Origin of the sequence: Litoribacter populi (assembly GCF_007483685.1) — a bacterium.
Lineage (GTDB): Bacteria > Bacteroidota > Bacteroidia > Cytophagales > Cyclobacteriaceae > Litoribacter > Litoribacter populi.
Genome location: NZ_VMKN01000001.1, coordinates 1,055,167 through 1,112,837, shown reverse-complemented (window position 1 = coordinate 1,112,837; position 57,671 = coordinate 1,055,167). Strand labels below are relative to the sequence as shown.

The following is a 57,671-nucleotide window of genomic DNA, read 5'->3' as shown; positions in this document are numbered from 1 at the left end:
CTTCCTGCAATCCAAGGACCTGCTCCTTTAATTCAACATTCAGTTCAACCCAGCGATCTTGAATTTCCACCGTCTTGAGTACCGAAGTGAAACCTATGAACTGCACTAAAACATCGTACACACCAGGTTTTAGATTATACTCAAACTCACCGTTTTGGTTGGTCGGCACCCCATCACCGAGGTTGCGGATATAAACTGATGCATAAGCCAAAGGCTCGCCAGTTTCAGAAACTACTTTCCCTTTAATTCCTTGACCATATGCGGTTTGGCCAAAAAAAATGAAGACCAATAGCAGTACTACTCTCAAATCCATAAGACAACAATTAGGGCGTAATTTAAAGAAAAAGCGGGATAATGGAAATGCCTTAATGTTTGAGCGAACAAGTCAAATTGCCCAAAAACGGCATACAGAGTAATATTTACCAAAGGATTGGAGAACTAAATAATGCCATAAAATAGAATATTGGCCTATAACACCTCTTTACCAATTCTTGTTTCTGATAACAATTTTAATAAAACAGTAAAATATTAAGAATTAGCAAAATTCAATCGATTTCCATTGCTGATTTTGCAATATTTTCAATAGACATCATAGTTTTTTACACAATTGCATGTAAATATTTAAACATCAGACCCTTATAGAAGTAATTTGGCAAATGTTAATTTTTGCAAAAATCATTTAAATGTTCGATTTTACATTAGAATTAGCATGTTCTACCAATTTTTGATTCTTTAACAGAATAAACCTATGAAAAATTATTTACTCAGCATGAAGGTGTTTTTGTTGCTGTTGGCCATGGTTATTGTTTCGGTCGATGCAGCACATGCACAGGGCAGGCAGATTACCGGTACGGTGATCTCCGGCGAAGACATGCAACCCTTACCAGGGGTTGCGATTCAGGTCAAGGGAACATCCAAAGGTACAGTTACCGATATGGATGGAAAGTTTAGCTTTGACCTGGAAGGTGGGGAGACGACTCTAGTAGTCTCCTATATTGGTTTTACCACACAGGAGATATCAATAGGGAATTTATCACTTTTCACCATTACCCTTGAGGAAAATATTCAAAGCCTAAGCGAAACGGTCGTAATTGGTTATGGGCAACAAAGGGCTCAGGACGCGACGGGAGCGGTAGTGGCTTTGGGAGAAGAGAAATTCAACAAAGGTATCATCAACTCACCAGAACAATTGCTTCAAGGGCGAGCTGCCGGTGTGCAAGTAACCCCAAGTAGTGGTGAGCCAGGCGCTGCACTCAATATCCGTATCCGGGGTACTTCTTCAGTACGATCGGACAACAACCCGCTTTTCGTTATTGATGGAGTACCGTTAGATGGAGCAGCAACGCAAGCAGGTGGTGCCGATTATGGCGCAGGGGGCTCCCAGCCAAGAAACCCTCTCAACTTCCTAAACCCAGATGACATTGAAAGTATCTCCGTATTGAAAGATGCTTCAGCTGCAGCCATCTACGGATCACGGGGTTCCAATGGTGTTGTTTTGATTACCACCAAAAAAGGAAAAGCAGGACAGGAAAGCCTAACATTTTCTACAAGTGCCAGTGTGAGTACTAGAGCTAGGAAAATTGACCTTCTTGATGCCAACGATTATGTACCGGCTGCAGTGGCTGCAGGAGCTGATGAAAGTGTTATCAATTTTGGAGGAGCCACTGACTGGCAAGATGAGATTTTTCGAACCGCCATCACCCAAAACTATAATATAGGCTACGGAGGAGGAACCGAGAAAACTCAATATCGGGTGTCTTTAAGTTACATGAACCAGGATGGTATAATTAAAAACACTGGTCTTGAAAGAATTACCGGTCGGGTTAACGCATCCCATAAAGTATTTGATGACAGGTTGCGATTTGACCTTCAATTAACAGCTTCAGATATCAAAGATACCTATGCACCACTTGGGGAAGATGTAGGATTCGAGGGTAACCTAATTGGAGCAGCTCTTCAAGCCAATCCTACAAGGCCAATAAGAAATCCCGATGGGACATTCCTTCAGACTCAGGATTTCAGAAATCCTTCCGCAATGCTAGCCTATATCGATGACCGTGGTGAGACTACTAGGGTGTTGGCAAACATTGGGGTCAGTTTTGACATTACTGATAACTTGTTCTACAAAATGAACTTCGGTATAGATAATTCCTCAGGTGTCAGAAGAACAAGCCTTGATCAAAGGTTGGTTTTCCCAGCAGTTGAAAACATCGGACGTGGTGTAATCAATAACACCTATCAGAGAAACCAACTTATAGAACATACATTAAATTATAATGGCGCAATTGGAGAAAACAAGCTGGAGGCCCTACTAGGGTTCTCTTATCAGAAGTTTGAAAGCCGTGGCCATTTCCTAGAATCGCGATTCTTCACCCTACCCAACGTACCTCCAGTGGACAATATGGGTGGTGTGGATAACGTGAATGCCAGAGCATTCCTTGGAAACTCCTTTAGAGGGCAAGATGAATTACAGTCATTCTTTGGTAGGGTAAATTATAATATACGTGACAAATATTTAATTACCGCTACTGTTAGGGCTGACGGTTCATCCAAGTTTGGTGAGGATAACAAGTATGGGGTATTCCCTTCCCTTGCAGCGGCCTGGAGAATCAATGAAGAGAATTTCATGAGTGGAAGTGCTTTCAACGATCTTAAGTTGAGAGCAGGTTGGGGTGTTACAGGAAATCAAGAATTCCCTAGAAACGCTGCCATCACAGTTCTGAGAGCAGATAACCAAGGAGGTACATTTATATCTAACCAGTATAATCCCAATTTGAGATGGGAGGAAACGGTTCAATTTAATGTCGGTTTTGATTTTGCCATTATGCAATCCAAGCTTACCGGTATGGTTGACTACTTTAACAAACAGACTGAAAACCTTTTGATACTGGTTGATTTCCCAGCTCCAGCTAACGCTATCACGAGATGGGAAAACTTACCGGGAAGAGTAATCAACGAAGGGGTTGAATTTACCTTGGACTATCTAGCAGTGGACAGAGAAAACTTCTCCTGGAATATCCTAGCTAATGCGACATTCCTCAGAAACGATGTGCAGGGAATCGGAACAACTTTGAACACGGGTAATATTGATGGTCAAGGTTTGACTGGTGCCTTTGCTCAAAGAATTACAGACGGGCAACCTCTATACTCATTCTACATGAGGGACTTTGAAGGCTTTACGGAAGACGGTCTGGGTATCTACCGAAACAATGAGGAATTGTTCTATTTAGGATCTCCTTTTCCAACTTTCACTTGGGGTCTTACCAACAACTTCGCTATTGGCAGATTTGATGCAAGCATATTCTTCAATGGTCAAAACGGCGGTCTAATCTACAACAATACCGCAAACGCCATTTTTTTGAGAGGAAACCTTGCAAATGGCAGAAATGTGACCCGCGAAATTGCCAACTCCGGTGAAAATCCTGCCAACTTTGGTGAGGTCTCTTCCAGATTCTTGGAATCAAGTGATTTTGTGAGACTGTCTAACCTAAACCTAGGTTATACCTTCAACATGGAAAATAGCCGATATATCAAAACTTTAAGGGTAGGTTTTACAGGGCAAAACCTGTTACTGTTCACCAACTATAGTGGCTTTGACCCAGAGGTCAACACCAATAAGGCACGGGACGGAGTTCCTTCGTTGGGTATAGATTATACAGCTTTCCCTTTGCCAAGAATCTATACGTTTAATTTGAACTTTGGATTTTAATAGATAAGACCATGAAAATATTCAATAAATATTATCTCCCTGTTCTCGCCCTCATATTCGGGGTTGCGTGTACAGAATTGGACGATGCGGCCTTGGATGCGGAGTCATTTAATCGCCCCTCAGAAGCCGGAGAGGGAGCTGAAGCGGCTGCAGCTTTGCAGGGCACCTACAACCAGCTGAATGCGTTTGCGGATCAGGCTGGCCTTTACGCCCTTCAGGAACACCCCTCAGATGAAATGATGGGACCTACTCGAGGTACAGACTGGAGTGATTTTGGAGTTTGGCGTCAGCTACATCTTCATTCTTGGGATCCTAGCCACGAATTTGTGTTTACAGCTTGGAACACGCTGAATATAGGTCAGCTAAGAGCCACCCAGGTAATCGAGGCACCCAATGCTTCCGCCCAACAGATTGCTGAAGCCAGATTTTTGCGGGCCTATTACTTTTATAACATTGTGGATCTTTATGGGCAAGTACCTATTCGCCTAGACCTGGATGACCCTGATGAAATTCCTACTGTGCTAAGTAGGGCTGAGGCTACTCAATTTATAATTGATGATCTAGATGCAGCAATTCCAAACCTTCCCTCTTTAAATGGGGCGAACACGGGACAGGCGACTGTAGAAGCAGCGCATTTCTTGAGGGCTAAGGTTTATTTGAACCGTGCTGTATTCACTGCCCCAGAAGCTGCTGGCCCCTATAATTTCACCAATGAGGACATGCAGGCTGTCATTGAGAGCACCGATGCTGTAATCAACAGTTCGCTCGACCTTACTCCATTCTACTGGGATAACTTTGTACCTGATAACCGTAATACTTCTAGAGAAATCATCTTTGCCAGGAGAAACGAACAGGGTAACGCAGTTGCCTCTGTTCAAAACCGCTATAAAATGACCATTCACTATAACCAGGTGCCTGGTTCGGGAGGTGGATGGAATGGTTTTACCACAGTTGCGGATTTCTATAACAAGTGGGGTGAAACAGACGATGTAAGAAAAGGTCAGGCTTTGCCAGGCTTCACTGACCGACATGGATTACGGGTAGGTTTTTTGGAAGGCCAACAGTTTGACGGTGCCGGTGCTCCGCTAAATGACCGAGGTGGTAACCCGTTGGTATTTACTCCAGAGGTGAGTTTGCTTTATTCCAATGAGCGTCAGGGCGTGAGGGTAATCAAATACCCACCTGATCCTAACAACCTGGCTGACGGACTTATCGGCACTGATTATATCCTCTTCCGATATGCCGATGCTTGGCTGATGCAAGCAGAAGCAATGTTGCGTTCCGGGAATACGGGACAAGCTTTAGCCATGGTTAATGGTCTTCGTGAGGCAAGGGGTGCAACTCCTTTGGCCAATTTGACTGAAGAATTGCTTTTGGATGAAAGAGGTTATGAATTGTATTGGGAAGGCTGGAGAAGAAATGACCAAATCAGATTTGGAATGTTTTTGCAGGAATGGCAAAACAAGCCAGTTACTCCTCCACATGTGGTGCTATTTCCTATCCCACAACGGGCCATGGATACCAACCCCAACTTCACCCAAAATCCGGGGTATTAAACAGATGTTAATGGGTTTATTCAAATACAAAAGGCAGGTAGAGATACCTGCTTTTTTGTTTAAGGGTACAATTTCCACTGCGTGGAAGATTAATGGTTTATCTCAGGCAAAAAACCAACTTTACTTTGAGGTGTTTTTGGTAAATTAATTATCTTTAGTACATGAAGTACCCCAATTATCTTTTTGTGTTTATCCTATTGGCAATAGGTTGTAAAAGCCAGCCGGATGGTCAGATTCCACAAGGCAAGCTTTTTACTAGACTCACTCCAGAACAGACTGGAATTCATTTTATAAATGAACTGGAAGACAGCGAGGATTTTGACGTATTCCGGTATAGAAACTATTATAATGGAGGCGGAGTAGCCATTGGGGATGTGAATAACGATGGGCTACCGGACATTTTCCTAACTGCGAACCGCGGTCAAAACAATCTCTACATCAACAAAGGCAACATGCAGTTTGAGGATGTAACTGAAATTGCAGGAGTAGGAGGAAGTAAACCATGGTCCACCGGCGTAACGATGGTGGACATCAATGGAGACGGACTCATGGACATCTATGTGTGCAACTCCGGAGACCTAGATGGGAGCAATATGGAAAATGAGCTTTTCATCAACAATGGTGATGGAACCTTTACTGAAAAAGCTTCTGAATACGGACTAGCAGACCCTGGATTCTCCACACATGCAGTATTCTTTGATTACGATGGGGATGGCGACCTTGATTGCTACCTGCTAAATAATTCCTTCAGGCCCATTTCTACTTTGGGCTTCCGCAACCTTAGAACACAGCGTGACGCAAAAGGAGGTGATAAACTTTACAAAAACGAGAACGGGAAATTTGTAGATGTCAGCGAAGAAGCTGGCATACATGGAAGTGTGATTGGTTTTGGGCTTGGTGTAAGCGTGGGTGATGTTACGGGAAACGGGCACCCAGACATCTTTATCTCCAATGATTTTTACGAAAGGGATTATCTCTATATCAATAAGGGTGATGGCACATTCCAGGAATCCTTGCCCGACTATATGCAGCACATCAGTATGTTCAGTATGGGTGCCGACATTGCTGACATCAATAACGATGGTTACCCCGAAATCTTCACCACGGACATGATGCCCGAATCAGACAGGAGATTGAAGACCATGGCGCAGTTTGAGACTTATGACATCCTTCAGTTAAGACTTCAGCAGGATTATTATTACCAATATATGCGCAACACCTTGCAGCTGAATAACGCTGGAAAGAACTTCAGTGAAATTGGATATCTGGCAAATGTAGCCGCAACTGACTGGAGTTGGGGAGCGCTGATCGCAGATTTCAATAACAATGGTAATAAAGAGATATTTGTCAGCAATGGGGTGTATAAAGATGTTACAAATCAGGATTTTGTGGAGTATTTGGCTTCAAGTGAAAACATGAAAGCAGCTGTAGAAGGTAAAAAGGTCAATTTTCAGGATTTTGTCAACCGTATGCCTTCAGAGAAACTAGTAAATTACATGTTTACTCAAACCTCTCCGCTGCAATTCACAAATGCCGCAGTGGACTGGGGTTTTGGGGAGCCTACTTTTAGCAATGGAGCAGCTTATGGAGACCTTGATGGGGATGGAGATCTTGACTTAGTAATTAATAACCTCAATCAAGGGCTTTTTATTTATAAAAACAACAGCGTTGAAACACTACCTGAAAACAAATTCCTCACCTTCACTTTTGAAGGTGAAGGTCAAAATAGGTTTGGCCTGGGTGCAAAAGTTCAGGCTTTTGTTGGTGACCAGGTTATTAGCTACGAGAATATGCCTATCCGTGGCTTCCAATCCTCCATGGATTACAAAATGGTAATGGGCTTGGGCGGAAACTCTCCTGACAGCATCCGAGTGCAGTGGCGGGATGGCAAAGTTCAATCTTTAAAAGACTTGGCCCTTAACTCCAACCATCATTTAAAGCAAACTGAGGCAAGTTTCATAAATCACAACCCAAAGCTTCCAACCAACTATTTTGCTGAAGGACATCCCATACCTTTTCAGCACGTGGAGAACAATTACAATGATTTTGACAGGGAGAGACTGACTTTCAAAATGCTATCCACAGAGGGGCCTGCTTTTGCCGCTGCAGACTTGAACGGTGATGGCTTGGATGATTTTTTTGTAGGAGGTGCAAAAGACCAGGCCGGCGCCATTTTTATTCAAACAAAGGGTGGTGATTTTGAAAAAATCAATCAAGACTTTTCTAGTGATGCGAGCTCAGAAGATGTTTCAGCCTTGTTTTTCGATGCCAACGACAACGGTCTTTTGGACTTACTAGTGGTCAGTGGAGGCAGTGAGTTCAGTTCCAATTCCCCACAACTCCGCGACAGGCTATATATTAACAAGGGTTTGGACAGCAAAAAGCAACCTGTCTTCGAACCCGCACCGGATGCCCTGCCAAATAACCTGCAAATAGGCAGTAAAGCAATTGCCTTTGACTTCAATGGTGACGGCTACTATGACCTCTTAATTGCCTCTAGAAGGAGTAACCAATATTATGGACTCAACCCTACCCATCAGCTTTTGATCAATGACGGAACTGGTAAGTTTAAAGACCAAACCAAAGAATTGGCTCCCGTTCTCAGAGATATAGGTATGTTAACCGATTTGGCTGTAATTCAATTAGAGGGGAAAGATCAAATTCTAGCCGTTGGGGACTGGAATTCAGTGAAGCTATTGACCATGGAAGGAGGAAAGCTGAAAAGCACAGAAGTCGAAATTGAGGGAATGGAAAAAAGCAACGGCTGGTGGAATAGCATCACTATAGCTGATTTGAATCAAGATGGGCAGCCTGACATAGTGCTAACCAATACCGGTTTAAACACGAGGTTAAAGACTTCACCTGAAAGCCCAATTGGCCTTTTTGTTAATGATTTTGACAATAACGGTTCGTACGAGCAAATTACCACTTACCAGATTGATGGCAGGGATTATCCGATACATACCAGGCATGAAATTGTAAAGCAGATGAGCTCGCTGAAAAAGCGATTCCAAACCTATGAGTCCTATGCAGAAAAGTCGATTGAGGAAATCTTCGAGGAAAAAGAACTGTCTAGAAGTAAGGTTTTGAGAAGTTACATCAGTGAGAGCATCGTCCTAATCAATCAGGGTGGCGGAAAATTCAAACTCAACAAACTTCCTTTAGAGGCACAGTTTACCACCATGCGAAGTGCGGAGGTGATTGATATCAATCATGATGGCCATCTGGATATCGTTATGGCTGGTAATTTTTTTGGCGTTAAGCCGGAATTGGGCAGGTATGATGCCTCCGAGGGAGTGGTCCTTTTGGGAGATGGTGAAGGCAATTTTAGGAATTACCCCTATAGTGGTCTTATCATCAAAGGTGAAACTAGGCATTTGAAGAAACTAAAATCTACCACCCCCACCCTTTTGGCAATCAGGAACAACAATACTCCATTGGTATTTAAATTAAAGTAAGATGAAGTCCAACTTTTCAGTTTATATTATTTTATCCATCCTTCTCAGTTGTGGCTCAAAAAAAGAGGAACCTAAAGACACTCTTTTCAGGTCCATTTCTGCGGATGATTCAGGTATCCATTTCAGCAACGACCTGGAGGAAACCGTGGATATGAATATTTTCACCTACATGTATTTTTACAATGGTGGTGGTGTAGCCGTAGGTGATGTGAACGGGGACGGGCTTTTGGATGTGTACTTCACCTCCAACCAGCATGAAAACAAACTTTATCTTAACGAGGGCAACCTCCGTTTTAGAGACGTTACTGAAGAGGCTGGAGTTGGGGGATTCAATAGCTGGACCACTGGGGTTTCCATGGCTGATGTGAATGGGGACGGTTTGATGGATATATATGTAAGCTATCTAGGAGACCACTTAGAATTTAAAAGCCAAAACCAACTTTTTATTAATCAGGGTAACGATGAAAATGGCCTTCCAATCTTTCGGGACGAGGCCGCTGATTATGGTCTCAACCTTATCGGCTTTTCTACCCAAGCGGTATTCTTTGACTACGACTTGGATGGTGATTTAGACATGTTTATGCTAAACCATTCGGTTCACAACAACGGGACATTTGGACCCAGCACCCTTAGAGACAAAACACATCCTCTGGCAGGAGATAAATTACTGAGAAACGACAATGGTAGATTTGTAGATGTAACCGCTGAAGCGGGTATTTTTAGCAGCGCCATTGGGTACGGTTTGGGCGTGGTTATCAGCGACGTGAACTTAAACGGCTACCCAGATATTTTTGTGGGAAATGACTTTCACGAAAACGATTACCTCTACATCAACAATGGCGATGGTACTTTTACCAACAAGCTCAATGAGTCTATGATGCATACCAGCCATTTTTCCATGGGGGTGGATTTTGCAGACCTTAACAATGATGGCTTTCCTGAGCTATTCACGCTCGATATGCTTCCCGAAAATCCTAAAATTCTCAAAGCTTCAGCCGCAGAAGACCCTTACGATGTCTATAATTTCAAGCTGAATTATGGTTTTACTCATCAATTTGCTAGAAACACTTTGCAATTAAACAATGGTGATGGCACTTTCAGCGAAATAGGGCTGATGGCAGGTGTTCATGCTACCGATTGGAGCTGGTCTACTTTTCTAGCCGACCTGGATTTGGACGGGTACAAGGATATTTTTGTGGCCAATGGAATTTTGCGAAGGAGCAATGATTTGGATTATATCAACTTCATCACCGATGAGGATATTCAATATCAACTACAATATGAGCTTACTGAAAAAGAGCTGGCACTTATCGAGAAAATGCCAACCATCAAGTTGCCAAATTATGTCTATCGAAATAATGGAAACTTGACTTTCACCAACATGTCAGCCGATTGGGGTTTGGATTTAGACTCTTATTCCAACGGAGCATCCTTTGTGGATCTGGACAACGATGGAGATTTGGACATCATAGTCAACAACATCAACGACAAGGCATTTGTACTGGAAAACCGCAGCATCAATACAGATACGGAGACTTCTAAAAACTATTTAAAGATAAGTCTCAAGGGCAAGTCCGGTAATAACTTTGGCGTCGGCAGTAAGGTTTTAACCTATCAGGGTGACCAATTTCAGATCCAGGAATGTAGCCCTGTAAAGGGATTTATGAGTTCATCGGACTACAGGTTAAATTTCGGTTTTCCTCAAGAGGCACCTTTGGATTCCATGATTATTATATGGCCGGATTTCAGTTACCAGATCCTTACTGGTGTGCAATTGAATCAGACTTTAGAAATAGACCAAAATGATGCTTTGGGCAGGTTTGACTATGGGCGATTTCATCAACAGGCACCATTGATGACTGAAGTGACAGACCCTTTTGGGTTGGCCTATCAGCATACAGAAAATACATTTAACGAATTCACAAGAGAGCCCCTTCTGCCCCATATGCTCTCTGCTGAAGGACCGGCGGCAGCAGTTGCCGATGTAAACGGTGACGGTTTGGAAGATTTGTATTTAGGTGGAGCCAAACATCAGAGCGGGCAACTCTTCCTTCAGACTACATCTGGCAAGTTTGTGCTGTCCTCTCAGGAAGCGTTTCAACTCGATAGTTTAAACGAGGATGTATCAGCTGTTTTTGGGGATTTTAATGGTAACGGTCATCAGGATTTGGTAGTGGTAAGCGGGGGAAATGAATTTTATGGAAAAAACGCAGCCAACCAACCTCGACTATACTTTAATGACGGCAAGGGGAACTTTAGCAAGTCAGCTGAATTTCCCACATTATACCTCACAGGCAGCGTGGTGGCCGCTGGGGATTTTGATGGGGATGGTGATTTGGACCTTTTCATTGGGGCCCGCACCGAACCTTGGAAGTATGGGTATATGCCCCATTCTTACCTATTGGAAAATAAGGGTAATGGAAAGTTTGAAGATGTGACTTCGGAAAAAGCTCCTTTCCTTCAAAACTTTGCCAAAGTGAAAGATGCCAAATGGTTGGCTTTGGACGAGGAAAAGTATCCAGCTTTGGTAATAGCTGCCGAGTGGGAACCCATCACAATTATAAAAAACCAGAAAGGCAAATTGGAACCTTTGGACCTTCAGAATAATCCATTGGCTTATACAAACGGTTGGTGGAATGCTATAATTGAAGGTGATTTTGATAATGATGGAAAGGTAGATTTTGTGGTTGGTAATTTGGGGCTTAACTCCAAGTTGAAAGCCAGTCGAGAAGAACCTTTAAAATTGTATGTTAATGATTTTGATGAAAACGGCACGAGGGAGCAGGTTCTATCACATTTTATGGCTGGCCGGGAATATCCATTCCACACCAAAGATGAGCTTTCCAAGCAGGTGCCATCGTTGAAAAAGGAGTTTCTTTCTTACAGCGTTTTTTCCGAGGCTACACTAGAGCAGGTATTTGGAAAACAACAACTGGAGGAATCAGAAAAGTTGGAGGCCTATCAGTTGCGATCGGTAAGGGTTAGAAATTTGGGGAATTATGAGTTTGAGGTGGACACATTACCCTTTCCCGCTCAAATGTCTCCTATTCAGGCGGGGTATTATGATACGGAGGAAGGTTTGGCCTTGTTGGCAGGAAATTTCTATCCAGTCAACGTGCAGCGGGGCAGGTATGATGCCTCATATGGTTTGGCCCTTAAGACATCTCCCAATCCCGGCAATTTCAACCCAATGACAGGCAAGGAATCCGGACTAAGCGTTCCCGGCGAGACCCGTCGTGTCCTTCCCATTACGGTAGCCGGTGAGCGTCATTATCTCTTCATCAGGAACAATGATAAACCGGCGGTGGTGAAGGTTAGAAGGTAGAAATTGCAAAAAAATAAATTTTACCCTATATTGATTAATATTTTAGATTGAGAATGGATTACGGAATTATATCATGGGGAAACAGATATTTACCTTTTATTCATTATTCCTGATAGTTATTGGGTGGGGGTGTCAGCCTAAGGAGGCAGACCCTGGTTTGTACTCTGGCGATTTGTTGATTGAAGCGAATGAGAAACTTACGCAGGTGATTGTGCATGATATTTTCAGCCCCCCCGTGGCCAGCCGCATTTACGCCTATCCATCCATTGCCGCTTTTGAAGTAGCAGCGCTAGAGGACCCAACCTACAAATCACTGATGGGTCAGCTAAATGGTTTTGAACCTGTAAACATCGAAGTGCCTGAAGAGGTCTTCTTTCCTTTAGCCGCCATCACGGCTTACTACCAAGTAGCAACAGCGTTGGTCTTTTCAGAGGAACAATTAGAAACTCATCAAAAAGAAGTTCTCAAAAAATTCAGGTCATCTCTCCCGACCAAAACCTATTACAACTCCCTTGACCTGGGCAAGGAGGTGGCCGCTCAGGTACTGGCCTATTCCAAAAATGATAACTATCACCAAAGTAGGTCATTTGAAAAATATAGCCTGACGGGCATTGAGGGCACTTGGCAGCCAACACCCCCTGCTTATATGGAAGGAATTGAACCCCACTGGAATAAAATAAGACCCTTTTTCTTGGATTCTGCGGCCCAGTTTAAGTCTTTGCCACCTACCACCTTTAGCTCTGACCCTGAAAGCAAGTTTTACAAGGAAGCAAATGAGGTCTTTCAGATTCACCAAACCATGACTGAGGAACAGCGGGACATCGCTTTTTTTTGGGACTGCAATCCCTATAAAATGAATATCAAAGGTCATGTGATGTTTGCGGAAAAGAAAATTACACCTGGAGGGCACTGGATGGGCATTGCAGGCATAGCATGCAAAAAAAATGGATTGGACTGGAAAGGAACTGCCGAGGCGATGGCGGTGACCGGCGTCACTTTGATGGATGGTTTTATCGCCTGTTGGGATGAAAAGTACAGAAGCGTGCTAGTCCGGCCGGAAACATTCATCAACCAATATATTGATGAAGAATGGGCACCACTCTTGCAAACCCCTCCATTTCCAGAGTACACTAGCGGACATAGCGTGATATCCACCGCAGCTTCTATTGCTTTAACACATTTGTTTGGAGAGCCATTTGAGTTTGTAGACTCCACCGAGGTGGCCTATGGTCTACCTACCCGCACATTTGAATCATTCCGGGCTGCAGCTGAAGAGGCAGCTATGAGTAGATTTTACGGTGGTATTCATTACATGCCGGCCATCACTGAAGGAACCAAAAAAGGTCAAAAGGTAGGTGAACATCTGATTTCCAGAATTCACACCCGACAGGAACAGGTGGCGGAAAGCAAATGAAGAAATTTTTTTAAATAAAAAACTTTTTATCCATAATATACTCCTCCACTTTGGGGTGAAGTAGATACTTTACAGAAAAGACTGACTTGATAGATTTTCTGATAAAGGTGGCAGAAACATCAATCATCGGGGCATCAACATAGCGTACATTTGAATGCTCTAACACTTTATTTTTCCCCGGCCGGGGATACACATACAAGCCATACTGCTCTAGTATTTGCTCACTGTTTTTCCACTTGTGGAAATGGTTGAGATTGTCCCCCCCAATGATCAGCTTAAACTCATGGCCGGGATGTTTATCGGAAAGGTAAGTGAGGGTATCAATGGTATAGCTTGGTCTGGGCATGTGGAATTCCACATCGGTGGCCTTGAAGGAAAAATGGTCGGCAATGGCGAGCTCCACCATTCGGAGTCTATCCTGTTCGTGCAGTAAAGAACGGGGGTTTTTGAAGGGGTTTTGGGGAGAAACGACAAACCATACCTCATCCAAATCCGTCTGATCCACCATTACGTTAGCAATGATGAGATGACCTATGTGAATGGGATTAAAAGAGCCGAAAAATAAACCGATTTTCATGGAAAAAGGGACACAGAGTTAAACAGAGTTTAAAATGAGTTTCACAGAACGGTCTCCCGTCTTCGGTCTTCTGTCAAATTATTTCTCTAAAAAGTCACCTACCAGCTTTTCTGCTTCGGCAAATGATTTTTCCATATCATCGTTGACCAAGGTGACGTCGAATTTGTTTTCGAAGCCCATTTCGAACTTGGCTTTGTACAACCTTCTTGATAGGCTTTCTTCAGACTCGGTCCCCCTGTCTTTAAGTCTTTCGGTAAGTTCGTCCAAAGAGGGGACCTTTACAAAAACTGCTAAGGCTTTGTGGCCAAAGTATTTTTTAAGGTTAAGTCCACCTTTTACATCTACATCGAAAATCACGTGGTGGCCTTCATCCCAGATTCGCTGGATTTCCTCCTTGAGGGTGCCGTAGAAGTTGCCTTCGTACACTTCCTCCCACTCAATAAATTCGTCGTTGTCAATTTTCTGCTTGAAATCCTCTGGGGTCAAAAAATAATAGTCTTTTCCGTTTTGTTCAGAGCGACCGCGTTTGTCCCTGGTACAGGCTGAAATAGAAAAACCCAACTTTGGGTTTTTAGAAATGAGGTATTTTACAATTGTGGTTTTCCCGGAACCTGATGGAGCCGAAAAAATAATCGCTTTTCCTGATGACATGAATTAACTCGTTATTTAATCTCTTCGATTTTCTGACGTATGCTGGAAGCTAGTTCACTGGGAACAGGCTGTTTGGAGCATTTGGTCTTGAGTACTTCTCTGATGGCTTGTTCCAAATGGAAATATTCAAAGCAAGGCTGGCACTTGGCAAGTTTGCCGTCCAAAGTTTCCTTTGATTCTGAATTTACTTCTCCATCTAAGATGCTTTCCAAAAGCTGGAAGCATTTACTCACATCATCACATTCTAGTTTTCTTTCTCCGGAAGGGGTTAAATCTTTCTCCATTGCTTTATTTTATTCAATAACTAAGTCAAATTAGTCCTCATTATCAGTATCGTATCCCATGTCTTGTGCGTAGGAACGCAGCTTGTCTTTCAATAAGTTCCTGGCTCGGTGCAATCTTGATCGAACCGTACCAATCGGGATGTCCAAAATCTTGGCCATCTCCTCATAAGTAAAGCCTTCCAAGTCACATAAAATTATGACCGTGCGGAAGTCGACCGCTAGACTGTTCAGGGCGTTGGAAATCTCGTCCCCAATCATGTCCTTTACAGCGTCAACTCTCAAATCTGAGGTGATACTATGGTCAACACTTTCGGAGTTGTAATAAGTTTCAACTTCCTGATAATCTACCTTGGCCGGTTGCTTGCTTTTCTTGCGGTACTCATTGATGAAACTGTTCTTCAGTATTCTAAACAACCAGGCTTTGGCATTGGTGCCCTGCTCAAAGGAATTAATGAAGCGGTAGGCTTTCAGATAGGTGTCCTGTACTAAATCCTTGGCATCATCTTCATCAAAAGTTAGCCTATAGCCAAAGTTATACATCGAATCTATGTGGGGCATAAATTCGTTGTCGAAGATGTTGGTTTTTTCTTTTTCAGAATATTTTTTTCTCTGTACTTCAGACATAAGTTCCAAAAATACTAATTGACTTAATTTATAACTAATTTTCGGCCAGAAAGTCACTCAATTTCCTTTAATTTGAAAATTATTTTCCGCGCCCCTTCCATGTATTGGACAATTAATACGCAAAATCAATCTTAATGTTTATCATAAAGCTTATTTCCCGACTGCCATTGTCGGTTTTATATATCTTTTCCGACTTCCTTTATTTTCTTGCCTGCCATGTACTCCAGTACAGAAAAAAAGTGATTCTAGACAATTTACGCAACGCCTTTCCCGAGAAGTCGGAGAAGGAAATCCAACGTATCAAAAAGGACTTCTACAGGAATTTCACTGATTCTATCGTCGAAACGGTCAAGTTCCTTACCATTTCCAAGGTGGAACTACAAGAAAGGGTGAAGTTGGTAAATTATAAAATCATCCATGAAAGAGTAAAAGCTGGCAAGTTGGTCATCGGGGTTTGTCCACACTTTTTCAATTGGGAAGCCCATTTGCTTTCAGCAACCGCTTCATGGGATATTCCCGTGGAGACCGTTTACCAAAAAGTAAACGAGGAATTTTTTGAAAACCTGATGTACCAGATCCGAAACAGGTTCGGCTGCTATCTGGTGGAGCGCACAAGTTTTCAGCGAAATTTCATCAAGAAAAGAAACGAGCCTAGGCTGATCGTCCTAGCTGCAGACCAGCGCCCCACCCATTCAGACATCCGCTATTGGAGAAGCTTTATGAATCAAGAAACGGCATTTTTCGAAGGCGCCGAAAAGATCGCAAAGAGGTTTGACAGCTCGGTAATATTCGGCTTTACAACCAAGCCAAAGCGTGGACATTATACATTCACTTACCAACTGATTTCCGATGCACCTCATGATGCCGCTGACCACAGTATCACTGACAGATTTGTAGAGCTTACAGAAGAAAACATCCGAAAGGAACCGGCGCTATATCTTTGGAGCCATAATAGGTGGAGGGAGAAGAGGGATTAGGAAGTGAAAATTAATAATTAAAAAAATTGAGGCCGAATTTCCATTTTACACTCGTAATTCAAAATCCCTAATTATTTTCATATCATTAATTCCCAGGGCCTAAGCTCTTGCTTTTGCGTAGCTATATGCATATCTTATTCAATTGCTTACCTTTGTAGGCATTCCCAGTAAGAACTGACTGAACCATTGCACCGGTTAGGTGATTATTAAGCAATATGGACTATTTAAAAAGCCTCAACCCTCCCCAAAGACAAGCTGTAGAACAAACCGAAGGCCCTGTGATGATCATCGCAGGCGCTGGATCGGGCAAGACCAGGGTCTTGACCTATAGGATTGCCCATTTGATTTATGCAAAAGGTATCGATCCGTTCAACATCCTTTCTCTGACTTTTACCAACAAGGCAGCCGCCGAGATGAAGCATAGGATCGAAAGGGTGGTCGGTTTGGAAGCTAGGAATACTTGGATGGGTACTTTTCACTCTACCTTTGCTAAGATTCTACGGGTAGAAGCAGACCGGTTGGGTTATCCTTCCAACTTCACCATTTACGATACTGACGATAGCAAATCACTTATCCGGAGTATAGTCAAAGAAAAAAGGCTGGATGACAAGGTTTATAAAGCCAACACTGTCCTAGCCAGAATCTCCGGCGCCAAAAACAGATTAATTTCCTGGCAAGCCTATCTCAATGACCCTTATATCAAGGCTGATGATGAAACGGCTATGAAGCCTAAGATTGGCGAGATTTATAGAACCTACCAAGAAAGGCTTTTTAAATCCGGAGCCATGGATTTTGACGACTTGCTTTTCAATACCAATGTATTGTTCCGTGACCATGCGGATGTACTGAACAAATACCAGCAAAGGTTTAAATATGTGATGGTGGATGAGTTTCAGGATACGAACCTTTCGCAATATTTGATTACCAAGAAACTGGCTGCTGTCCACCAAAATATATGTGTGGTGGGCGACGATGCACAGAGTATATATGCTTTTCGCGGAGCGGATATCCAAAACATACTCAATTTCGAAAAAGATTATCCCGACCTGTTTGTGGTCAAACTGGAGCAAAACTACCGCTCCACCAAAACCATCGTTGAGGCAGCAAATTCCATTATATCCAAAAACAAAGCTCAGCTGAAAAAGAATGTCTGGACCCAAAATGACAACGGGGACCTGATAGAATTAATCAAAGCAGCTTCTGATAATGAAGAAGGTCGACTGGTAGCTTCCACTATCTTTGAAGAAAAGAACAACAAAAAGCTCAACAACAGCGATTTTGCCATCCTCTATCGCACCAACTCCCAATCTAGGGCCATGGAGGAAGCTTTGAGAAAGATGAACATCCCTTACAAGATTGTAGGAGGTTTGTCGTTTTATCAAAGGAAGGAAATCAAGGACCTGATGGCTTACATGAGGTTTACGGTCAACCCGTCCGATGAGGAGGCCTTCAAAAGAACCATCAACTATCCCAAAAGGGGCATAGGTGACACATCGGTGGAAAAGATGATGGTAGCTGCCTATGAGCATGACATCCCGCTTTGGGAGGTTGTGACCAACGGTTCCAGTTTCCTGGGAGGCAGGGCAGCAAATGCGGTGGATGATTTTGCCACCATGATCAAAAGCTTCCAATTTGAGATGGAAAGAAAGGATGCCTTTGAGGCTGCCACTACCATCGCCAAGCAATCTGGGCTTCTGAGAGAGCTGTATGAGGACAAAACTATCGAGGGACTGAACAGGTATGAAAACGTTCAGGAATTGCTGAACGCCATCAAGGAGTATGTGGACAATCCCGAAAATGAGGATAAAAGTTTGGGCGCATTTCTCCAGGAAATTGCCTTGCTGACCGACAATGATCGTGACAAGGACCAGAGTGATGCGGTAACCATGATGACCATCCACTCTTCCAAAGGCCTGGAATTCAGACAGGTGTTTGTAGTCGGATTAGAGGAAGACTTATTTCCTTCCCAGATGATGATGCAGAGCCGTGAGGACTTGGAAGAGGAAAGAAGGCTCTTTTATGTAGCCACCACTAGGGCCATGGAAAAACTTTATTTGTCCTATGCGCTATCTCGGTACAGATTTGGTAGGTTATTAAATTGCGAGCAAAGCAGGTTTCTAGAAGAAGTGGATCCAACCTACGTGAAGGTCAACAAAAGGATGAGTTCGGCAATTGCCAGCAGCTTCAGAGATTATGGAAGTGAGGGCAAAACAGGGTTCATCGGTTTGAAAAAACCGGCCATGCGTACCGGGACCACGGCTAAGGTTCATACACCTAGTCCCGACTTCAAACCCTCCAACACCCACAACCTGCAAGAAGGCCAAAAGGTGGAGCATCCAAAATTTGGATTTGGGGATGTAGTGAAAATAGAAACCGAAGGAGCGAACAGAAAAGCTTCGATAAAATTTGATAATTTTGGAGAAAAGACTTTATTACTTAGCTTTGCAAAGCTCCGAATATTAGAATAAAATAGATATAATGAAATAGGGAAATATTAGAAATAGTGAAATAGAGATATACTTTAATATTTCACTATGTCCATATTTCGCTATTTCCATATAAATAAATTGACCTCTTGCTCTTAATGCATTAATCAGTTCTCCTGTTAAGTGACATATTTTTTGTAAATTATAGTGTCATTTCAAACTAAGCAGGCAGAGGTATGGAAGTAAATGAAAAGAATAAACACTCAGTTATTTTGAAAGAATACGGCAAAAACATCCAAAAGCTGGTGGACTATGTCCAGACCGTGCCCGATAAGCAGAAACGAACAGAGTATGCTTACACTCTGGTGGACCTGATGAAACAGCTCAATCCCCAGTTGAAGTCTGAAAGTGATCAAAAACTTTGGGATGATCTTTTTATCATGGCCAACTTTGAGCTGGACGTGGATGCCCCCTTTCCGATGCCGGAAAAGGAACTTTTGGGTAAAAGACCCCAGATGATCGGCTATCCTGATGGTGAGGTTAAATACAAGCACTACGGCAGAAACATTGAAAAACTGATCGAAAGAGCTATTGAGATCGAAGATGATGATGAGCAGGAGGTAGCCATAATTTTTATCGGGCAACTGATGAGAAGTTTCCATTCCACTTGGAACAAGGAAAACTTTGACGACGGCATCATCCTCGATGACATCAAAACTCTTTCCAAGGGCAGATTGCATATCGACCTGGAAAAGGTTAGAGAAAACGGGCTTTTTGAAACCAACATGAGACGTGACTTCAAGCCAGGCTCTCAATCTAACAATGACTCCCAAAACCAAAACAGTGGCCGAAGAAATTACTCCCAAAACAGTGGCGGTAATGGTCATAAGAGAAGAAACAACGGAGGAAACTACAAAAAACGCAGAAATTAATGTCTTCATTTAGAGTAAAAGGGGGATCGAAACTGAAAGGTGAAATCACCCCTCAAGGCGCCAAGAACGAGGCGTTGCAAATTCTTTGTGCCGTATTACTAACGGAAGAGAAGGTCACCATCAACAAGATCCCCAATATCGTAGACGTCAACAAGTTGATCGAACTGTTGGGCGATATGGGAGTGAAAGTTGAAAAAATCGGACCGGAGAGTTATACTTTCCAATCAGATGAAGTGGACATCAATTATCTAGAAACACAGGATTTCCTTAAAAAAGCTTCGGCTTTGAGAGGCTCAGTAATGATTCTAGGACCACTTTTGGCCAGATTCGGCACAGGCAGACTTTCCAAACCAGGAGGGGACAAAATTGGCCGCAGGAGACTCGATACCCATTTTGTGGGATTCCAAAAACTTGGGGCCAAGTTTGAATATGATAGCAAAGAGGAGATATACAAAATAGATGGCACCAACCTGAAGGGCTCCTATATGCTTCTCGATGAGGCTTCTGTTACTGGCACAGCCAATATTTTGATGGCTGCGGTGATGGCCGAAGGCAAGACAACCATCTACAATGCCGCTTGCGAGCCTTATCTTCAGCAACTTTGCGATATGCTAAACAGAATGGGCGCCAAAATCACCGGCGTTGGTTCAAACTTGTTGCACATCGAAGGAGTAAAAAAACTGAACGGTACAGAGCATACCTTACTTCCTGATATGATCGAGATCGGTTCATTCATTGGCCTTGCTGCCATGACCCAATCTGAGATCACTATTAAAAATGTCCAAGTAGAAAAGTTGGGAGTCATCCCTGAGACTTTCCGTCGTATGGGCATTAAGCTGGAGATTAAAGGTGATGACATCTACATCCCAAGCCAAAAGCATTACGAAATTGAGACCTTTATAGATGGCTCAATATTAAACATCGCCGATGCCATATGGCCAGGCTTTACTCCCGATTTGTTGAGCATTGTGTTGGTAACTGCCACGCAGGCTAAAGGCACCGTCTTGGTTCACCAGAAGATGTTTGAAAGCCGTTTGTTCTTTGTAGATAAACTTATCGACATGGGTGCCCAAATCATCCTTTGTGATCCACACAGGGCTACAGTGATTGGATTGGACAGAAAATATCCACTCAGAGGAATAAGAATGACCTCCCCGGACATTCGAGCGGGGGTTTCTTTGCTGATTGCTGCCCTTTCTGCAGAAGGCACTTCCGTCATCGACAACATTGAGCAGATTGACAGAGGCTACCAATACATTGACCAACGTCTAAATGCCTTGGGAGCTGACATTGTAAGAATCGACTAAAATATATCAAACACCTTCTTTATCGGAAGGTGTTTTTTTTTTACGCCTTATGAAAGACAGATTTTCACATGATTCCGCAGGTTACGCTAATTTTCGACCGGATTATCCCGAAAGTGTGTTCAAGGAGCTATTTAAGCTTTGTGCGTCCTTCGGCACCGCACTGGATGTAGCCACAGGCAACGGGCAGGTCGTACGGCATTTGACGGGGAAATTCAAGCAGGTCAAAGCAACAGATATTAGCGGGCAGCAAATTAAGTATGCGTATCAGGCATCAAATCTTGAATATTCCATTCAGCCCGCGGAGGAAAGCAGCTTTTCAGACCAGTCATTTGATTTGATCACAGTTGGGCAGGCTGTCCACTGGTTTGATTTCAATAATTTTTATGCTGAGGTAAAAAGGCTTTTGAAGCCAAAAGGGCTTCTGGCGATCCTGGGATATGGATTGATTCAAAGCGAGCAAAATTTTGATCTGATAATTGGCAAGTTCTATACTGACATTTTGGGGAATTATTGGGATCTTGAGCGGAAATGGATCGATGAAAATTACCAAACCATACCGTTCCCTTTCAGGGAGGTTAACTTTTCTAACCACACCATTGCATATTCATGGAACCTGGATCAATTAACCGGATACCTTCAAACTTGGTCAGCCGTTAAAAATTACAAAAACCAAACAGGAAAAGACCCAATGCCACAGGTCACAAGGGAGCTGGAAAAAGCATTTGGGGAAAGAAAAGAGGTTAAGGTTTCTTTTCCTATTCTAGCTAGGGTCGGAAGGGTCTAATCCTCCACAGGGGCTTTCCAAAGCAGTCTACCTGATGCTGTCCGGAGAAGTTGCTCGTTTTCGAAATGGCCCAACCTTTCAGCTTCTCCTGACTCTAAAGTATTTTCAAAATAAGTCGCACCTACCCTATCTTCCCTCAGTAAATCCGACTGGCTAAGGCTAACTGTTTCAATAGGGCTTTCAACAGGCTCGACAAGTGAAGCAAAAACATATGCCTTTTCCTGATTCGGCAAGGTCACTCTATACCAGTCTTTGGTTTGGGCCTCCACCCTCAGCACCTCATGTTGGCTAAGCTCCCTGACTATATCCCCTGATGTGGATGGAAGGCTTCTAAGGTTAATTTTTGCATTGGCCACTCTTTGGAAAATTCCTATGTTGTTAGTATCCGGCAATTCCATTTCAGCTAGTTCATCTGGAGAGTGCAGGAAGTGATAAGGGTCGACTGCCCCTCTTCCCGCTCTGTAAATCCCAAAATGTAAATGTGGCGCCGTGGTGATTGCGTTGCCTGTATTTCCTACCAAACCTAAGGTATCTCCCAATTTTACAGCCTGGCCAACATTCACCAATTGGCTGTCCAAGTGAGCATAGTAATACGAATACCCAGGCCCACTTACATTCACCACTTTTCCACCCAGTCGGTTGTTGCCAACCCGCCTGACTCTGCCATCCCTTACGGCTACCACAGGTGTGCCTCTTGGGGCAAAAATATCCACACCTTCATGTTTTCTTGCGCCTGCATCACGCCCATCTCCGAAAAAGCTGGCAATGCTTCTACTAGTTTTTTCCGGGATTGGGAAGGCCAATGTCGCTTCGTTACTTACTTGAAGCGAAAACACTCCCCCTCTGAAAAGCTCTGGCTGCACCCGCACAGCATGGAGGCCATCCTTTTTGACTTCATAGGATATACTCAGCTCCTCTTCCGCATAGTGCCTCCTAGAAAGCTGCCCATCTGCGCCTACTTCAAATACATCCACAAAATATTGGGAGTCCACTTGGGATACAGGCTCCACCTTTACGTTGATCCGCTGCCCCTCTTTTACTTCATACCGAAGTAAAATGGCTGATGCTTCCTTGGGATCAAAATACCCCACTTCTTGATAGGGCAAATTGATGCTAAGGCTGTCGGAAAGCACCTTTTCTCCTATCCTCACCCAGTCACTTACTAGTGCACTATGCTCCAGGGAAGAGCTTTCCAATCCGTTTTTATATTTCTCATACGGGCTTCTCTCTCCCAAAAACCTGTCTACCCTTGTGCCATTACAGGCCATTAAAAGGGTAATTGATATTAAAGACACATATTTCTTCATCGTTATAAAAAAACAGAGGAAGACCAATTTGGTTCATTTTGCTCATTTCGATAGATGTTGACAGTGTCCAGAATCTCAGTCAATCAACCCCTATACAAAAGAAAATAAAAATAAAGTATTCCCCGACTTTTACAAAACCTTAAGCCTGTCATAAATATATAATCGACATATTATAAACCTTACTTAAACCAATATCAGATTGTTTTTACACTGGTTTAACACTGGTCAAAGACTGGTTTAGCATTGGTTTAAGTTTTAATATCTTATCAAGATCACACCGATTCATATCCTAGATTTCACTAGACTCATACAACTCAAAAGGGCTGCTCCATGAAATGAAACAGCCCTTGTAATTAATGACTAAATTATCTTAGACAGTCTTCTGGTCTTCGTGAACTCCTTCCTTGATTTCCTCAATCAGCTTCTTGTTGAAGGCAGGAAGATCGTCAGGCTTTCTCGAGGTTACCAGTCCTGAATCGCATACACACTCTTCATCGACCCAGTTGACACCGGCGTTTTTCAGGTCGGTCTTGATGGATGGCCAAGAGGTCATCTCTCTGCCTTCCAGCGCACCTGTTTCAATCAAGGCTTGTGGACCATGACAGATGGCTGCCACTGGCTTCCCCTTCTCGAAAAAGGACTTCATGAAGTTAACCGCCTTTTCGTTCATTCTAAGCTTATCAGGATTAATCACTCCGCCTGGAACTACCAAGGCGTGGTAATCTTCTGCATTGGCGCTATCCAAAGCCAAATCTATCTTAACCTCCTTGCTCCAATTACCGTCTTTCCATCCTTTTATTTCTTTCGCAGGAGAAATCACATGTACCGTGGCTCCCTCCTTTTCCAAAGCCTCTTTTGGGCTGAGCAATTCGCTCTCCTCAAATCCGGTCTCAGTTAATATAGCTACTTTCTTACCTTGTAAATTAGACATGGTGTTTTAGGTTTTGTGGTTTAATAATTCGTTTATTCCTAAACAGAAGTGAACCTCCATTGTTTGATCAAAGGGTCAATTTTAGCCACAAAAAAACGCCTCAGTACTTAATACCGAGGCGTTTTCATAAAAACTCTTATTGCTTACTTCTTATACGTAATTATTCAACATTACCGGCATCACCAACATCAAGATATCTTCGTTTTCTCCTTTGTCAGATGGCACAATCAGGCCAGCACGATTTGGAGCCGAGAATTTCAAGGTTACCTCTTTGGCGGAAATATTATTTAGCATTTCGATCAAAAACTTAGCATTGAAGCCAATTTCGATATCCTCGCCTTCATGCTCGCAAGATAGGCGCTCATTGGCTTCATTGGAGAAATCTAGGTCCTCAGCAGAAATCTGAAGTTCGCTACCTACCAATTTCAACCTTACCTGGTGGGTAGTTTTGTTAGCATATATAGCAATTCGCTTCATAGAGCTCATGAATTCAACTCTATCAATGGTCATGTCGTTGTTGTTATCAACTGGAATCACATTTTCATAATCCGGGAAACGCTCGTCAATCAATCGGCAGATCATTCTAATGTTGTTGAAGTTGAAATAAGCATTACTGCTGTTGAATTCAACCGTTACAGGTACATTTTCAGAAGGCAAAGTAGACTTAAGCAAATTCAATGCTTTCCTTGGGATAATGATGCTTGCCGCATCAGGAGAGGCTACATCCACTCTTCTGTATCTAATCAATCTGTGGCCGTCAGTTGCTACGAAGGTAGCGTTTGTGCTACTCAAATTAACGTACACACCCGTCATGGCTGGTCTCAACTCATCATTGCTAGTGGCAAAGATTGTGTTGTTAATAGCACTGCTAAGGACTTCAGTAGACATATCTACGGTGGTAGCGTTAGTTACTGAAGGTATTTTAGGGAAGTCGGTGGCATTTTCACCGGCAAGTTTATAACGACCGTTGTCCGAGCTAATCTCAATGCTGTAAGTTTCGCTATCGATGCTGAAAGTAACTGGCTGCTCAGGCAGATTTTTCAACGTTTCGATCAGGATTTTGGCAGGGACTGCGATATTGCCATCTTCTTTGGCCTCCACCTCTATCTCAGTCATCATTGAAGTCTGAAGATCAGAGGCGGTAATGGTCAGTTTACCCTCTTTAATTTCAAAAAGAAAATTTTCCAGAATAGGAACCACTGGGTTTGTGGTCACTACCCCATTGATAGCAGAAAGCTGCTTTAAAAGTGCAGAAGAGGAAACAATGAATTTCATACGGTCGACTTATTTTTCTATTGTAGTTATAACAGGGTAAATTTAGAAATAAAATTATAAATGCTCCCCTCCCAAGAGGATTTGTGGCAAAATAATTTGAGTATTATCCATTTTTTTAGGGTTAACCATACTGCTTTTTTCGAAGATAGACTTTAACCAACCCAATCAGACACACCAAAAGTACCGGTCCGCCAATATTTAGCACCTGCCAGAAAGTCTTTTGATTCTTGATTTTCACTTTATTTAAAGGTCGAATCTGAAACTGTTTGGTTCTGGTGGCAATAATCCCATCGGGTTCGATCAGGTAACTGACCATGTTTTGAAGAAACTGCCTGTTGGCGTATTCATTTCCCGTAAAAGGATCAATCCCAAGGGGAGCCGGTTCTTTACTGTTTAAGTCAAAGTCACTTTTGAAAACATGGCTGTCGCCTACCACGATCACTTTTCCTTCACTGCCTTCTTCTATAAATTTATCTTTTTCTGCCCCTTCGGGCAAGAATCTGTTTTTGTAAAACGAAGTAAAATTTCCTTCAAGCAAATAAGTTAAAGCCAAATGTTGTTGATTAAATCGCTCCACATCCGGCTCCTGGGCCATTTCCTCAAAGGCAACCCTAACCGGGAAAGGTAATACTCGGCTGTATTCGCTTGAAAAAACAAGAGGCGTCTTGCGAACCCCATCAGCTTTCACAGTATCTATGGAACTCACAAATTGAAACTGAACCTGATCCAATCCTTTGGTGATAGGGTGGTTGCCCATTCTCCCTGCTACCACATAAAATGGCCAAGGCAATGGTGTTATTTGCGGCTGATCACCAAATTGTCCCGTCATGACAGGATGATAGCCAAAACTAAGATCCTGAATTAAATCTCTATTTACCCTCACACCGTAGCGAAAGAGCAAATCATCCAGATTACTTTCCATCGGCATAGCTGTAGTACCCTCGCCCCCAGCCTCGGTAAGGTCGACCTGCATTTGATCCATAAGGAATATTAGATTTCCGCCACGCATCAAATATTGGTCAAGAAGGTATTTACTCCGCTCGGAATAGGCCTGTTTTGGTCCAGAAACAATCATAGCCTCAAACCCTAAAATATCCTCCACAGTAGTGGCATCGGCCAAAGGCACTTTGTAGACTTCAAAATCCTCCACCAAGGCCTCCACGATCCCAAACCCGTCATCATCATCCAATTCCCCATGGTCCATCACCATTCCAACTGCAAATTGCTGCTTGGTAATCAGTTTTTTGATCCCGTTGATGAGCTCGTATTCTAAATTTTCAATGGAAAGATTTAATATTTCCTCGGGCCCCATTCCTCTTTCTCCCCTCAGCAGCAAAACCCCGGTTTCAAATTCACTATCGCGAATCACTACTCCTGGAAATATCAATCTTGAAGACTGACCACCATCCATGGTAGCATGAAGGTTTGTCGGACTGATACCATATTCCGAAAGGGCATAGATAAACTCCCGCTGCTCCTCACCTTCTACTTCCAATGGATCTTGATAATGATAGGTTATCCTTTGAGAGCTGTAAGCATTGAAAGTGCGTATGGTTTCTTCGATGGCTAGTTGTAAACGCCGCATGCCTCCTGGCAGCTTTCCGGTCAGCACGATTTCGACCTCCAAGGGTTCATCCAGCTCTTGAAGAGTTTCCTTGGTAGCCGGATGCAAGGAGTATTTCCGGTCTTCAGTCAAATCAATCCTAAAAGGAAACAAGCTTTCCAAAACGAAAAACAATACTAAAAGGGCCGCCAGAAAACCTATAGACTTAAATATGCTTTTATTGGTCTTTCTCATTTTCTGCGGATGATTAAAGCTGTGGAACCCAACAAAACGGTGATCATTGCGAAAAAGTACAGCAAGTTTGACGAAACAATCACCCCTCGGCTCAGACTTCGGTAATGATAGCTCAAGCTGATATTTTCAAGCCAAAGACTAAACTCACTCAAGGCCATCAAATCGGTAGCGGCAGTAAGTCCAAAATAAAGGAAGAAGCTTAGGAAAACGCCTACAACAAATGCCACTATTTGATTGTCGGTGAGAGCAGAGCTGAAAATCCCGATTGCTGCAAACACAGCCCCAATAAAAACCAGCCCTATAAACGAACCGAAAAATCCTGCGCTATCTATATTCCCCACTGGGCTGCCCAGTTGAGAAATGCTAAAATGGTAAATAAGAGTTGGCAGCACGGCGATTAATACCAACAGCACCGCCGCCAGATATTTGGCCAAAACGATCTGGAATGGATTTATTGGTGAAGTCATGAGCAATTCCCAGGTACCAGTTTTCTTTTCCTCCGCGATCATTTTCATGGTGATAGCAGGAACCAAAAACACAAACACAAATGGTGTGTAAGAGAAAAGTGGGTCCAAATCCGCATACCCATACTCAAGAACCGAGGTGTCGGGAAATACCCAAACGATAAGTCCTATGGAAATGAGGAAAATGATAACAATTAAATACCCGGTAAGCTGGTTGAAAAAGCTGTTGATCTCTTTCTTTAGTAAACTACCCATTCTGATTGGTCAACTGATGGAAAATGGATTCTAGATTCTTTTCTTCCTGCTGGATACGCACCAATGTCAGGTCTAATTCCTGAATTCTTTGCAGGAGTTGCTTTCTTAAAAGCTTGGGGTCTGTGGTGTAAAAAAGTGCAGTATGTTGATCGATCAGCTTTGTGTTGTTCACCAAAGGCAGATCTTGGAAAACCTCCAATTCGATCACTTCCTCCAATTGAAGTAATATAGAACTTTTCCCTGCCTCTGATTTAAGGTTGGAAAGCAGGTCTTGAGCAACAATTTCGCCTTTATTGATGATGATGACCTTTTCACAGATGGCTTCCACCTCCTGCATGATATGGGTACTGAGGATTAATGTCTTGTCCCGGCTGATCTCTTTGATCAGCTTTCTGATATCTACAAGCTGATTGGGGTCAAGTCCAGTTGTGGGCTCGTCCAAAATAATCACAGAAGGGTCATGGATAAGTGCTTTGGCAAGGCCTACTCTTTGACGATAACCTTTGGAAAGTTGGCCGATTTTCTTGTGCTGTTCAGGACCAAGTCCACATTGCTCGATGACTGTTTGGATTCTGTTTGCTAAGTGTTTTTTATCCATGGAGTAGAGGCCAGCAATAAACTGAAGAAACTCCTTGACATACATATCCAAATACAAGGGATTATGCTCAGGAAGATACCCTATCATTCTACTCACTTCTTTGGGATTGGAAAGAACCGAAACGCCATTGACTTTAACCTCCCCATCATCGGGGAGAACATATCCAGTGGCGATCTTCATGGTGGTGGACTTTCCGGCACCGTTAGGTCCTAAAAATCCCAGTACCTGTCCAGCCTTGGCCTCGAAGGAGATATCATTGAGCACTTTCTGCTCCCCGTAAGTTTTAGAAAGGTTTATTACTTCCAAAGACATAGTTCAGCGGTTAGTCCGTAAAAATACAGGGAATGGTTTACATACCCAAACAATACAGAAAAGCAGTCCCTGATGAAGGACTGCTTTAATTTCTATTAACGTTTGGAGATTACTTCTTCTTTCCCTTTGGTTGCAGCGGCCTGCATTCTACATCGGCGACGAAGAAGTTGGGGTGGGTTTCCAACATTTGTACTATGGTGGTAGCGACATCTTCAGGCCTCATCATGTTTTCGCTAGATTCCATCCCATCGATATCCTCGAAGAACTGTGTTTGGGTAGAGCCCGGATAGATGGTGCTGACTTTAATCCCAAATTCCCGCAACTCCATATATAGTGAATGCGACAGACCTCTAACAGCGTGCTTGGTTGCACAATAGGCCGAAAAATTAGCCAACCCGTTCAACCCTGCTATGGAGGAAATATTTACTATATGCCCTTCATCCAGCTTCTTCATGTGAGGCACAATGCGCCTAGTGGTATAGAAGATACCATGCACGTTAGTTTGAAATATTTTCTCCCAATCCTCAGATTTCATTTCATCGATTGGAGCGGCCTGACCATAGCCTGCGTTATTAACCAAGATGTGGATTTCTTCGCCAAACTTCTCTTTTGTGGCTGCGTAGGCTTCTTCCACCGAGCTTTCCTGAGACACATCACAGGGAAAAAACGTGAAATTATCATGATAAAGGTCGGGATGGTTTCTGCCCCAGCCCGCCACTTTAACACCTTTTTCTAAAAGTTGGGTCACCACCTGGTAACCAATGCCCTTGCTGACTCCCGTCACTACGGCCAATTTTCCTTCTATTTCCATATTGTGGGTTAAAATCTATATCCTACTCCAAACACCAACCCATAATCAAATGTAGAACCCAATTCTGAAGGGGGTTGGTTATCAAAGTTGTTGTAAAAATTTAAATTTATTTCAAAGTTATTGATTACTGTCCAAGAAAGTCGGGTATCTCCATCATTTCTGATTCTTCCCTGTTGAGTAAGGCTTACATAAACACTTTGAGTTGTACGGAAATTTAGTTGTGGCCTTCTTAACCGGAAAAACGTAAACTCCATTATTATCGGAACCTCGTAAAGCGGACTATTGACATCCTGTTGCATATTAACCTCTTGGTTTATTACCAGGCCGCTAGCTAGCCGGCCGATGGCCCGTTTGTCTTGAATGGCAAATATCCCCAGACCTGCACCTTGCTGCAATCGTCTGAGAATGCCAAGCTGCAGGTTTCGCTGGTAGTTTCCTAACCCCCAAGCATGCCAGGTAGGACTCAAATAATAATTGGCAACCAAAAGCACATTTTCTCTATCCCTGCTAAATCTACCCTCTTCCTGACTTACGATAATGGACCCGGTGAGGTCAATATCTAGCCGTTCGGTATCATAACCAAGCTCAAGAGAACCATTCCAGAGCCCGATGTTGCTGGAGCGAGAAAAAGTATAGCCAGCACTTGCCCTTCCTTGCACCCTTTCGAAAAAGTTTTCCCTTAAGAGATTTACTTCGTTTAGGTTTCGAATAGCGATGTCAATTTCGTCAAATCCTGTAAGGATTCTAACCCTACCTTCTTCCTCATGAGTTTTGAAAATCCCGATGTAAAATTCCCTATTTGCGGTCTGCACACGGTATCCAAACCCAAAAGTGCGGAAGGTCAGTACATTGGTGATGTCCACTTCTACCCTGCCCACATTATCGGCATTGAACCTGACTACACCATATTGGATTCTCTCCAATTTGCCTACTAGGGGTGATTGGTTTTTTATATAAAGGGTGTCTTTTTCCTGGGCAAAGCTGTCTATACTGCTAATAAAAATGGTAAAGATGAGTAAAAGTATATACCTCATTAAGAATAATGTTTGGCCTAATCATGCAATCTTTATTCCATCCCAATTTTTTGCATGATTAAGAAATGTAATTTTTGTATTTTTAGAAAATGACCATCACACAACATTTAAAGATATGAAAAAAACAATACCTATTTTACTCTTTATGATTTCTAATCTGGGGATTGCGCAAAGCGACTTGAAATCAAGAGTGGATGAAAAAACAAGTTCAATAGAGGTTCAAGTTATAGAGTGGAGAAGGGATTTTCACCAACATCCCGAGCTGGGGAATGAGGAAACTCGAACTGCCAAAATAGTGGCTGACCACCTGCGCTCTCTGGGAATGGAGGTCCAGGAAAATGTAGCAGTGACGGGTGTCGTAGGTATTTTGAAAGGCGGCCAGCCCGGACCGACAGTTGCTTTAAGGGCTGATATGGATGCACTTCCAGTAACTGAGCGTACAGATGTGCCTTTTAAATCAACCGTCAGAACAGAATATAACGGACAAGAAACAGGAGTGATGCACGCTTGTGGTCACGACACCCATGTTGCCATGTTGATGGGGGTCGCAGAAGTTTTTTCCGAAATGAAGGATGACCTCAAAGGTACCGTTAAGTTCATCTTTCAACCAGCAGAAGAAGGGGTGTTTTCTCCTGACGTAGAAACCTGGGGTGCAAAGCAAATGGTGGAAGAAGGTGTAATGGAAGGCGTGGATGCTATTTTTGGACTGCACATTAATTCACAGACAGAAGTGGGAAAATTACGTTACCGTTCTGGCCCAGCAATGGCTGCTGTGGATAATTTGAAAATTGTGGTCAAGGGAAGACAGGCTCATGGAGCAGCACCTTGGGCATCGGTGGATCCTATCGTGACCTCAGCACAGATTGTTACAGGGTTACAAACAATTATGAGTCGTAATGTTAACATCACCGAAAACCCAGCCGTCGTCACCATCGGAGCGATCAAGGGCGGAGTAAGGCAAAACATCATTCCAGAAGAAGTGGAAATGATCGGGACAGTTAGAACTTTTGGAGATGAACAACAGAAATTAGTACATAGGAGAATTACTGAAATTGCCGAAAAGATCGCGGAAAGCGCAGGTGCAAAGGCAGAAGTAGAGATTGAGAAAATTTACCCCTCCACCGTCAATGACCCAGACTTGACTGCTAAAATGGAAAATGTGCTTAAAGAAGTTGCCGGAGAGGAAAATGTGATCTATTCTGATCCGATCACCGGAGCAGAAGACTTCAGCTATTATCAAAGAGAGGCTCCAGGGCTATTTTTCTTTTTGGGAGGAATGCCGGAGGGAGCCGATCCACTGGAAGTAGCATCACACCACACCCCTGATTTATATTTGGATGAAGGAGGATTTGTGTTGGGCATGAGAACGTTGGCTTATTTAGCTTTGGAGTTTATGGAAAAGAAGTGATTTATAAATGGGAGGTCTATTGAGTCTCCCATTTTTTTATACTCTTGGAAAATTCACTTTTCTCCCAATTCATCACTTGAAACCTTCCCATTTCAAAGGCACTAGTTCTTTTGTTAATTAAAGTCGGAATGGTGGTGAAAGCAGCATCAAGCTCTAGCTCTTTCACCACATTAAGAGTGTCTTCATTATATTTGCCTGATGGATAGGCTAGGAATTTGGGTCTTCTTCCGATGCTGGCCTCTATATAATTCAGATTTTGTAAGATTTCCTTATATTGGTATTCATAATGATGTGAAGAAAGGGCTGGGTGTGAATGGGTATGAGCTCCAATGGTAAAAAGGTCATTTTGTCCCATTTCCTTCAATTGCTCCCTAGTCATACATTTTTCTACTGAGGTTTCTGTAACCTTGGCCCAGCTCTTTATTTGGGAAAGGCGACTCTCTTGGTCTTTATACTCTAGAGGACTAAACTCTTCCCACAACTTCAGATAAAGTTCAGACCTTTTATTGACTGGATCCATGGCATAATATTGCTGATTACTCCTCCAATAACCATTTATAATAGTTGCCTCCTCCCCTAACTCCATGAAAGTATCGGACGAACGAAAACTTGCAGGCAGGGTTTTAGAATGAAGAGCTATTTCCTCCAATTCATCCCACCAAAAACCAGTTCTTTCTTCTAAACATTTATCCGAAATGAAGAAAGTAGCTGGCAGATTATATTTCTCCAAAATAGGTTTTGCTAGCAAATAGTTGTCCTGATATCCATCATCGAAAGTTAAGGCAATGGTCCTGCTCTTCACCTTCCCTGTCTTTAGATTTTCAACCATCTCAGCAGTTGATATAACTTTGCAATTACGGGCAAGCCACTTCATCTGAGCATCAAAATTCCTCTCACTTACGGCTAATTTCCAAGGGTCTGTTTTTGGAGAACCTATTTTGTGATACATTAAAACCAATGCACCCGAGGATTTCCAAAGAGGCGAAAATCTATGGAGTAGGTTGCGAAAACTCATTTTCATTTTTTGATAGATCTACAGGAAATAAGCATTTGGATATGTTTGTCAGATTTTTCTAACAAAGACGGATCAATTTCATTTAAACTTATCCCATTGAGAAAGGAAATGGCGGTAAACATATTCCCATGATGATCCACTTTTGTGTCTGCATAGGGGAACACGGTCTTCATCAACTCCTCCACCCCTTGTTTGGTAAAATTCCAGAAATAGTTGTGACCAAACTCAAAATCATCCAGTGGAGAAATCCCAGGTACTGTCATCAACAGAGCCCCGTTTGGTTTCAAGATCCGCCTACAAGTTTTCAAAGCTGATTCCTTTTCGTAGATAAACTGTAAAGTTTGTGTGAGGATGATACAGTCAAACGAACCATCCTCTACTTGAGGCAGATTGGTGAGATCACCTGTGATCGTGGCTTTGCCGTTGCTATTGTTATAATGCAACACATCACTTTGTGATACATTTTCTTTGCCGAATTGTAAGGTATAAGCATTATCCCCTATTTCAAGCACCCTACCTTTGATCAAGTGGGAATTTTCATCTAAAAACCGCTCAATATAAAACCTGTCAACTGGCTTGCCTCTCTCAAATCCAAAATTGCGAGAAATGGGTTCCGCTCGTTTCAAATCTCCAAAATCAACCTTTCCCAATCGGGGATGAAGTTTTCTTTTTTCTCTATACTGAACAAATGCTTGTTTTAAAGGAGTAATAAAAGTCTCCCTGAATTTTACCATCATAATTAAAAAGTTTAATTGTCTATAAATTTAAACTTTTTACTCGAAAGCCCACAACTTCACCAAATAAAAAAAAACAGGTTATCAAACCTGTTTTAATCCTTCAATGGCCTCGTGAATAGATAAATCCCCGGAAAGTATCTCGAAAGTCAACCCTGTTCCATAATCCCTGTCCAAACAATGGATAAGCACTGAAGCCACATCCTCACGGGAAATCTCACCCTGCTCATCAAGTTTATATGCAGCCTTTATTTTAGCAGTCCCACCCTTATGAGTAAGTGCTCCCGGTCGTACAATTGCGTAGGGCACCCCACTTTTTTTCAGATGTTCATCTGCAACATTTTTGGCCGCCAGGTAATGGTGCATTTTGGAATCCGGATCTGGATCCTCTGCACCCATAGAGCTCAGCATCACATACTTTTTTATGCCATGTTTTTTGGCCATGTCGATGCTTTTTTGCGCCCCTTCCTTATCTACTGATTCCGTTTTCTCTTTCCCTGTCGAACCTCCCGATCCAGCAACAAAGATTATTTTGTCTACACCTTTACAGCAATTTTCAAATTCACCTTCTAGATCTCCTAAGCAAGACTGCACACCCATTTCTTCAAAATATTCCTTTTGATCGGAATCCCGAATCATGGCCACCGGTATGTAAGATGCAGCATCCTTTAATTTTGTTGCTACTATTCTACCTGTATGACCATTGGCACCTATTATTAATACCTTTTCCATTTCTTATCAATTTATCGGTTAAAAACAACCTAAAAATGGCAAGAAAGATGCCATGGAATGCTTTATCCCTTTATCAGCTCCTCAACCACCCTGCTTAGAGAAATCTCAGCTTTTTGGGCAGCATCCACCACACCATCATGAGAAAAGTGTTGCTTTTCTTGGGGTATGCAAAGATTGGTGATCGCACTTATAGCAATGACCCGTAAATCCTTGTGACGCGCCACAATCACTTCCGGCACGGTACTCATACCCACTGCATCTGCTCCGATAATCCTGAGATATCGCATTTCGGCCCGAGTTTCTAGTTTGGGACCTTGCACTCCGGCATACACTCCCGAATGGGCGGTGATGCTTATTCTAGCAGCTATCTCCTTGGCCTTTGAGCGCAATTCTGCATCAAAGGGCTCACTCATGTCCGGAAACCTTACCCCAAAATCATCCTCATTCTTCCCTCTAAGCGGATTATATGGAAAAAGATCAATATGGTCCTCAATCAGCATAAGGTCACCTACCTGAAAAGCAGGATTCAAACCTACTGCTGCATTGGAAATGACTAGAAATTCTATTCCTAATAATTTCAAAACCCTAACAGGAAAAGTAACCTTATTCATTTCATAACCTTCATAAAAATGAAACCTGCCGCTCATAGCCACCACAGGCACATCTTTAAGTGTACCAAAAATCAAGGTTCCCGAATGACCATCCACGGTGGATTGGGGGAAATTTGGGATGTCAGAATAGGGAATTATGGTGGCATTTTCTATCCTATTACCAAAATTTCCCAGGCCTGATCCCAGAATGATTCCAGCTTTGGGTACCCTGGGACATTTCTCTTTCAGATAACCCAGAGTCTCCTGAAAATTCTCTTTGGATAAAGCCATTTTATGGGAGTTGTCCTATAAGTTTTTTGATAATTAGTGCCATGCCAGGCTCAGCCTTCGCAGCTGCTGCAAGCACTTCCGCAATGCTTACTTTTTTAATATTGCCTGGAGAACAAAGATCAGTAATAGCAGAAATAGCAAAAGCTGGAAGCTCCATATGTCTTGCAACAATTACTTCAGGTATGGTGCTCATCCCTACAGCATCAGCTCCTATGGTGCGTAAATATTTGTATTCCGCTTTCGTTTCCAAGTTTGGCCCCTGTACTCCAGCATATACACCCTCATGAGCGACTACGCCTTCCTTCTGGGCAATATTTTTGGCCTTCTCTATCAAATCAAAAGAATAGGGCTCGCTCATATCAGGGAATCTCACACCAAACTGATCAAGGTTTTTTCCCCTCAAAGGATTTTCCGGAAAAAGGTCGATGTGGTCATTTAGAATCATCACCTCTCCTATTTTATAGGCTGGATTGAGACCCCCGGCCGCATTGGAGACGATAAGGTGGGAAATACCCAGCAGATGCATTACTCTTACTGGAAAGGTTACTTCCTTCATATCGTAACCTTCATAATAATGGAATCGGCCTTTCATGGCCACGACAGACCTACCATTTATCTCTCCAAAAATCAATCTACCAGAGTGGCTCTCCACAGTGGAAATAGGGAAATGCGGGATATCGGCATAATTCAGTTCGCCTTCTATTTCGATATCATCGATAAGTCTGCCTAGGCCAGTACCTAGAATCACTCCTACTTGCGGTTGAAAATCTATGTGGGATTTTATATAGCTTACCGCCTGCTCAATGCGGCCAGTGTAATCAATGTCGCTCATGTTATCTTACGTTTTGCCCAAATTTAATAGAAAATCTACAGGATTCAGTTGTGCAATGCCTAAATTCAAGGCTTAGAAACTTTCAGATTGGTTTTGATGTATTTATTTCAGCCGAATCAAGTATGTGGCTAGACAGAACCTTTTTATTCCTATGATAAAAATTATAGTAAGCACCAACAGGCGGAACTCTATTTCCAAACAGATTGCCTCCCAATACCTTGAAATTCTACAAACTTTAAATCAGGAGGCTGAAATCATTGACTTGATGGATCTGCCCCACGATTTTATTTTTACAGCCTTATATGAGCATAATGGCAAAAACAAGGAATTTAACCAGGTACACCACCAAGTTCAAGAAGGCAAAAAATTTGTTTTCATAGTGCCGGAATACAATGGCTCGTTTCCGGGAATTCTCAAATCTTTCATCGATGGGATGAGTTATCCCAATACTTTTAGAAATAAAAAATGTGCTTTGGTGGGGTTATCATCAGGAATAGGCGGGGGTGGCATCGCTTTGAGCCACCTCACCGACATCTTCCATTATTTGGGAATGCATGTATTAGCCAACAAGCCAAAACTGGCAAAAATTGAGGAAAATATGTCTGACAATCTGCTCACCAACAGATTCTACATTGACTTATTACAAACCCAAGCTGAAATGTTGATTGATTTTTAATCAATCAACATTGTCATGCAAAAACCTGTTGTTGCCAAGTATTTCATTGTCATCGTTCAGGTTAAACTTAGAAATGTTTTGCTCAGAACTATGCTGAACATCCTGCAATTTCACATTTTTCCTTAAGTAAGCCGGAGTCTCCAATTTATCCTTAAAGTCTTCCTGAGACTGATTAACTGATCTCATCTGGCTCAATCTTTCAAATCTTTCGTGAGCTCTTTTGATAGCCTTTTGCTTATACTGCTCATAGTGATCAGTGGTATAAGCGCCAGTGCTCTCTTCTTCCTTAGGCTCCTCATATCTTGATTGAGGCTCAGGAGTTGGCTCATGCTGCTGACTATCATTTGGCTTGAGGAAAGTATATTTATTAGAAGGGGTTTCCTTTTCACTTCCGTCCAATGTGTATACTTTTCTCTCAGGCTGCGGAGCAGGAGGAGTTTGTTGCCTCTGAGGCTGCTGTGGACGTTGGAATCCATAATTCATGGTTTCCTGCCTAGCAGGATTCACAGGAGATCCCGGTACGTTGATGGGAAAGGTAAAGGTAGAACCAGCTTCTGCAGTCTCCTCAATTTTAGAAGTCTTGCCAGACTCCAAATCAATTATTTTGGGAGCATTAGCCTCTTCTTCAATTCTCTTCTTTTCTGCCTCGATTTTGGCTTTCTCAGCTTCAATTCTAGCCAATTCAGCTTCCTCTTCTTCTTTCTGCTTTCTTTCAGCTTCCAGCTTAGCACGCTTCTCGTCTTCTTCTTTGGTCAAAGAATCAGCCTCAAAACCCGTGGCAATAACTGTAACTCGGATGCATTTCTTCAAGTCTTGATCTATACCCTGACCGAAGATTACTTCCGCTTCTTCGCCTGCTTTCGCCTGGATAAACTCAGTGATTTCGCTCAATTCGTCCATAGATAGTTCCTCTTCCTCACCTGACATGATGGAAAGTAGGATCTTCTGCGCACCTCTGATATCTACGTTGTTCAACAATGGGGATGCGATGGCTTTTTCTGCAGCTTTAATTGCACGTCCTTCACCTTCTTCGGTGGCGGAACCCATTACGGCAGCACCAGCATCATACATTACTGTTTTTACATCTTCAAAATCGACGTTTACATCCTGATGAACAGTAATGATTTCAGCGATGGATTTTGCAGCAGTGGAAAGGATGTTGTCAGCTTTTCCAAATGCAGACCTGATGGCCAGGTTGCCATAAATTTCACGCAACTTGTCGTTTAGGATGACAAGCACGGTGTCACAGCTAGCGCGAAGGGCCTCAATTCCCTGCTGAGCTGCACCCATTTTCTTTCTTCCTTCGAAACCGAAAGGAGCAGTAACGATACCTACGGTTAGAATATCCATTTCCTTGGCGATCTTGGCGATCACAGGAGCGGCACCTGTACCTGTTCCACCCCCCATTCCGGCAGTAATGAATACCATCTTTGTATTGTCAGAAAGCAGTTCCCTGATTTCCTCTTTGCTTTCAATAGCAGCGTTTCTTCCTCTTTCAGGATTTGCTCCGGCACCCAGTCCTTCGGTAAGGTTTGCACCTATCTGAATCTTCAAGGGAACAGGGCTGCACTTAAGAGCTTGGGAGTCGGTATTGACTACCACAAACTCCACATCCTTTATACCTTGGTTGAACATGTGGTTCACTGCGTTAGAACCACCCCCTCCTACTCCTATCACTTTGATGATAGACTTGTGGTTTTTCGGAAGGTCAAATCTGTAATCTTTGTTGTCTGACATTTTTTCCTCAATTTTTGGTGAACTGTAATTTAAAATCTAAAAATATGTAATTATTAAAGGTGAACTTGGGAGGGAAGCTTAAGGCATTGCCCTAAGTCTCCCTTTTTGATTAAGCCCTAGTAAAATGGAACTATTTCCAAGTATCGTCGCCTATATCATCCGTAATGAAGCCTTTCAGCCTGTCACGGATGGAACCAAAGATATCTTTGGCGCCAACTTCCGGCTTTTGCTGAACGCGTGGACTTACGGATACTATTTGTCTTTGTCTGTAAAGATCTTCCCTGTCATCCAGGGCCTTAAAGCCTGCTAGCACCAACCCAACGGTAGTGGCATACATGGGGCTCTTTACATCTTCCACTACTGTTTTACCCAAGTGTTCGTTAGGGTAACCTATACGCGTATCCAGTCCTGTCATGTATTCAAAAAGTTGGCTTACACCTTGGAGCTGCGACCCACCGCCGGTGAGCACAATTCCGCCTGCCAATTTCTTATATAGACCGCTGGCCATGATTTCTGATTGTACCATTTCAATGATCTCCTCCATTCTGGCTTCAATAATAGAAGCTAGATTTTTGATAGAGATTTCTTTTGGAGGCCTGTTTCTAAGGCCTGGGATGGATACGATTTCATTTGGGTTAGCATCCTCAGCGATTGCTCTACCAAACTTGGTTTTAAGCAACTCTGCTTGCGTCTGCATTACCATGCATCCTTCCTTGATATCTGTGGTGATTATATTTCCTCCAAACGGAATGACAGCCGTATGGCGGATTATATTGTCGTAGAAGATAGCTATGTCGGTGGTTCCACCCCCTATATCCACAAGGCAAACCCCTGCTTCTTTGTCTAAATCACTAAGGACCGAAAGTGAGCTAGCCAATGGTTCAAGAATCAGATCCCTGGAAACAAGATCTGCTCTTTTCACGCATCTGTTGATGTTGTTTATAGCTGTGGTTTGAGCGGTGATGATATGGAAATCCGCTTCAAGTTTGGCACCAGACATACCAACAGGATCTTTGATCCCATCTTCATAATCGACGGTATAGTCCTGTGGCATAACATGGATAATAGTGTTGCCCGGAGGAACGACGATATTTTCCATGTCATTGGAAAGTCTTCTCACGTCCTCTACAGTGATCTCATCTTCCTTGGCATTTCTGATGATCACACCATGATGGATGGAGCTCCTAATGTGCTGCCCGGCGATACCCACGATCACTTCGCCGATATTAACATTTGCCATTTCAGAAGCTTCGGTTACCGCTTTATCGATAGCGTTCACAGTTTTGTCAATGTTGGTCACGATACCGCGGATCACACCGTCAGAGACAGCCTTTCCCATACCGAGTACTTCCAATTTGCCGAACTCATTTTTGCGTCCGATGATGGCGCAAATCTTGGTGGTCCCAATGTCCAGCCCAACTACTATTTTGTCATTTTCCATAGCTATAATCAATTATTCACAAATAATCTGGTCCTTATATTTGACATTTACCCTATCGTAGGCATTCCAGCCTTTTTTGGGCAAAATCTCCTTATACAATATCTCAATCTTCTTAAATTTCTCTTCAATCTCAATTGGCTTCCCAAACTCGATTGTCTGCTTTCCAACCTGCTGATAAAGCGTGATATCTCCCTTCTGGTTGATTTCCAGTGAGGAAATCTGTGCACTCCAAAAGTTATCATTGACGATAAAATGGATCAGCTCGAGCAGCTCACTATCACTTTTACTGATGTCTTTCTTACCAAGCAAGGCTTCTCCCTTTGGCCCTTCGATCAATAGCACTCTAGAAGTGTATTTTGGAGAAGTGGGCAAAATAATACCCTCATCAGAAATGTACCCATCGGCTGCCATAGGCCTTACCACTCGGGCAATGGGTTTGTGCTGATTGATCCTCACCACCACATTCCCCTTCAGATCTTTAAATGCTTCCGCATCTTTCACAAAAGGATGATTTTCCACCTTTTTCTCCACACTTTTCAGGTCAATTGCACTGATTGGAGTGCCAGGTTTTAAGGTTGAAAATTCATTTTCCAGAATCTTTACAATCTCCTTTTCATCCACGAAGTATACATCGCTGATGCTTCCTACTATCACTTCAAGTTTATGAAAAACCTTACTGTCTTCCTTTTTTTCAACAAAGGCTATAAAACCTATCAACACCGCCACCAAAAGGGTGAACACCACACTATTTTTTATCTTCAGCCTACTCATAATTTCCCTCCATCCATTTAGTGAGCGGTTCCACCATACGGTCTATATCTCCAGCACCTATGGTCACCAAAATCTCTGGTTGATTTTTTTCAAGAAAAGGAATCACTTCTTCTCTCCCAAGGACAGTTTTGCTTCCAGAGGTAATTGCTGGCAACAACATCTGTGAGGTCACTCCCTCAATGGGAAGCTCTCTGGCCGGATAGATGTCCAAAAGCAGCACCTCCTCCGCTATGGAAAGGCTTTCGGAAAATTCCGCCGCAAAATCTTTGGTTCTGGAAAACAGGTGAGGCTGGAAAAGGACGGTCAGCTTACTGTCTGGATACATGGCCTTTACTGATCCCAAAAACGCTTTGATTTCCTCTGGGTGATGGGCATAGTCATCGATATATACCCTGCCATTTTGCTGATACCTGATTTCAAATCTTCTCTTTACTCCTTTATAGCTCTCCAATCCCTTTCTGATGGACTTAGCATCAATTCCAAGTTCCAATGCTACAGAAATGGCGGCTAGTGCATTTTCCACATTGTGGAAACCCGGCACCGGGAGAACTAATTTTTCTAAACGCTGATCTTTTCCTGAATATGTAAATTCAAAAGAACGTATTCCGGACTGAATATCAAGGGCTTGAATAGCCGCACCACTCAAACCATATAATTCTAGGTCTAAAGAGCCAAAATTATTCCTATTTAACCTTTCAAAGGCATTTTTTTGAATAAATAATTTGCCTTTTTTATCTATCAAATTAATGAAGTCCGAAAAAGATTTTAATAACTCATCGGCATCTCCATATATATCCAAATGATCTGGATCCATGGAGGTCACTACCGCAATATTAGGGTGAAGAGTCAGGAAGGAGCGATCAAACTCATCCGCTTCCACCACCACTACTGAGGCCTCAGAATTATTATCAGGCAATAGCAAATTGGTGTTGAAATTCTGGGTAATCCCTCCTAGGAATGCGGTCACATTCAATCCCCCTTCATTCAGCAAATGAGCCACAAGTGCAGAGGTGGAAGTCTTGCCGTGCGTTCCCGCTACTGCAACAGTCTGGTAACCTGCTGTAATCATACCCAAAACTTCAGACCGCTTCTTGAGCAAATAGCCGTTTTGACGGAAATGATTCAATTGTACACTGTCAGCCGGGATAGCTGGAGTCCAGACCACCAAGGAATTGACTTTGTCCAGTTCCGGCAAAGTGGCTAGGCTATCTTCATAATGAACCTTTATACCCTCCTGCTCCAACTGTTGAGTCAAAGCTGAAGAGGTGCGGTCGTAACCAGACACAGCAATACCCTGATGGGCAAACCATCTTGCGATGGCGCTCATCCCGATACCTCCTATGCCAAGGAAATAGACGCTATGTAGGCTCTTCAAATTCATTTTATCAATTTCTCTATTTCTGCCACGATAGCATTTGCAGCCTGGGGTTTAGCCAATTTTTGAATGTTTTCTCCTAAAAGAGAAATCTCAGCAGTGTCTGCAATCAGATTGGCCACTGTATCACCCAGCCTTTCCACAGCAACGTGGTCGGCTAGCATCAATGCAGCCCTTTGCGACACGTATGCCAAGGCATTTTTCGTCTGATGGTCCTCAGCCACATTTGGCGATGGAATAAAGACCACTGGTTTGCCTACTAGGCTTAACTCCGACACCGAAAGTGCTCCAGCCCTTGAAACTACAATATCAGCAGCCGCATAGGCCAAGTCCATTTCTTTCAGGAAAGCCAAAACCTTCACATTTTTAAATTTGGTGCCTGCAATTGACTTGGACATTTCTTCGTAGTAAAACTGTCCGCATTGCCACAAAACCTGAAAGCCCAAGTCATCAAATTGCTGCAAGGCACCCAATACTGCCTGGTTGATAGTTCTGGCTCCAAGGCTTCCACCCAAAACCAGGATTACCGGCTTGCCTTTTTCAAGACCGAAGTTCTCCAGCCCATTTTCTTTTTTCCCCTCCAGAGAAAGAATGTCTTTTCTCACAGGATTTCCAGTGTGGGTGATTTTCCTCTGCGGAAAGAACTTCTCCATCCCCGGATAGGCCACACATATAGTATTGGCCTTTTTGGATAGGATTTTATTGGTCAGTCCAGCATAGCTGTTTTGCTCCTGAATCAAAGTTGGTATTCCTTTGCCCTGTGCGGCATAAAGGACTGGACCGCTTGCATATCCACCCACACCTATCACTGCATCAGGATTAAAATCTTTTACCAGTTTCTTGGCCTTTTGAAGACTTGCCAATACTTTGAATGGGAAAGCAAGGTTTTCAAGAGTCAACTTTCTTTGAAGGCCTGCTATCTTTAGGCCTTCAATTTTGTATCCCGCTTGGGGTACCTTTTCCATTTCCATTTTGCCTTCAGCACCGACAAACAAAATCTCAGACCCTGGGTGTTTTTCCATCCAGGCGTTGGCAATGGCAATGGCCGGGTAGATATGCCCGCCGGTACCACCACCGCTTATCATGATTCTATATGTTCTTGCTTCTGTCATTTTAGGCTACTTTGGCAAAATTTCTAGCTGTACTCACTTCCACCGGAAAAGCATCTTCATGATCCCCTCGGCTTACACTCAATATAATTCCTAGGGAAATCCCTGTAAAAATCAGAGAGGTCCCCCCCATACTCAAAAGTGGCAAAGGCAACCCAGTAATCGGCCCAATCCCTACTGCCACGGCCATATTGACCATAGCCTGTAACACCAAGGCAAAACTCAACCCCGCTGACAAAAGTCCTCCAAAGGGCCGATTGGAAATCGCCACTACTCGCATACCCCGGTAAAGCAAGGCGAGGTAAAGGAAAAGCACTCCAGTACCGCCTACCAATCCATACTCTTCAATGATAATGGCGAAGATGAAATCCGAATATGGGTGAGGTAGTCTATTACGCTGCTCACTGTTACCCGGTCCAAGACCAAACACACCACCATTGGCTATAGCAATGTATGACTGCTCAGCCTGGTATGGAACCTCATCTCCTGTTACAAAATTTTCAATCCTGCTAAAGAAAGTGCTTCCTCTTTGGCCCAAGAAAATAGCCGAGGTAAGGGCAAGTCCGCCGATCAGAAATACGGCCATGATGAATTTCATTGGAACCCTGCCGATAAACATCAACAACATGCAAGTACAAAGTAAAAGTACCGCCGTGGACATATTGGCCATGGCTATAAGCATGCATATAATACCTATCCAAATCATGATGGGCAGGAAGGTATTCTGAAAATCTTCAATATTCTTCTGTCTCTTAGCAAGCATCCTTGCCACTGCTGCAATTAAAGCAAGCTTAGCCAAATCCGAAGGTTGAAAAGCTTGGTTGATTACAGGGATGGTTAGCCATCTGGATGCCTCATTCACATTCGAGCCAAAGAAATAGGTGAATGCCAACAATGGGATAGATATCCACAATGCAAAAAGGGACAGCTTTGCATAATACTTATAAGGTAACTTGTGTGCACCCCACATTACAAAGAAACTGGCCAAGATAAGTGAAGAGTGCTTGATAAGGTAAGCCTCGGTATTGCCGCCCATTTTCTTGTAGGCAAGTGTGCCAGTGGCTGAATAAACCACCAGGATGCTGATAATAGACAATAGGATGACAATACCCCAGATTATAGGGTCTCCTTTTAAGTTATTGTCAATCCATGTTTTTATTGTTCCCATCACTTCACCGTTTCCTTTTCCTTAACCGCCTTAATAAACTGCTCGCCCCTGTCCATGTAATTTTTGAACAGGTCGAAGCTTGAACAGGCTGGTGATAATAAAACCACATCACCTGTTTGCGCTATACCATGCGCCATCTGTACCGCTTGGCGTATATCTTGGGTTTCCTCAACGTGGTTTATCACATTTCCGAAAGCCTGTTTTAATTTTTCATTGTCCTTGCCTAAGCAAATCAAAGCTTTCACGGAGCCTTTGACCACCTCCATCAACTCAGCATAATCATTACCCTTGTCCACCCCGCCGGCAATCCATATTATTGGCTTGGCTTGGTAAGCGGAAAGCGCATAATAAGTGGCGTTTACATTGGTTCCTTTACTGTCGTTGATGAATTCAACACCGTTGAGCTCGGCAACTTTTTCCATTCTGTGCGCCGCATTTCTAAATGTAGCCAGACCACTTTTCGCCTTGGCTTCATCTACCCCAGCTGTAATCACAGCCTGAAGTGCGCACATCACATTGATCATGTTGTGCTGGCCTTTGAGCGGAATGGAATCCACTTCTAGGCTGGTTGATTTCTCTCCAGCTAAATGTATATGACTACCGTCGAAGTAAGCACCATACTCAACTTTTTGAGCAATGGAGATCTGATGTTTGTTTGGCTTTATAGAAAGCTCCTTCAAGCCCTTCCAAATAAACTGGTCCTCCTTGAAATAAATCAGATGACCGTTTTCATCCATGTTTTTGACCAAGCTGAGCTTGGAATGAATGTAGTTTTCAAGTCTATATTCATACCTGTCCAAGTGATCGGGGGTGATGTTGAGGATGATGGCGATTTCAGGTTTCAAAGCCTTGAAGCCGTCAATCTGAAAACTGCTTACTTCCAAAACCCACCACTCGTGGTCCTCATCGACAAGTTGTCTTGCCCAGCTATCACCAACATTTCCTGCAAGTCCCACGTCCATTCCTGCTTCCTTCATCAAGTGATAGGTCAACAGCGTGGTGGTGGTCTTCCCGTTTGTTCCAGTGATGGCGATTATTCTACCCTTGCTGAACCTGGAAGCAAATTCTAATTCATCAATAAGGGAAATCCCTTTAGCCATTAACTGCTTAATCATTGGGGCAGCATAAGGGATTCCTGGACTTTTGATTACCTCAGGGAAGGAAAGGATTTTTTCGGCAGAATGTCCACCTTCTTCAAAGGCAATATCTTTCGTCTCGAGCAGAGCTTTACGCTCCTCGCCGATTTGGGAAAATTCGGACACAAAGACCTCGTATCCTTTGGCGTTTGCCAAAAGAGCCGCGCCTATGCCGCTTTCTCCCGCTCCAAGTATTGCTATCCTTTTCATTATCTAAGTTTCAAAGTAGCCAATGTGATTATGGCCAATAATATTCCCACAATCCAAAATCTAGTTACGATTTTGGCCTCATGGATTTGCTTTTTTTGGTAATGGTGGTGTAGCGGGGACATCAATAATATCCTTCTGCCTTCACCGTATTTTTTCCTTGTATATTTAAAGTAGGACACCTGAAGAATTACGGAAAGATTTTCAATCACGAAAATCCCGCAAAGCACAGGAATCAAAAGTTCTTTTCTCAATGTAAGCGATAGCACCGCAATCACTCCTCCCAGCATCAAACTGCCGGTATCTCCCATGAAAACCTGAGCTGGGAATGCATTGTACCAAAGGAAACCTACGCATGCCCCAACAAATGCTGCACAGAATATTACCAGCTCACCGGAGTTGGGGATAAACATCACATTCAGGTATTGCGAGAATATGGCGTTACCGCTGATGTAGGCGAAAATGGCGATAGTCAGGCCTATTATAGCCGAAGTCCCCGCGGCCAGACCGTCTATTCCATCGGTAATGTTGGCCCCGTTGGAAACTGCCGTGATAATGAAAATCACAAATAAAATGTACAAGTAAGGGGTAATGTCATCCCCAAGAAAGCCAAACAACCTTTCGTAGTTCAGTTCGTTGCCTTTGACAAATGGGATAGTAGTCTTGGCTACCTTAAGATCCCTAAAGGCTGGGGTATCGACTACACCTTCCTCGATAGAAACTGGAGTTTCAAACTCTCTTACTACCACATCTTCATGGAAGAACAGCGTGGCTCCCACAATAACCCCGATACCGATTTGGCCTGCGATCTTAAATTTTCCAGCAAGGCCATCTTTATTTTTCTGAAAGACCTTGATATAATCATCAATAAAGCCAATTGTACCCAGCCATATGGTGGTAATCAGTAAAAGGATAATATAGATGTTGTTGATATTGGCAAAAAGCAATGTCGGAATAATGATGGCAGCCATAAGCATTAAGCCACCCATAGTAGGCGTGCCTTTTTTGGCTTTCTGTCCATCTAGCCCCAAATCACGGATACTTTCCCCAATCTGCTGTCTTCGGATCCAGTTGATAATATGGTGTCCAAAAGTAATGGTGATGATCAAAGAAAATAGAGCTGACATACCCGCACGGAATGAGATGTACCTGAACACCCCTGCGCCCGGTAAATCTAATGCTGTGTCGAAATAGTCAAATAAATGGTATAACATGCTTAATCTTGATGTATCTGTTTCAATAAATTAATAGCGATCTCACGATCATCAAATGGGTATTTCACTCCTTTTATTTCCTGGTAGGTCTCATGACCTTTTCCTGCTATAAGAATAATATCACCCTTCTCCGCAAACATTACCGCCGTTTTGATAGCTTCTTTTCTATCCTCTATCAGCATGGTTTTTTTGAAGTTCACTGGATTGACACCCTTTTCCATATCCCTAATAATGTCCATAGGCACTTCATCTCTTGGATTGTCGGATGTCAAAATAACCTTGTCGCTAAACTGACAAGCGATTTTGGCCATTTCAGGTCTTTTAGCTTTATCTCTATTACCACCGCAGCCAACCACTGTCATTACATTTTCTCCTCCACTACGTACTCCTTGAATGGTTTTTAGCACATTTTCCAAAGCGTCAGGCGTATGGGCATAATCCACGATAACTGTAATCCCTTTGTGGATAAATTGGTCGAATCGTCCAGTGGCGCCTTTGACTTTGGAAAGCTGCATCAGTACCTCGTCTGTCTCTTCGCCGAGCAAAACTGCAACTCCCAAAACAGCCAAAACATTATAGGCATTAAACTCCCCAATCATCCTAAACCACACTTGCTTGCTGTCGATATCGAGTTCAAGCCCCTGAAGGGTATTGCTCAAAATCTTAGCTTTGAAGTCCGCAGGATATTTTAAGGCATAGGAATGCTTTTCCGCTTTTGTGTTTTGCAACATCACCAGCCCACGCTTATCGTCGGCATTAGTTAGAGCAAATGCTCCTTTTGGCAAATCATCGAAAAGCTGTTTTTTAGCCTTGATGTATTCATCGAAAGTACCGTGATAATCGAGGTGATCATGGGAAATATTGGTAAATACCGCTCCCGCCAAATTCAACCCCGACATTCTTTGCTGAATGATGGCATGACTGCTCGCTTCCATAAAACAATGGGTACATCCTTCTTTCAGCATTTTTGCCAAAAGCTGATTGATAGCCAGCGCATCTGGAGTCGTGTGAGTAGAAGGAATAACATCTTCATTAATCTTATTCTCGACTGTAGAAAGCAACCCTGTCACATAGCCCAATTCCATGAATAGCTGGTGCAAAAGTGTAGCTATGGTGGTTTTCCCATTGGTACCTGTTACAGCTACTATCTTCAATTTCTCAGATGGATTTCCATAGTAATTTGAGGCCATGATGCCCAAAGCCTTGGCGGAATCAGCCACCTGAACATAAGTCACTCCAGCCACTTGCGTTTCTGGAAGGTCTTGACAAATTATTGCATTTGCTCCCTGCTCCACAGCTTTGTCAATGAAAGCATGTCCATCGGCCTGGGTGCCTCTGATAGCTACAAAAGCGCAATCCTGCGTAACTTTGCGGCTGTCAAACACAATTTCGCTAATCTCCACGTCCATGTTTCCAATGGTGGAAGTAAGCGGTGCCTTGTACAATATGTCCTTTAATACTTTCATTAACCCAATCTCAATTTTATTATTCCATTTTCAGGCACATTGCCTCCGGCGAAAAGCGATTGGCTTTTCACCCTTCCTTTGCCCGAATACTGTACTCTCAGCCCTTTGTTTTCCAAAACATATAGTGCATCTCTCAGGGTCATCCCCAACACATCCGGCACTATAGGCTCATCCACTTTATTTGGGGCCCAGTAGATAGCAGAGTTAGCTACCGATGATTTAACCCAGCGCTCGCCACCTTCATATTTGTTGTTAAGTCCAAATTTGGAACATATCATCTGCAACTCCTCAGCCATTCCCGCTTGAATCATCGGAAATTGATTTTGCTCCACCTCCACGAGGTTTTTGTACTGTTTTTTATTCAAGCCCAAATCCTGAGCGTAAATCTTATCGGCAATTTCCTTGAAAACAGGAGCCGACACATCCCCTCCATAGGCGTTGAACCCTTTCGGGCTGTCAATCACCACAATAGCGGAATACTTAGGGTTATCTGCAGGGAAGTACCCTGCAAAAGAGGCATAATATTTTTGCGTATAGCGACCGTCAACCAACTTTTGGACTGTACCTGTTTTGCCTGCAATCTTGTATTCAGCATTTCTAATATTCTTAGCCGTCCCCTCTTCCACTACGCCTTCTAAAAGCGACTGCAATTCCTTGATGGTTTTGTCAGAAGCAATCTTTTTCCTCAATACCTCAGTTTTGAATTCCTGGTCTACTACATTGGCTCTAGAAATCTGCTGCACAATCATAGGCTTCACCATGCGACCGTTATTAGCCACAGCATTGTAGAGCATCAGGGTGTGCAAAGGTGTCACCTTCAGTTCATAGCCGATAGACATCCATGGCAAGGTGGTCCCATACCAGCTTTTAGAACCTGGCTTCTTGAAGTAAGGCTCACCCTCTCCTCTCAGCTGGAAATCAATCGGCTTGTCGATGCCTACTTTTTCTACATAGCTCAAAAACTTTGACGGGGTTACGCCAAAGTGTTCTTCCACCAATCTTGATATCCCGACGTTTGAGGACTTTTCAAATGCTTCCCGAACGGTTATTTCACCATATCCCCCATGTTTTACATCCCGCATCGTGCGATCATAAAATTTAAAGGTTCCGTTGCCGGTGTCTACTTTGTCATTAAGGCTGATTTTTCCTTCTTCAAGCAAAGCTAAAATAGAAAGCAACTTGAAAGTTGAACCTGGCTCGGTCAAACCCTGCTCACCAATAGCATAATTGTAAAGCTCTCCGTATCCGTATCCATTTTTATTCTTCTGGAGATTTGCAATGGCCTTGATATGACCGGTGGCAACCTCCATTACAATCACACTCCCAAATTCAGCATCCTTATTCAATAACTGTCTCAACAATGCCGATTCAGCCACATCTTGAAGGTTTACGTCCAAAGTTGTTACAATGTCATAACCATCTTCAGGTTTAATGTCGTTTGCATCATGAACTGGCTTCCAAGTCGCACCAGCAATCTTCTGAAACAATGCCTCGCCGTTTTCTCCGCCAAGTTGCTCATTGAAAGAATACTCCAGACCTGCACCGTAGTTGTCTTCATTCAGAAACCCAACCGTACGGCCAGCCAATGCTTTGAAAGGATAAAACCTCTTTTCGACTTTTTCGAAAATCACTCCTCCACCCATTCTTCCATTTCGGAAAATAGGCCATTTCATCATCGCCTGCATTTCCTGATATCCGATTTGCTTACGATTCAGGATTACATATTTCTTATTATTGGTTCTAGCATCGCTGATTAACCTTTTATAATAGTCTCTAGACTTATCATTATAATGCTTGGAAAGCATCACAGACAAACTGTCGATTCCTTTTCTAAAGACGTCGTCTTTGGCGATAGACGGGTCAATTGCCACTCTATAAAAAGGTAGACTGGTAGCCAAAAGACTTCCGTCGCCGCTGTAGATATTTCCCCTTGTGGCCTTCACCGTTCTGTACTGAAGATTTACATCATCAGATTTTTTACGCCACTCTTCTCCCTCCACAAACTGAATTTGGGTAATCCTATAAAAGATTACCCCGGCAAAGATCGCCACCAACAGGAAGGCAAATCTTATTCTCAGCAGTATGGATTTCTTAATATTCACTTCTTCACTTTTATTTTCATAGGTGGTTCATCTATTTCATAAACCCCCAATACTTGCATTTTTTTAGCCACTTCAGACTGCTTGGAGCTAAACATGTAGTCGGCTTCCAAAGTCGTAACATCCGCTCTCAAATCTTCCACTTCCTGCTGAACCCGGTTAATTTCCCGGATTGTACTTTCCGCCCTGTGATTGCTCCAAATGTAGATCAAAGCTAAAGTGGCCGCGTATAAAAACGGAGGCACTAGCTTTACTGGAATCCCATATCCAATCAGACCGGTGATATCCAGTTTCTTTTCGATAAAGCTAAATAAGCTGTTACCATTCGAAATACGCTTCGTGGCTTTACCTTCCTTTTCTTTTGTCCGAAATGTGTTCTTAGCCATTTTTCTTCGCTATTCTCAGTTTGGCACTCCTAGCCCGGTTGTTACGGGCTATTTCCTCTTGATCTGCTACTAAAGCCTTTCGACTCACCGGCTCCAAAGGTCGTATCAGGTTTCCATAGAAATCTTTTTCCACTTCCCCTTGAATCTTACCCTTATTGATGAAATCCTTCACCATTCTATCCTCAAGGCTATGGTAGCTCATCACCACCAACCTGCCTTCTGGCTTCAATACTTCAATTGTCTGCTCAAGCATATCTTCCAAAGCCCCCATCTCATCATTCACCTCAATTCTTAATGCCTGGAACACCTGAGCAAAATATTTAAACTCTCTATGTCTCGGAGCGAATTTCTCGAGAAGCTGCTTAAAGCCCTCAATAGTCTCAAATGGACGTTGGGCTCTCTCTGATACCACCGCCTGAGCCAAGGTCTTTGCATTTCTGACCTCTCCATAAATCCCAAAAACCTTATGCAGTTGAGATTCATCATAAGTATTCAAAACTGTCGCTGCCGTGGTTTCAGAAGACTTGTTCATCCTCATGTCGAGCGAACCTTCAAACCTTGTGGAAAAACCACGAGTGGGTTCATCGATCTGATAGGAAGAAATCCCCAAGTCCGCCAAAATCCCGTCAACCTGCTTCACTCCATGTAGCCTTAAATAACGCTTCAAATCGCGAAAATTGGCCGCCACGAAGGTAAAATTCGGGCTTTCGGGCACATTTCGCTCAGCATCAGGATCTTGATCAAAACCATATAAATGACCCTTGTCCAAATGCTTCAAAATCTCCCGGGAATGTCCACCACCGCCAAAGGTCAAGTCCACATAAATCCCATTAGGATCGATGGCCAAGCCTTCGATACATTGCTGAAGCATTACGGGAACATGATATACTTGATCACTCATTAGATAAATATTTAGCTATCAACTCTGCCTCTTCCTCTTCAGACAGGTCATTTTGTGTCGCATGGAATCTTTCTGGGTTCCACATTTCTATATACTTCCCAACACCTACCAAAAGCGCCTCTCTTTCAATCCCGGCGTGTTCCAGAACCTTTTTGGATACCAGAATCCTTCCAACCCCATCAAGTTCCACTTCTGAAACCCTGGACATCAAAGCCCTGCGCAACAATTTGGCTTTTGGATCAAATTCATCCAACCCTGAGATTTTGGACATGATTCTTCTTTGAAAATCAGCTGCAGGATGGATCTCTACACAGCCAGATTTGTCCATATTCAAAATCAACTCGGCCCCATTGACCTCCGGCAATGCCGCCTTGAATTTGGCAGGCAAAACCAGACGTCCTTTGGCGTCGAGTTTACATTCAAATGTGGATAAAAAATTGGCCATTCAGTTTTCTAGAGTTTTACACAATCACAAAAGTAATAAAAGCTTCAACACATACCACCACTCTCTCCCACTTTTTACCACTTGTTGATAAAAATATCTAAAAGTTTGATTTATCACAACTTTTCAGCAAATAATTACTAATCTTATTTTCTGATGATCATGATGTTAGGGCTTGATTAATTGCTAAAAACGCCAAAGATTGGTTAGAATTATAAGGTTAAAAAATTGTATTTTCCACCAAATAAAAGCCTGAAGGCCATATTTGTGGTTTTATTCAAATAAACATGGAAGTGAAACTGGTAGGAAAAAAATCAATATTTTTTCTAGAGGGGGGAGAAAGTGGGAGAGCTTCCCAAATTTTGCTATTTTTTCCTTTGGATGGTGTATTCAACAAGCGCCTCGAGAGAGGTTTTGTATTCTGAAGCAGGGAAAGTCGAAAGTATTTCCAAGGCTTCCTGATAATATCGGTTCATCACACTTTCGGCATATTCAAGTCCACCGGAAGCTTTTACATAGTCAATCACTTGATTGACAGACTTCTTGTCCTCATTTTTATTACGAATGAGGTAAATGATCTTCTTTTTTTCAACCCATGACGATTTCTCCAATGCAAAAATTAGCGGAAGAGTCATTTTCTTCTCCTTGATGTCAATACCCACAGGTTTGCCCACTTCATCTTTACCATAATCAAAAAGGTCATCCTTGATTTGAAAAGCCATCCCAATCTTTTCCCCAAAGATGCGCATCTTTTCCACCTGGTCGGAATCGACTCCGGCAGTGGCGGCACCTACTGCACAGCAAGCTGCTATAAGGCTTGCGGTTTTCTGTTGGATAATGGTGTAATAGACATCTTCGGTGATATCAAGCTTTCTTGCTTTGGCAATTTGCAAAAGTTCACCTTCGCTCATTTCCCTAACGGCACGGCTCACAATCTGCAGTAAGCCGAAATCACCATTATCCACACTGAGAAGCAATCCACGGGAAAGTAAGTAATCCCCAACGAGAACCGCGATTTTGTTTTTCCAGAGGGCATTGACAGAGAAAAACCCTCTTCGATAGTTGGCGTCATCCACCACGTCATCGTGAACGAGTGTGGCCGTGTGCAAAAGTTCGATGAGAGCGGCTCCGCGATAAGAGGATTCGGTGATCCCCCCCGACACACCAGCAGTCAAAAAAACAAACATGGGCCGCATCTGCTTGCCCTTGCGCTTGACAATATAGCCGGTTATATGATCAAGAAGCTTCACCTTACTTTTCATAAAGGTGCGAAACTTCTTCTCAAAATCGTCCATTTCCGTGGCGATCGGGGCTTGTATTTGCTTTAAATCCGGCTTCATCGATGGTTTGAAGATGCAATAATACAACCTATTACTTCATTGACAAAATGACATTCGGTAATAAGTTGCCAAAATCATAAACCCAGAGGCCTGCTGATAGTTTCTGTAATTCACCCCTCCATAGATAGGAAACTATTTTTCCTTATCTTTGAACCGTTTAAACTAGAGATCCTTGACTGACGATTACATAAAGCATAAATACGCCCCCATCCTTCCCAAAAAAGACGAATGGCCCGTCGTGAAACTCAGCAAACACCGAAAGGAGTTTATCAATGCTGTGGCTCTGGCGGCCAGGGATCGCATCATTGCCCTGACAGGCAATAACATAGAAATATTGAGGGAAGAGTTGGAGACTACTTTATATAGGGAGAAACTCAGAGTTAAACAAAATCCTTGGCTGGTGGATCCGGAGGATGATTATGAGTTTTGGTCAAAGGTGAAATCAGGAATGGTTCATCTCACGGCCGAAAGCAGCCTATCTCATAAGGACAAAAAAATCGCCTACCACCATATTCTCCTTGACATCACCACACGGTATGCCGAGGAAATAGCAAGTAATTTTAAACACAGTCATTATAAAGCTACAAGGAGAATAGTGACCTATGGTTTTTCCAGGCTTTTAAATGCAGCAAGAGTAAAAGGCTTCAAATCGCTTTTCAGCACTCAATACACCCTTCAGGACAAAATTCAAATTATTGGAGAAACAGAACAGCTGAGAGATTTGGCTACCAAAGGAACGGTAGTCATGGTGCCTACGCATTTCTCAAACCTGGATAGCATCCTTATCGGTTGGACAATTAGCACCTTGGGCATGCCGCCATTCATCTATGGCGCAGGGCTCAACCTTTTCAATATTCAGATTTTTAGCTATTTCATGAATGCCTTGGGTGCCTACAAGGTAGATAGGAGGAAAAGAAACCTTCCCTACATAGAAACCTTAAAGACTTATTCAAGTGAAGCTATACAATTTGGTTGCCATAGCCTTTTCTTTCCAGGTGGGACCCGGTCCAGAAGCGGGAAAATTGAGTCTAAGCTCAAACTTGGCCTATTAAGCACTGCTGTAGAAGCACAACGCGCCAATTATCAAAAAAAGCTGGATGATGTCGGTGGTAAGATATTCATTGTACCCGTTACAATCAATTATCATTTTGTGCTTGAGGCTCCAAGCTTAATCCAGGAACACCTATCCATTACTGGTCAGGAGAGGTTTTATCAGGAGACGGATGAATTTTCAAACTCATTGAAGATTGCCAAATTCCTAGTAAAGTTTTTCACAAAAGGATCTGATATCTCTGTTTCGGTGGGAAAAGCCATGGATGTTCTTGGAAATTATGTAGACAAGGATGGCCGGAGCTTGGACAGTCACGGCCGGAACATTGACACTCGTGACTATTTCGTGTCTGATGGAAAAATCTCCATCGATACCCAAAGGGAGGACCAATATACCATCAGACTGGGCAATAGGATTGTTGAGGAATTCCACAAAATTAATCGTGTATTCAGCAGTCACTTGGTCGCCTTTACCGCCTTCCAGATTTTCAAACGCCAGAACAAAAAACTCGACCTATTTAGTTTATTAAGGCTACCGGAAGAAGATTTGGTCATTTCATATTCACAGTTCAAAATGGAATGTGAAAGGGTTTTAGAAAACATCAAGGAAATCAGGGCTGCAGGAAAGGTACACATCGCCCCTCACCTCAAGCAGGACCTAGATGCCATCATCGAACATGGACTCAATAATGTCGGACTTTACCATGCCAAACGCCCGTTGATCAGGAATGAAAATGGCGACATTATAACTGAAGACATGAACCTGCTTTATTTTTATCACAACAGACTTGACGGATATGATCTTGAAAAACTCTTCTAGGAACAGTAAACCCGTTGGAGTAATTGGAATTGGAAGTTTTGGAACCGCAATAGCAAACATGCTGGCCGAAAAAAGCCAGGTGATCGTCTATGCGCGTAAAGCCGAAGTAGTAGATGAGATCAATACCCAACATACAGCTGGAGGAAGAGATCTCCACCACAACATTAAAGCGACAACTGATATAGAATACATTTGCCAAAAGTGTGAAATTCTGTTCCCTGTAGTTTCTTCCACTGGATTCAGAGAGGTGATACAGCAGTTTGCTCCATTCCTTCATCCATATCATATCCTGATTCATGGCACCAAAGGGTTATCTCTATTACTTCCAGAAGGGAAGACTTTGGAGACGGTGGACAGAATCAAAAGGGACAACATCGCCACAATGAGCGAGGTAATTTTGAATGAAACCGTGGTGGTACGGGTAGGATGCCTAGCCGGCCCAAACCTAGCAAAAGAGCTTTCACTGAAACAACCAGCCGCGACTGTAATCGCCAGTAAATACAATGAGGTTATTCTGGAAGGGCAACGTTTGCTTAGATCAGACAGGTTTCAGGTTTACGGCAACCAGGATATCATAGGAGTGGAGTTAAGTGGGGTACTGAAAAACATCATCGCCATCGCTGCAGGTGCACTCGGGGGCATGGGATTAGGAGAAAATGCCAAAGGACTTTTAATATCACGCGGAATGGTGGAATTGATCTACTTGGGTAAAGCCTTAGGCGGCGGTACCAAGTCATTTATAGGCCTTGCTGGAATCGGTGATTTGGTGGCAACCTGTAGCTCTAAATTATCAAGAAATTACACAGTGGGCTTTAGACTTGCAAATGGGGAAAAGCTTCCCGACATCATCGCCGACATGGAAGAAGTTGCCGAGGGCATCAATACAGTCAAGTTAATCAAAACTTTTGCTGAAAGCACTGGTATGCGAGCTCCGATCACCGAGAACCTTTACAAAGTGCTTTTTGAAGGATTTAAAGTTGAAGAAGCACTTCAATATCTAATGAAATATCCATTCAATGTGGATGTTGACTTCCTTTAACTTTCCAACTTTTCCAGTCTTTTCAGCAATGGTGGATGGCTGTAATGCACAAAGACATAGATGGGATGTGGATTGAGATGGCTAAGGGTTTTCACTGAGAGCGTTTTAAGTGCTTCGGCCAAAGGTTGACCCGCAAAGGTTTCCTTAGCAAACGCATCTGCTTCATACTCGTGTTTCCGGCTCATCATGTTTAATCCAATCCCCAAAATCATAGAGATTGGAGAAAATAACATCGTAAACCCGATCAGGTTTAAATGTATTGCCAGTTGGTTTCCACCTAAAGCCAAACTCATGCTTTCATTATAGATCACCAAAGACAATATATATAACATCGCACCTACCTGAAGGGAACTGGTCAGCAGATTGTACCAGATGTGTTTTCTCTTATAATGGCCGATTTCATGGGCTAACACCGCAATTAATTCATCTGGGGTATGCTGATCGATGAGAGTATCAAATAGTACAACTTTCTTCCTTTTCCCAAATCCCGAAAAGAATGCATTTGCCTTTGTGGACCTTTTGCTGCCGTCCACTACAAAAATATTATCCAGTGAAAACCCTACTGAATTGGCATACGCAAGAATCCTTGTTTTGAGTTCTCCATCTTCTAATGGACTAAGTTTATTGAAAATAGGAAGTATCCATGCTGTATAAAAAAGATTGACTGCCAACATAAATACCATTGCAACCGCCCAAAATATCCACCAGAAATCGCTTCCAATTTGATGGATTAACCAAAATAAGCCTAAAAGCAATATACCACCAACTGTAATAGAGAGCATGTAGCTTTTCAGTTTATCCACAAAAAAAGTTTTCGGGGTGGTTTTATTAAACCCAAATTTTTCCTCAATCTTAAAAGTGTGATAATAATCAAAAGGAAGGG

General features: G+C 42.9%; 47 protein-coding genes (2 of these 47 only partly in view). 14 read left to right on the top strand and 33 right to left on the bottom strand.

Annotated elements, in window-relative coordinates:
- Positions 1–313, bottom strand: the 5' portion of a protein-coding gene (locus FPL27_RS04640; protein WP_143959978.1) for a DUF5686 and carboxypeptidase regulatory-like domain-containing protein. The gene continues 2,318 nt to the left of window position 1, outside the view; only the first 313 of its 2,631 coding nucleotides appear in the window; its start codon is at positions 311–313; its stop codon lies off the left edge, out of view.
- A gap of 435 nt (positions 314–748) precedes the next feature.
- On the opposite strand from FPL27_RS04640, the gene FPL27_RS04635 reads away from it, so the two are divergent.
- The 5 genes from FPL27_RS04635 to FPL27_RS04615 all read left to right on the top strand — a co-directional run bounded on the left by FPL27_RS04635 (position 749) and on the right by FPL27_RS04615 (position 13,462).
- Positions 749–3,709, top strand: coding sequence for a SusC/RagA family TonB-linked outer membrane protein (locus FPL27_RS04635; protein WP_143959977.1), 2,961 nt, complete (start codon positions 749–751; stop codon positions 3,707–3,709).
- A gap of 11 nt (positions 3,710–3,720) precedes the next feature.
- On the top strand, positions 3,721–5,265 hold the full coding sequence (locus FPL27_RS04630) for a RagB/SusD family nutrient uptake outer membrane protein (RefSeq protein ID WP_143959976.1): 1,545 nt from the start codon (positions 3,721–3,723) through the stop codon (positions 5,263–5,265).
- A gap of 161 nt (positions 5,266–5,426) precedes the next feature.
- Positions 5,427–8,723 (top strand): VCBS repeat-containing protein, encoded by a 3,297-nt coding sequence (locus tag FPL27_RS04625; RefSeq protein ID WP_143959975.1) that lies wholly within the window; start codon positions 5,427–5,429, stop codon positions 8,721–8,723.
- A gap of 1 nt (position 8,724) precedes the next feature.
- Entirely contained in the window at positions 8,725–12,048 is a 3,324-nt protein-coding gene (locus FPL27_RS04620; protein ID WP_143959974.1) for a VCBS repeat-containing protein, read from the top strand.
- A 73-nt stretch (positions 12,049–12,121) separates the two neighbouring features.
- Positions 12,122–13,462 carry a vanadium-dependent haloperoxidase gene (locus FPL27_RS04615; RefSeq protein ID WP_143959973.1) on the top strand — a complete coding sequence of 447 codons (1,341 nt, stop codon included), beginning with the start codon at positions 12,122–12,124 and terminating at the stop codon, positions 13,460–13,462.
- 10 nt (positions 13,463–13,472) lie between these two features.
- Here the strand turns inward: FPL27_RS04615 and nadD are convergent, their stop codons facing one another.
- From nadD to FPL27_RS04595, 4 genes are all read right to left on the bottom strand, one after another.
- Positions 13,473–14,039, bottom strand: a complete 567-nt coding sequence (nadD, locus tag FPL27_RS04610) for a nicotinate (nicotinamide) nucleotide adenylyltransferase (protein WP_143959972.1) — start codon at positions 14,037–14,039, stop codon at positions 13,473–13,475.
- A gap of 78 nt (positions 14,040–14,117) precedes the next feature.
- On the bottom strand, positions 14,118–14,690 hold the full coding sequence (gene gmk, locus FPL27_RS04605) for a guanylate kinase (RefSeq protein ID WP_143959971.1): 573 nt from the start codon (positions 14,688–14,690) through the stop codon (positions 14,118–14,120).
- Positions 14,691–14,701: 11 nt separating this feature from the next.
- Positions 14,702–14,974: a mycothiol system anti-sigma-R factor gene (locus FPL27_RS04600; RefSeq protein WP_143959970.1), complete on the bottom strand. Its 273-nt coding sequence runs from the start codon at positions 14,972–14,974 to the stop codon at positions 14,702–14,704.
- Positions 14,975–15,004: 30 nt separating this feature from the next.
- Positions 15,005–15,598: a sigma-70 family RNA polymerase sigma factor gene (locus tag FPL27_RS04595; RefSeq protein ID WP_143959969.1), complete on the bottom strand. Its 594-nt coding sequence runs from the start codon at positions 15,596–15,598 to the stop codon at positions 15,005–15,007.
- A 134-nt stretch (positions 15,599–15,732) separates the two neighbouring features.
- On the opposite strand from FPL27_RS04595, the gene FPL27_RS04590 reads away from it, so the two are divergent.
- The 5 genes from FPL27_RS04590 (at position 15,733) to FPL27_RS04570 (ending at position 22,024) form a co-directional block, all read left to right on the top strand.
- Entirely contained in the window at positions 15,733–16,575 is an 843-nt protein-coding gene (locus FPL27_RS04590; RefSeq protein ID WP_143959968.1) for a lysophospholipid acyltransferase family protein, read from the top strand.
- Positions 16,576–16,790: 215 nt separating this feature from the next.
- Positions 16,791–19,043, top strand: a complete 2,253-nt coding sequence (locus FPL27_RS04585; protein ID WP_143959967.1) for an ATP-dependent helicase — start codon at positions 16,791–16,793, stop codon at positions 19,041–19,043.
- Between the two features lie 194 nt (positions 19,044–19,237).
- The gene (locus FPL27_RS04580; protein WP_143959966.1) at positions 19,238–19,933 is read left to right on the top strand and encodes a DUF4290 domain-containing protein; all 696 of its coding nucleotides are present in this window, start codon (positions 19,238–19,240) and stop codon (positions 19,931–19,933) included.
- On the top strand, positions 19,933–21,240 hold the full coding sequence (gene murA / locus FPL27_RS04575) for a UDP-N-acetylglucosamine 1-carboxyvinyltransferase (RefSeq protein WP_143959965.1): 1,308 nt from the start codon (positions 19,933–19,935) through the stop codon (positions 21,238–21,240). The genes FPL27_RS04580 and murA overlap by 1 nt, the downstream gene beginning before the upstream one ends.
- A 49-nt stretch (positions 21,241–21,289) precedes the next feature.
- Positions 21,290–22,024 (top strand): class I SAM-dependent methyltransferase, encoded by a 735-nt coding sequence (locus FPL27_RS04570; RefSeq protein WP_143959964.1) that lies wholly within the window; start codon positions 21,290–21,292, stop codon positions 22,022–22,024.
- Here FPL27_RS04570 and FPL27_RS04565 read toward each other — a convergent pair.
- The 8 genes from FPL27_RS04565 to FPL27_RS04530 form a co-directional block, all read right to left on the bottom strand.
- Positions 22,021–23,331, bottom strand: coding sequence for a M23 family metallopeptidase (locus FPL27_RS04565; protein WP_143959963.1), 1,311 nt, complete (start codon positions 23,329–23,331; stop codon positions 22,021–22,023). The two genes, FPL27_RS04570 and FPL27_RS04565, sit on opposite strands and share 4 nt — an antisense overlap.
- Before the next feature lie 370 nt (positions 23,332–23,701).
- The gene (locus FPL27_RS04560) at positions 23,702–24,262 is read right to left on the bottom strand and encodes a type 1 glutamine amidotransferase domain-containing protein (protein ID WP_143959962.1); all 561 of its coding nucleotides are present in this window, start codon (positions 24,260–24,262) and stop codon (positions 23,702–23,704) included.
- A gap of 150 nt (positions 24,263–24,412) precedes the next feature.
- Positions 24,413–25,537: a DNA polymerase III subunit beta gene (gene dnaN, locus FPL27_RS04555; protein ID WP_143959961.1), complete on the bottom strand. Its 1,125-nt coding sequence runs from the start codon at positions 25,535–25,537 to the stop codon at positions 24,413–24,415.
- 121 nt (positions 25,538–25,658) lie between these two features.
- Positions 25,659–27,335: a gliding motility-associated ABC transporter substrate-binding protein GldG gene (gene gldG / locus FPL27_RS04550; protein ID WP_143959960.1), complete on the bottom strand. Its 1,677-nt coding sequence runs from the start codon at positions 27,333–27,335 to the stop codon at positions 25,659–25,661.
- Entirely contained in the window at positions 27,332–28,054 is a 723-nt protein-coding gene (gldF, locus tag FPL27_RS04545; protein ID WP_143959959.1) for a gliding motility-associated ABC transporter permease subunit GldF, read from the bottom strand. Before gldF ends, gldG begins: the two co-directional genes overlap by 4 nt.
- Positions 28,047–28,964 carry a gliding motility-associated ABC transporter ATP-binding subunit GldA gene (gldA, locus tag FPL27_RS04540; RefSeq protein WP_143959958.1) on the bottom strand — a complete coding sequence of 306 codons (918 nt, stop codon included), beginning with the start codon at positions 28,962–28,964 and terminating at the stop codon, positions 28,047–28,049. Before gldA ends, gldF begins: the two co-directional genes overlap by 8 nt.
- Positions 28,965–29,073: 109 nt before the next feature.
- Positions 29,074–29,775, bottom strand: coding sequence for an SDR family oxidoreductase (locus tag FPL27_RS04535; RefSeq protein WP_143959957.1), 702 nt, complete (start codon positions 29,773–29,775; stop codon positions 29,074–29,076).
- Between the two features lie 8 nt (positions 29,776–29,783).
- A complete protein-coding gene (locus FPL27_RS04530; RefSeq protein ID WP_143959956.1) occupies positions 29,784–30,809 on the bottom strand; it encodes a DUF481 domain-containing protein in 1,026 nt (341 codons plus the stop codon).
- A gap of 115 nt (positions 30,810–30,924) precedes the next feature.
- Here FPL27_RS04530 and FPL27_RS04525 point away from each other — a divergent pair, with 115 nt between their 5' ends.
- Positions 30,925–32,217, top strand: coding sequence for an amidohydrolase (locus tag FPL27_RS04525; protein ID WP_143959955.1), 1,293 nt, complete (start codon positions 30,925–30,927; stop codon positions 32,215–32,217).
- Positions 32,218–32,233: 16 nt separating this feature from the next.
- On the opposite strand, the gene FPL27_RS04520 is transcribed toward FPL27_RS04525, so the two are convergent.
- The 5 genes from FPL27_RS04520 to FPL27_RS04500 all read right to left on the bottom strand — a co-directional run bounded on the left by FPL27_RS04520 (position 32,234) and on the right by FPL27_RS04500 (position 36,411).
- Positions 32,234–33,232 (bottom strand): polysaccharide deacetylase family protein, encoded by a 999-nt coding sequence (locus tag FPL27_RS04520; RefSeq protein ID WP_185974299.1) that lies wholly within the window; start codon positions 33,230–33,232, stop codon positions 32,234–32,236.
- A gap of 2 nt (positions 33,233–33,234) precedes the next feature.
- A complete protein-coding gene (locus tag FPL27_RS04515; RefSeq protein WP_143959953.1) occupies positions 33,235–33,969 on the bottom strand; it encodes a class I SAM-dependent methyltransferase in 735 nt (244 codons plus the stop codon).
- An 81-nt stretch (positions 33,970–34,050) separates the two neighbouring features.
- The gene (locus FPL27_RS04510) at positions 34,051–34,698 is read right to left on the bottom strand and encodes an SDR family oxidoreductase (protein WP_143959952.1); all 648 of its coding nucleotides are present in this window, start codon (positions 34,696–34,698) and stop codon (positions 34,051–34,053) included.
- 62 nt (positions 34,699–34,760) lie between these two features.
- A complete protein-coding gene (locus FPL27_RS04505; protein WP_143959951.1) occupies positions 34,761–35,579 on the bottom strand; it encodes a purine-nucleoside phosphorylase in 819 nt (272 codons plus the stop codon).
- Position 35,580: 1 nt separating this feature from the next.
- Entirely contained in the window at positions 35,581–36,411 is an 831-nt protein-coding gene (locus FPL27_RS04500; RefSeq protein WP_143959950.1) for a purine-nucleoside phosphorylase, read from the bottom strand.
- Positions 36,412–36,562: 151 nt separating this feature from the next.
- Between FPL27_RS04500 and FPL27_RS04495 the strand changes: the two genes are divergently transcribed.
- Positions 36,563–37,087: an NADPH-dependent FMN reductase gene (locus FPL27_RS04495; RefSeq protein WP_143959949.1), complete on the top strand. Its 525-nt coding sequence runs from the start codon at positions 36,563–36,565 to the stop codon at positions 37,085–37,087.
- Here the strand turns inward: FPL27_RS04495 and ftsZ are convergent, their stop codons facing one another.
- The 14 genes from ftsZ to FPL27_RS04425 all read right to left on the bottom strand — a co-directional run bounded on the left by ftsZ (position 37,088) and on the right by FPL27_RS04425 (position 53,879).
- On the bottom strand, positions 37,088–38,824 hold the full coding sequence (gene ftsZ, locus FPL27_RS04490; RefSeq protein ID WP_143959948.1) for a cell division protein FtsZ: 1,737 nt from the start codon (positions 38,822–38,824) through the stop codon (positions 37,088–37,090).
- A gap of 130 nt (positions 38,825–38,954) precedes the next feature.
- The gene (ftsA, locus tag FPL27_RS04485) at positions 38,955–40,265 is read right to left on the bottom strand and encodes a cell division protein FtsA (protein ID WP_143959947.1); all 1,311 of its coding nucleotides are present in this window, start codon (positions 40,263–40,265) and stop codon (positions 38,955–38,957) included.
- A gap of 12 nt (positions 40,266–40,277) precedes the next feature.
- Positions 40,278–41,036: a cell division protein FtsQ/DivIB gene (locus FPL27_RS04480; RefSeq protein ID WP_143959946.1), complete on the bottom strand. Its 759-nt coding sequence runs from the start codon at positions 41,034–41,036 to the stop codon at positions 40,278–40,280.
- Positions 41,029–42,417: a UDP-N-acetylmuramate--L-alanine ligase gene (gene murC, locus FPL27_RS04475; protein WP_143959945.1), complete on the bottom strand. Its 1,389-nt coding sequence runs from the start codon at positions 42,415–42,417 to the stop codon at positions 41,029–41,031. Before murC ends, FPL27_RS04480 begins: the two co-directional genes overlap by 8 nt.
- On the bottom strand, positions 42,414–43,523 hold the full coding sequence (murG, locus tag FPL27_RS04470) for an undecaprenyldiphospho-muramoylpentapeptide beta-N-acetylglucosaminyltransferase (RefSeq protein ID WP_235893369.1): 1,110 nt from the start codon (positions 43,521–43,523) through the stop codon (positions 42,414–42,416). Before murG ends, murC begins: the two co-directional genes overlap by 4 nt.
- 1 nt (position 43,524) lies before the next feature.
- On the bottom strand, positions 43,525–44,688 hold the full coding sequence (locus FPL27_RS04465) for an FtsW/RodA/SpoVE family cell cycle protein (protein WP_143959944.1): 1,164 nt from the start codon (positions 44,686–44,688) through the stop codon (positions 43,525–43,527).
- Complete coding sequence (gene murD / locus FPL27_RS04460; RefSeq protein WP_185974298.1) at positions 44,688–46,034, bottom strand: UDP-N-acetylmuramoyl-L-alanine--D-glutamate ligase; 1,347 nt, start codon at positions 46,032–46,034, stop codon at positions 44,688–44,690. The genes FPL27_RS04465 and murD overlap by 1 nt, the downstream gene beginning before the upstream one ends.
- Complete coding sequence (gene mraY, locus FPL27_RS04455) at positions 46,034–47,245, bottom strand: phospho-N-acetylmuramoyl-pentapeptide-transferase (protein WP_143959942.1); 1,212 nt, start codon at positions 47,243–47,245, stop codon at positions 46,034–46,036. Before mraY ends, murD begins: the two co-directional genes overlap by 1 nt.
- Positions 47,246–47,247: 2 nt before the next feature.
- Positions 47,248–48,711: a UDP-N-acetylmuramoyl-L-alanyl-D-glutamate--2,6-diaminopimelate ligase gene (locus FPL27_RS04450; RefSeq protein ID WP_143959941.1), complete on the bottom strand. Its 1,464-nt coding sequence runs from the start codon at positions 48,709–48,711 to the stop codon at positions 47,248–47,250.
- A complete protein-coding gene (locus tag FPL27_RS04445) occupies positions 48,711–50,813 on the bottom strand; it encodes a penicillin-binding protein (RefSeq protein ID WP_143959940.1) in 2,103 nt (700 codons plus the stop codon). Before FPL27_RS04445 ends, FPL27_RS04450 begins: the two co-directional genes overlap by 1 nt.
- Positions 50,810–51,196, bottom strand: a complete 387-nt coding sequence (locus FPL27_RS04440) for an FtsL-like putative cell division protein (RefSeq protein ID WP_143959939.1) — start codon at positions 51,194–51,196, stop codon at positions 50,810–50,812. The genes FPL27_RS04445 and FPL27_RS04440 overlap by 4 nt, the downstream gene beginning before the upstream one ends.
- Complete coding sequence (rsmH, locus tag FPL27_RS04435) at positions 51,189–52,097, bottom strand: 16S rRNA (cytosine(1402)-N(4))-methyltransferase RsmH (RefSeq protein WP_143959938.1); 909 nt, start codon at positions 52,095–52,097, stop codon at positions 51,189–51,191. Before rsmH ends, FPL27_RS04440 begins: the two co-directional genes overlap by 8 nt.
- Entirely contained in the window at positions 52,090–52,542 is a 453-nt protein-coding gene (locus FPL27_RS04430) for a division/cell wall cluster transcriptional repressor MraZ (RefSeq protein WP_143959937.1), read from the bottom strand. Before FPL27_RS04430 ends, rsmH begins: the two co-directional genes overlap by 8 nt.
- 362 nt (positions 52,543–52,904) lie before the next feature.
- Positions 52,905–53,879: a polyprenyl synthetase family protein gene (locus tag FPL27_RS04425; protein WP_143959936.1), complete on the bottom strand. Its 975-nt coding sequence runs from the start codon at positions 53,877–53,879 to the stop codon at positions 52,905–52,907.
- A gap of 172 nt (positions 53,880–54,051) precedes the next feature.
- Here FPL27_RS04425 and FPL27_RS04420 point away from each other — a divergent pair, with 172 nt between their 5' ends.
- Together FPL27_RS04420 and FPL27_RS04415 are read left to right on the top strand one after the other, a co-directional pair.
- On the top strand, positions 54,052–55,749 hold the full coding sequence (locus FPL27_RS04420; protein WP_143959935.1) for a 1-acyl-sn-glycerol-3-phosphate acyltransferase: 1,698 nt from the start codon (positions 54,052–54,054) through the stop codon (positions 55,747–55,749).
- Positions 55,727–56,788: an NAD(P)H-dependent glycerol-3-phosphate dehydrogenase gene (locus tag FPL27_RS04415; RefSeq protein WP_143959934.1), complete on the top strand. Its 1,062-nt coding sequence runs from the start codon at positions 55,727–55,729 to the stop codon at positions 56,786–56,788. The genes FPL27_RS04420 and FPL27_RS04415 overlap by 23 nt, the downstream gene beginning before the upstream one ends.
- Here the strand turns inward: FPL27_RS04415 and FPL27_RS04410 are convergent.
- Positions 56,785–57,671, bottom strand: the 3' portion of a protein-coding gene (locus FPL27_RS04410; protein WP_143959933.1) for a M48 family metallopeptidase. It continues 346 nt past the right edge of the window; the window shows 887 of its 1,233 coding nt (coding positions 347–1,233); its start codon lies off the right edge, out of view — the gene reads right to left on this strand; its stop codon occupies positions 56,785–56,787. The two genes, FPL27_RS04415 and FPL27_RS04410, sit on opposite strands and share 4 nt — an antisense overlap.

What these genes read in the sequence shown, in the direction of transcription:
- FPL27_RS04635 (WP_143959977.1), top strand. Translation starts at nt 749, where the DNA reads ATGAAAAATTATTTACTCAGCATGAAGGTGTTTTTGTTGCTGTTGGCC.
- FPL27_RS04630 (WP_143959976.1), top strand. Translation starts at nt 3,721, where the DNA reads ATGAAAATATTCAATAAATATTATCTCCCTGTTCTCGCCCTCATATTC.
- FPL27_RS04625 (WP_143959975.1), top strand. Translation starts at nt 5,427, where the DNA reads ATGAAGTACCCCAATTATCTTTTTGTGTTTATCCTATTGGCAATAGGT.
- FPL27_RS04620 (WP_143959974.1), top strand. Translation starts at nt 8,725, where the DNA reads ATGAAGTCCAACTTTTCAGTTTATATTATTTTATCCATCCTTCTCAGT.
- FPL27_RS04615 (WP_143959973.1), top strand. Translation starts at nt 12,122, where the DNA reads ATGGGGAAACAGATATTTACCTTTTATTCATTATTCCTGATAGTTATT.
- nadD (WP_143959972.1), bottom strand. Translation starts at nt 14,039, where the DNA reads ATGAAAATCGGTTTATTTTTCGGCTCTTTTAATCCCATTCACATAGGT.
- gmk (WP_143959971.1), bottom strand. Translation starts at nt 14,690, where the DNA reads ATGTCATCAGGAAAAGCGATTATTTTTTCGGCTCCATCAGGTTCCGGG.
- FPL27_RS04600 (WP_143959970.1), bottom strand. Translation starts at nt 14,974, where the DNA reads ATGGAGAAAGATTTAACCCCTTCCGGAGAAAGAAAACTAGAATGTGAT.
- FPL27_RS04595 (WP_143959969.1), bottom strand. Translation starts at nt 15,598, where the DNA reads ATGTCTGAAGTACAGAGAAAAAAATATTCTGAAAAAGAAAAAACCAAC.
- FPL27_RS04590 (WP_143959968.1), top strand. Translation starts at nt 15,733, where the DNA reads ATGTTTATCATAAAGCTTATTTCCCGACTGCCATTGTCGGTTTTATAT.
- FPL27_RS04585 (WP_143959967.1), top strand. Translation starts at nt 16,791, where the DNA reads ATGGACTATTTAAAAAGCCTCAACCCTCCCCAAAGACAAGCTGTAGAA.
- FPL27_RS04580 (WP_143959966.1), top strand. Translation starts at nt 19,238, where the DNA reads ATGGAAGTAAATGAAAAGAATAAACACTCAGTTATTTTGAAAGAATAC.
- murA (WP_143959965.1), top strand. Translation starts at nt 19,933, where the DNA reads ATGTCTTCATTTAGAGTAAAAGGGGGATCGAAACTGAAAGGTGAAATC.
- FPL27_RS04570 (WP_143959964.1), top strand. Translation starts at nt 21,290, where the DNA reads ATGAAAGACAGATTTTCACATGATTCCGCAGGTTACGCTAATTTTCGA.
- FPL27_RS04565 (WP_143959963.1), bottom strand. Translation starts at nt 23,331, where the DNA reads ATGAAGAAATATGTGTCTTTAATATCAATTACCCTTTTAATGGCCTGT.
- FPL27_RS04560 (WP_143959962.1), bottom strand. Translation starts at nt 24,262, where the DNA reads ATGTCTAATTTACAAGGTAAGAAAGTAGCTATATTAACTGAGACCGGA.
- dnaN (WP_143959961.1), bottom strand. Translation starts at nt 25,537, where the DNA reads ATGAAATTCATTGTTTCCTCTTCTGCACTTTTAAAGCAGCTTTCTGCT.
- gldG (WP_143959960.1), bottom strand. Translation starts at nt 27,335, where the DNA reads ATGAGAAAGACCAATAAAAGCATATTTAAGTCTATAGGTTTTCTGGCG.
- gldF (WP_143959959.1), bottom strand. Translation starts at nt 28,054, where the DNA reads ATGGGTAGTTTACTAAAGAAAGAGATCAACAGCTTTTTCAACCAGCTT.
- gldA (WP_143959958.1), bottom strand. Translation starts at nt 28,964, where the DNA reads ATGTCTTTGGAAGTAATAAACCTTTCTAAAACTTACGGGGAGCAGAAA.
- FPL27_RS04535 (WP_143959957.1), bottom strand. Translation starts at nt 29,775, where the DNA reads ATGGAAATAGAAGGAAAATTGGCCGTAGTGACGGGAGTCAGCAAGGGC.
- FPL27_RS04530 (WP_143959956.1), bottom strand. Translation starts at nt 30,809, where the DNA reads ATGAGGTATATACTTTTACTCATCTTTACCATTTTTATTAGCAGTATA.
- FPL27_RS04525 (WP_143959955.1), top strand. Translation starts at nt 30,925, where the DNA reads ATGAAAAAAACAATACCTATTTTACTCTTTATGATTTCTAATCTGGGG.
- FPL27_RS04520 (WP_185974299.1), bottom strand. Translation starts at nt 33,232, where the DNA reads ATGAGTTTTCGCAACCTACTCCATAGATTTTCGCCTCTTTGGAAATCC.
- FPL27_RS04515 (WP_143959953.1), bottom strand. Translation starts at nt 33,969, where the DNA reads ATGATGGTAAAATTCAGGGAGACTTTTATTACTCCTTTAAAACAAGCA.
- FPL27_RS04510 (WP_143959952.1), bottom strand. Translation starts at nt 34,698, where the DNA reads ATGGAAAAGGTATTAATAATAGGTGCCAATGGTCATACAGGTAGAATA.
- FPL27_RS04505 (WP_143959951.1), bottom strand. Translation starts at nt 35,579, where the DNA reads ATGGCTTTATCCAAAGAGAATTTTCAGGAGACTCTGGGTTATCTGAAA.
- FPL27_RS04500 (WP_143959950.1), bottom strand. Translation starts at nt 36,411, where the DNA reads ATGAGCGACATTGATTACACTGGCCGCATTGAGCAGGCGGTAAGCTAT.
- FPL27_RS04495 (WP_143959949.1), top strand. Translation starts at nt 36,563, where the DNA reads ATGATAAAAATTATAGTAAGCACCAACAGGCGGAACTCTATTTCCAAA.
- ftsZ (WP_143959948.1), bottom strand. Translation starts at nt 38,824, where the DNA reads ATGTCAGACAACAAAGATTACAGATTTGACCTTCCGAAAAACCACAAG.
- ftsA (WP_143959947.1), bottom strand. Translation starts at nt 40,265, where the DNA reads ATGGAAAATGACAAAATAGTAGTTGGGCTGGACATTGGGACCACCAAG.
- FPL27_RS04480 (WP_143959946.1), bottom strand. Translation starts at nt 41,036, where the DNA reads ATGAGTAGGCTGAAGATAAAAAATAGTGTGGTGTTCACCCTTTTGGTG.
- murC (WP_143959945.1), bottom strand. Translation starts at nt 42,417, where the DNA reads ATGAATTTGAAGAGCCTACATAGCGTCTATTTCCTTGGCATAGGAGGT.
- murG (WP_235893369.1), bottom strand. Translation starts at nt 43,523, where the DNA reads ATGACAGAAGCAAGAACATATAGAATCATGATAAGCGGTGGTGGTACC.
- FPL27_RS04465 (WP_143959944.1), bottom strand. Translation starts at nt 44,688, where the DNA reads ATGGGAACAATAAAAACATGGATTGACAATAACTTAAAAGGAGACCCT.
- murD (WP_185974298.1), bottom strand. Translation starts at nt 46,034, where the DNA reads ATGAAAAGGATAGCAATACTTGGAGCGGGAGAAAGCGGCATAGGCGCG.
- mraY (WP_143959942.1), bottom strand. Translation starts at nt 47,245, where the DNA reads ATGTTATACCATTTATTTGACTATTTCGACACAGCATTAGATTTACCG.
- FPL27_RS04450 (WP_143959941.1), bottom strand. Translation starts at nt 48,711, where the DNA reads ATGAAAGTATTAAAGGACATATTGTACAAGGCACCGCTTACTTCCACC.
- FPL27_RS04440 (WP_143959939.1), bottom strand. Translation starts at nt 51,196, where the DNA reads ATGGCTAAGAACACATTTCGGACAAAAGAAAAGGAAGGTAAAGCCACG.
- rsmH (WP_143959938.1), bottom strand. Translation starts at nt 52,097, where the DNA reads ATGAGTGATCAAGTATATCATGTTCCCGTAATGCTTCAGCAATGTATC.
- FPL27_RS04430 (WP_143959937.1), bottom strand. Translation starts at nt 52,542, where the DNA reads ATGGCCAATTTTTTATCCACATTTGAATGTAAACTCGACGCCAAAGGA.
- FPL27_RS04425 (WP_143959936.1), bottom strand. Translation starts at nt 53,879, where the DNA reads ATGAAGCCGGATTTAAAGCAAATACAAGCCCCGATCGCCACGGAAATG.
- FPL27_RS04415 (WP_143959934.1), top strand. Translation starts at nt 55,727, where the DNA reads ATGATCTTGAAAAACTCTTCTAGGAACAGTAAACCCGTTGGAGTAATT.